This is a genomic window from Pseudoroseicyclus tamaricis (assembly GCF_012070395.1).
Lineage (GTDB): Bacteria > Pseudomonadota > Alphaproteobacteria > Rhodobacterales > Rhodobacteraceae > Pseudoroseicyclus_A > Pseudoroseicyclus_A tamaricis.
Window position 1 is genome coordinate 660,935 of sequence record NZ_JAAFYS010000003.1, and the last position, 56,498, is coordinate 717,432.

General features: G+C 68.4%; 53 protein-coding genes (2 of these 53 running past the window's edge). 21 read left to right on the forward strand and 32 right to left on the reverse strand.

Translation table 11 applies throughout. From position 1 onward, the window contains the following. The 8 genes from xrtE to rplJ all read right to left on the reverse strand — a co-directional run. Positions 1-299, reverse strand: the 5' end (the start) of a protein-coding gene (gene xrtE / locus GY170_RS15120; RefSeq protein WP_163895088.1) for an exosortase E/protease, VPEID-CTERM system. It extends 1,303 nt beyond the left edge of the window; the window shows 299 of its 1,602 coding nt (coding positions 1-299); the start codon lies at positions 297-299; the stop codon falls past the left edge of the window. A gap of 51 nt (positions 300-350) precedes the next feature. Next, positions 351-1,511, reverse strand: a complete 1,161-nt coding sequence (locus tag GY170_RS15125) for an MFS transporter (protein ID WP_163895090.1) — start codon at positions 1,509-1,511, stop codon at positions 351-353. Positions 1,512-1,591: 80 nt separating this feature from the next. Next, positions 1,592-2,071: a hypothetical protein gene (locus GY170_RS15130; protein WP_163895092.1), complete on the reverse strand. Its 480-nt coding sequence runs from the start codon at positions 2,069-2,071 to the stop codon at positions 1,592-1,594. 472 nt (positions 2,072-2,543) lie between these two features. Then, entirely contained in the window at positions 2,544-6,788 is a 4,245-nt protein-coding gene (rpoC, locus tag GY170_RS15135) for a DNA-directed RNA polymerase subunit beta' (protein WP_163895093.1), read from the reverse strand. Beyond that, a complete protein-coding gene (locus tag GY170_RS15140; protein WP_163895095.1) occupies positions 6,785-7,696 on the reverse strand; it encodes an LbetaH domain-containing protein in 912 nt (303 codons plus the stop codon). Before GY170_RS15140 ends, rpoC begins: the two co-directional genes overlap by 4 nt. Further along, positions 7,693-11,832, reverse strand: a complete 4,140-nt coding sequence (rpoB, locus tag GY170_RS15145) for a DNA-directed RNA polymerase subunit beta (protein WP_163895097.1) — start codon at positions 11,830-11,832, stop codon at positions 7,693-7,695. Before rpoB ends, GY170_RS15140 begins: the two co-directional genes overlap by 4 nt. Before the next feature lie 241 nt (positions 11,833-12,073). Continuing rightward, entirely contained in the window at positions 12,074-12,451 is a 378-nt protein-coding gene (gene rplL, locus GY170_RS15150; protein WP_163895099.1) for a 50S ribosomal protein L7/L12, read from the reverse strand. A gap of 67 nt (positions 12,452-12,518) precedes the next feature. Beyond that, complete coding sequence (gene rplJ, locus GY170_RS15155; RefSeq protein ID WP_163895101.1) at positions 12,519-13,031, reverse strand: 50S ribosomal protein L10; 513 nt, start codon at positions 13,029-13,031, stop codon at positions 12,519-12,521. A gap of 439 nt (positions 13,032-13,470) precedes the next feature. Here rplJ and GY170_RS15160 point away from each other — a divergent pair, with 439 nt between their 5' ends. From GY170_RS15160 to recR, 5 genes are all read left to right on the forward strand, one after another. Then, positions 13,471-15,009 carry an SGNH/GDSL hydrolase family protein gene (locus GY170_RS15160; protein WP_163895103.1) on the forward strand — a complete coding sequence of 513 codons (1,539 nt, stop codon included), beginning with the start codon at positions 13,471-13,473 and terminating at the stop codon, positions 15,007-15,009. Between the two features lie 78 nt (positions 15,010-15,087). After that, positions 15,088-15,924: a glutathione-dependent disulfide-bond oxidoreductase gene (gene yghU, locus GY170_RS15165; protein ID WP_163895105.1), complete on the forward strand. Its 837-nt coding sequence runs from the start codon at positions 15,088-15,090 to the stop codon at positions 15,922-15,924. A 54-nt stretch (positions 15,925-15,978) separates the two neighbouring features. Beyond that, positions 15,979-16,395 (forward strand): VOC family protein, encoded by a 417-nt coding sequence (locus GY170_RS15170; RefSeq protein WP_163895107.1) that lies wholly within the window; start codon positions 15,979-15,981, stop codon positions 16,393-16,395. A gap of 84 nt (positions 16,396-16,479) precedes the next feature. Then, the gene (locus GY170_RS15175) at positions 16,480-16,824 is read left to right on the forward strand and encodes a YbaB/EbfC family nucleoid-associated protein (RefSeq protein WP_163895108.1); all 345 of its coding nucleotides are present in this window, start codon (positions 16,480-16,482) and stop codon (positions 16,822-16,824) included. 10 nt (positions 16,825-16,834) lie between these two features. Next, positions 16,835-17,428, forward strand: a complete 594-nt coding sequence (recR, locus tag GY170_RS15180) for a recombination mediator RecR (protein ID WP_163895111.1) — start codon at positions 16,835-16,837, stop codon at positions 17,426-17,428. A 353-nt stretch (positions 17,429-17,781) separates the two neighbouring features. Here recR and uvrC read toward each other — a convergent pair whose 3' ends face one another. From uvrC to GY170_RS15205, 5 genes are all read right to left on the reverse strand, one after another. Next, positions 17,782-19,659, reverse strand: a complete 1,878-nt coding sequence (gene uvrC, locus GY170_RS15185; protein WP_163895113.1) for an excinuclease ABC subunit UvrC — start codon at positions 19,657-19,659, stop codon at positions 17,782-17,784. 275 nt (positions 19,660-19,934) lie between these two features. After that, positions 19,935-20,729, reverse strand: coding sequence for an SDR family oxidoreductase (locus GY170_RS15190; protein WP_163895114.1), 795 nt, complete (start codon positions 20,727-20,729; stop codon positions 19,935-19,937). Then, complete coding sequence (locus tag GY170_RS15195; RefSeq protein ID WP_163895116.1) at positions 20,726-21,691, reverse strand: calcium/sodium antiporter; 966 nt, start codon at positions 21,689-21,691, stop codon at positions 20,726-20,728. Before GY170_RS15195 ends, GY170_RS15190 begins: the two co-directional genes overlap by 4 nt. Next, entirely contained in the window at positions 21,688-21,867 is a 180-nt protein-coding gene (locus GY170_RS15200; protein ID WP_163895118.1) for a hypothetical protein, read from the reverse strand. Before GY170_RS15200 ends, GY170_RS15195 begins: the two co-directional genes overlap by 4 nt. Next, positions 21,864-22,661 (reverse strand): S49 family peptidase, encoded by a 798-nt coding sequence (locus GY170_RS15205; RefSeq protein WP_163895120.1) that lies wholly within the window; start codon positions 22,659-22,661, stop codon positions 21,864-21,866. Before GY170_RS15205 ends, GY170_RS15200 begins: the two co-directional genes overlap by 4 nt. A 175-nt stretch (positions 22,662-22,836) precedes the next feature. Here GY170_RS15205 and deoC point away from each other — a divergent pair, with 175 nt between their 5' ends. Then, positions 22,837-23,856 carry a deoxyribose-phosphate aldolase gene (gene deoC, locus GY170_RS15210; RefSeq protein ID WP_163895122.1) on the forward strand — a complete coding sequence of 340 codons (1,020 nt, stop codon included), beginning with the start codon at positions 22,837-22,839 and terminating at the stop codon, positions 23,854-23,856. Next, a complete protein-coding gene (locus GY170_RS15215) occupies positions 23,856-26,189 on the forward strand; it encodes an aldehyde dehydrogenase family protein (protein ID WP_163895124.1) in 2,334 nt (777 codons plus the stop codon). The genes deoC and GY170_RS15215 overlap by 1 nt, the downstream gene beginning before the upstream one ends. 122 nt (positions 26,190-26,311) lie before the next feature. Here the strand turns inward: GY170_RS15215 and GY170_RS15220 are convergent, their stop codons facing one another. From GY170_RS15220 to GY170_RS15260, 9 genes are all read right to left on the reverse strand, one after another. Then, complete coding sequence (locus GY170_RS15220) at positions 26,312-26,992, reverse strand: DUF1523 family protein (protein WP_163895126.1); 681 nt, start codon at positions 26,990-26,992, stop codon at positions 26,312-26,314. 11 nt (positions 26,993-27,003) lie between these two features. Further along, a complete protein-coding gene (locus GY170_RS15225) occupies positions 27,004-27,276 on the reverse strand; it encodes a hypothetical protein (protein WP_163895128.1) in 273 nt (90 codons plus the stop codon). Position 27,277: 1 nt separating this feature from the next. Beyond that, positions 27,278-28,660, reverse strand: a complete 1,383-nt coding sequence (locus tag GY170_RS15230; protein ID WP_163895130.1) for a DUF6638 family protein — start codon at positions 28,658-28,660, stop codon at positions 27,278-27,280. Between the two features lie 6 nt (positions 28,661-28,666). After that, positions 28,667-29,092 (reverse strand): hypothetical protein, encoded by a 426-nt coding sequence (locus GY170_RS15235; protein WP_163895131.1) that lies wholly within the window; start codon positions 29,090-29,092, stop codon positions 28,667-28,669. 145 nt (positions 29,093-29,237) lie between these two features. Continuing rightward, entirely contained in the window at positions 29,238-29,570 is a 333-nt protein-coding gene (locus GY170_RS15240) for a hypothetical protein (protein WP_163895133.1), read from the reverse strand. Then, positions 29,563-31,497 (reverse strand): AAA family ATPase, encoded by a 1,935-nt coding sequence (locus GY170_RS15245; RefSeq protein WP_163895135.1) that lies wholly within the window; start codon positions 31,495-31,497, stop codon positions 29,563-29,565. Before GY170_RS15245 ends, GY170_RS15240 begins: the two co-directional genes overlap by 8 nt. Before the next feature lie 9 nt (positions 31,498-31,506). Beyond that, a complete protein-coding gene (locus tag GY170_RS15250; RefSeq protein WP_163895137.1) occupies positions 31,507-32,619 on the reverse strand; it encodes a hypothetical protein in 1,113 nt (370 codons plus the stop codon). Next, a complete protein-coding gene (locus tag GY170_RS15255) occupies positions 32,616-32,840 on the reverse strand; it encodes a hypothetical protein (protein WP_167803323.1) in 225 nt (74 codons plus the stop codon). The genes GY170_RS15250 and GY170_RS15255 overlap by 4 nt, the downstream gene beginning before the upstream one ends. Before the next feature lie 83 nt (positions 32,841-32,923). Continuing rightward, positions 32,924-34,003, reverse strand: coding sequence for a coiled-coil domain-containing protein (locus tag GY170_RS15260; protein ID WP_163895140.1), 1,080 nt, complete (start codon positions 34,001-34,003; stop codon positions 32,924-32,926). A 171-nt stretch (positions 34,004-34,174) separates the two neighbouring features. On the opposite strand from GY170_RS15260, the gene GY170_RS15265 reads away from it, so the two are divergent. After that, complete coding sequence (locus GY170_RS15265) at positions 34,175-34,957, forward strand: ZIP family metal transporter (protein ID WP_163895142.1); 783 nt, start codon at positions 34,175-34,177, stop codon at positions 34,955-34,957. 202 nt (positions 34,958-35,159) lie between these two features. Here GY170_RS15265 and GY170_RS15270 read toward each other — a convergent pair whose 3' ends face one another. Continuing rightward, entirely contained in the window at positions 35,160-35,996 is an 837-nt protein-coding gene (locus tag GY170_RS15270; protein ID WP_163895144.1) for a L,D-transpeptidase, read from the reverse strand. Positions 35,997-36,143: 147 nt separating this feature from the next. On the opposite strand from GY170_RS15270, the gene GY170_RS15275 reads away from it, so the two are divergent. Next, a complete protein-coding gene (locus GY170_RS15275) occupies positions 36,144-37,136 on the forward strand; it encodes a P1 family peptidase (RefSeq protein ID WP_163895146.1) in 993 nt (330 codons plus the stop codon). Positions 37,137-37,156: 20 nt separating this feature from the next. Here GY170_RS15275 and GY170_RS15280 read toward each other — a convergent pair whose 3' ends face one another. The 3 genes from GY170_RS15280 to argH form a co-directional block, all read right to left on the reverse strand. Beyond that, positions 37,157-37,918 (reverse strand): ABC transporter permease, encoded by a 762-nt coding sequence (locus GY170_RS15280; RefSeq protein ID WP_163895148.1) that lies wholly within the window; start codon positions 37,916-37,918, stop codon positions 37,157-37,159. Then, positions 37,915-38,859 carry an ABC transporter ATP-binding protein gene (locus GY170_RS15285; protein WP_163895150.1) on the reverse strand — a complete coding sequence of 315 codons (945 nt, stop codon included), beginning with the start codon at positions 38,857-38,859 and terminating at the stop codon, positions 37,915-37,917. The genes GY170_RS15280 and GY170_RS15285 overlap by 4 nt, the downstream gene beginning before the upstream one ends. A gap of 636 nt (positions 38,860-39,495) precedes the next feature. Beyond that, positions 39,496-40,884, reverse strand: coding sequence for an argininosuccinate lyase (gene argH / locus GY170_RS15290; protein ID WP_163895151.1), 1,389 nt, complete (start codon positions 40,882-40,884; stop codon positions 39,496-39,498). Here argH and GY170_RS15295 point away from each other — a divergent pair. The 3 genes from GY170_RS15295 to GY170_RS15305 all read left to right on the forward strand — a co-directional run bounded on the left by GY170_RS15295 (position 40,883) and on the right by GY170_RS15305 (position 42,931). Further along, entirely contained in the window at positions 40,883-41,440 is a 558-nt protein-coding gene (locus tag GY170_RS15295; protein WP_235924179.1) for a TlpA family protein disulfide reductase, read from the forward strand. The genes argH and GY170_RS15295 overlap by 2 nt on opposite strands. A 253-nt stretch (positions 41,441-41,693) precedes the next feature. Continuing rightward, positions 41,694-42,599, forward strand: coding sequence for a GTPase Era (gene era / locus GY170_RS15300; protein ID WP_163895155.1), 906 nt, complete (start codon positions 41,694-41,696; stop codon positions 42,597-42,599). Continuing rightward, entirely contained in the window at positions 42,599-42,931 is a 333-nt protein-coding gene (locus tag GY170_RS15305; RefSeq protein ID WP_163895157.1) for a DUF1491 family protein, read from the forward strand. The genes era and GY170_RS15305 overlap by 1 nt, the downstream gene beginning before the upstream one ends. 328 nt (positions 42,932-43,259) lie before the next feature. Here GY170_RS15305 and GY170_RS15310 read toward each other — a convergent pair whose 3' ends face one another. Then, on the reverse strand, positions 43,260-43,742 hold the full coding sequence (locus tag GY170_RS15310) for a Pr6Pr family membrane protein (RefSeq protein WP_163895159.1): 483 nt from the start codon (positions 43,740-43,742) through the stop codon (positions 43,260-43,262). Positions 43,743-43,936: 194 nt separating this feature from the next. Here GY170_RS15310 and recO point away from each other — a divergent pair, with 194 nt between their 5' ends. Further along, on the forward strand, positions 43,937-44,650 hold the full coding sequence (gene recO, locus GY170_RS15315; RefSeq protein ID WP_163895161.1) for a DNA repair protein RecO: 714 nt from the start codon (positions 43,937-43,939) through the stop codon (positions 44,648-44,650). A 280-nt stretch (positions 44,651-44,930) separates the two neighbouring features. Here the strand turns inward: recO and rpsU are convergent, their stop codons facing one another. Next, positions 44,931-45,137 (reverse strand): 30S ribosomal protein S21, encoded by a 207-nt coding sequence (rpsU, locus tag GY170_RS15320; RefSeq protein WP_163895163.1) that lies wholly within the window; start codon positions 45,135-45,137, stop codon positions 44,931-44,933. Between the two features lie 208 nt (positions 45,138-45,345). Here rpsU and GY170_RS15325 point away from each other — a divergent pair, with 208 nt between their 5' ends. The 4 genes from GY170_RS15325 (at position 45,346) to GY170_RS15340 (ending at position 49,189) form a co-directional block, all read left to right on the forward strand. Further along, a complete protein-coding gene (locus GY170_RS15325) occupies positions 45,346-46,002 on the forward strand; it encodes a COQ9 family protein (protein WP_163895165.1) in 657 nt (218 codons plus the stop codon). A gap of 8 nt (positions 46,003-46,010) precedes the next feature. Then, positions 46,011-47,000 (forward strand): NAD(P)H-quinone oxidoreductase, encoded by a 990-nt coding sequence (locus GY170_RS15330; protein ID WP_163895167.1) that lies wholly within the window; start codon positions 46,011-46,013, stop codon positions 46,998-47,000. A 507-nt stretch (positions 47,001-47,507) separates the two neighbouring features. Further along, the gene (locus GY170_RS15335) at positions 47,508-48,266 is read left to right on the forward strand and encodes an electron transfer flavoprotein subunit beta/FixA family protein (RefSeq protein WP_163895169.1); all 759 of its coding nucleotides are present in this window, start codon (positions 47,508-47,510) and stop codon (positions 48,264-48,266) included. Continuing rightward, positions 48,266-49,189: an electron transfer flavoprotein subunit alpha/FixB family protein gene (locus GY170_RS15340; protein WP_163895171.1), complete on the forward strand. Its 924-nt coding sequence runs from the start codon at positions 48,266-48,268 to the stop codon at positions 49,187-49,189. Before GY170_RS15335 ends, GY170_RS15340 begins: the two co-directional genes overlap by 1 nt. A 74-nt stretch (positions 49,190-49,263) precedes the next feature. On the opposite strand, the gene GY170_RS15345 is transcribed toward GY170_RS15340, so the two are convergent. Continuing rightward, positions 49,264-50,133, reverse strand: coding sequence for a DUF6473 family protein (locus GY170_RS15345; RefSeq protein ID WP_235937854.1), 870 nt, complete (start codon positions 50,131-50,133; stop codon positions 49,264-49,266). Between the two features lie 126 nt (positions 50,134-50,259). Here GY170_RS15345 and GY170_RS15350 point away from each other — a divergent pair, with 126 nt between their 5' ends. Next, positions 50,260-51,138, forward strand: coding sequence for a 3-hydroxybutyryl-CoA dehydrogenase (locus GY170_RS15350; protein WP_163895175.1), 879 nt, complete (start codon positions 50,260-50,262; stop codon positions 51,136-51,138). A 33-nt stretch (positions 51,139-51,171) separates the two neighbouring features. On the opposite strand, the gene GY170_RS15355 is transcribed toward GY170_RS15350, so the two are convergent. Next, entirely contained in the window at positions 51,172-52,542 is a 1,371-nt protein-coding gene (locus GY170_RS15355; RefSeq protein ID WP_163895177.1) for a hypothetical protein, read from the reverse strand. 7 nt (positions 52,543-52,549) lie between these two features. Further along, positions 52,550-53,452, reverse strand: a complete 903-nt coding sequence (locus GY170_RS15360) for a sulfotransferase family protein (protein WP_163895179.1) — start codon at positions 53,450-53,452, stop codon at positions 52,550-52,552. 186 nt (positions 53,453-53,638) lie between these two features. Between GY170_RS15360 and GY170_RS15365 the strand changes: the two genes are divergently transcribed. From GY170_RS15365 to GY170_RS15375, 3 genes are all read left to right on the forward strand, one after another. Further along, positions 53,639-54,643, forward strand: coding sequence for a CE1 family esterase (locus GY170_RS15365; protein ID WP_163895180.1), 1,005 nt, complete (start codon positions 53,639-53,641; stop codon positions 54,641-54,643). Next, positions 54,640-55,191 carry a methyltransferase domain-containing protein gene (locus tag GY170_RS15370; RefSeq protein WP_163895182.1) on the forward strand — a complete coding sequence of 184 codons (552 nt, stop codon included), beginning with the start codon at positions 54,640-54,642 and terminating at the stop codon, positions 55,189-55,191. Before GY170_RS15365 ends, GY170_RS15370 begins: the two co-directional genes overlap by 4 nt. A 63-nt stretch (positions 55,192-55,254) precedes the next feature. After that, a complete protein-coding gene (locus GY170_RS15375) occupies positions 55,255-56,175 on the forward strand; it encodes a pirin family protein (protein ID WP_163895184.1) in 921 nt (306 codons plus the stop codon). Positions 56,176-56,195: 20 nt separating this feature from the next. Here GY170_RS15375 and pobA read toward each other — a convergent pair whose 3' ends face one another. Continuing rightward, on the reverse strand, positions 56,196-56,498 hold the end of the coding sequence (gene pobA, locus GY170_RS15380) for a 4-hydroxybenzoate 3-monooxygenase (protein WP_163895185.1). Its footprint extends 867 nt past the window's final position; 303 of the gene's 1,170 nt are visible here — the last part of the coding sequence; its start codon lies off the right edge, out of view; its stop codon occupies positions 56,196-56,198.

Sequence of the window (56,498 nt, forward strand, 5' to 3'; positions counted from 1 at the left end):
CCGACGCCATGCACCCACGGCCAAGGGAACGGCGCGCCGCGCGGGCCGAGGGCCCCCAGCCCGGCGGGCCGGGCCCAGACGAGCATCGCCGCCGCCGCGAGCCCCACCAGCGCCCGCGCCGGCAGGCTCTGCAGGGCGCGGCAGGCGGCGAAGAGGCCCATGTCGGCACATTGGAAGTCGGCGAGCACCTGGTAGACGACCGCCAGCGCCGCGATCTCCGCCAGCGCGAGCAGGCCGAAGAGGGCGATCCGCGGCCAGGGGCGCTGCGGATAGGTCTGGCTCTCAGTCCCGGTGCTCATCCCGCACCTGTTGCCCTTAGAATGCGCCGAAAATTTGACGGATCTCGGGGATCAGGCGGCGGCCTGCCGTCGCCGCGCCCGGGCCAGTGCGCCGTGGACGGCGATGCCGCCACCGAAGGCGACCACCGCGAAGCCGACGAGGCCGGCCGTGCCGAAGACGCCGATGGCGGCGAGCAGGATCGGCGTGCCCAGCGTGTTGCCGAGGTTGCCCATCTGCGCCACGGCGCCGTTGGCGATAGCCTGCGGCCCCGGCTCCGGGTTCAGCGCCGGGATGGCGGAGAAGTTGGCCCCCTGCACGAGCCCCAGCCCGCCGACGAGCGCGATGGGCACCCAGGGGCTGTCCGTCAGCGGCAGCAGCAGGGCGCAGACGGCGGCGACGGCGAAGCCGGCCATGACCACCGGCACCGGTGGGAAGCGGCGCAGGAGGGCGAGGCCCAGCGTCATCGACACGGCGATGCCGGCCAGCGGCATGGCAGCGGCGGCGAAGCCGGGGTTCTCCATCCGCCCCGGCAGGACAGTCAGGATCGAGACCCAGGAGAGGGTGTAGAAGAGCCACGCCAGCGCCGGCGCCGCCATAGCGGGGGAGCGGTAGGCCTCCACGTGCCGGCGGGCGATGGCGGCGAGCGTCAGGCGCGGCGCGTCGGCAGGCCGGGCGATTGTCGGCAGGCTGACGGCGAGGAGCGCGGCCATCGCTGCCATGTAGAGGGCGTGGCCGGCGAAGAGCGCGCCGGGGCCGTAGGCCTCCGCCAGCGGGCGGCCGAGGAGGGCGGTGAGCGCGAAGGCGACGCCGAAGAAGGTGCTCCAGAGCGTCATGGCGACGGGCTTCTGCCGCCCGCTCGCGAGGGAGCCCATGAGCGTCGGCGCGGCGACGACGATGATGAGGTGCGAGAGCCCCTCCACCACCCGGCTGGCCAGCAGCACCGGCAGCGGCGGCAGCGTGACCTGGAAGGCGGAGACGAGCGCGCCGAGGAGGAGGCCGGCGATCAGCAACCGTTTCAGCCCGATCCGGGCGGCGATGAGGCCGGCGAAGAGGCCGAGGAGGATGCCGAGGAAGCTGAGCAGCGACACGGTGAAGCCGAGCGCTGCCCCCGCCTCGGGGTAGGAAAGCCCCAGCGTATCAAAGATGACGGAGACCTTGGCGAACTGCGCCCCTGCCCCCAGCCCGGCGAGCCAGAGCGCCAGGATCACCCACCATTGCCGTCCGGTCCCCATGCGCCCCCTTTGCGGCGGCGGGGCGGGAAGGGCAAGAGGCGACGGGCGCGGAGGAGGCCTCGCGCCCGCTGCGGGCGCCGTCAGTTGAAGGGCCGCAGGTCCCCCCAGCCGACGCGGATCTCGGCGCTTTCGCCGGCGGGCAGCGCGGCGCGCGGCAGCATCTGGCCCCGCACCTCGAAATTCTCGTCGATGCGCACGATCAGCAGCCGGTCGAAGGGATCGGCGCGGCTGACCATAACGGCCTCGTCGCCGCCGGGCGCGATGGTGCGGATGGCGACGCGCTGGTCCCCCAGCGTGCCGCCGGTGGAGCGGCCCCCCTCGCGGCTCAGCGTGATGCCGTAGGTGATGGCGCCGTAAAGCTCCCCGATCTGCTCCCAGAGGCCGAGCTGGCGGCCGGTGAACATCTGGAACTCCTCGGCGAGGGCGAGGAGGTCGCGGTAGATGGGCACCAGCGCGAGGTCGGCCTTGGGGAAGATCCGGGCCAGCTCATGCTCGCCCAGCGACGGGTCGATGGGGCCGCGGCGAGCGGTATCGACGGCATCCCAAAGCATATCGTCCATGTATTCCAGCTCTTGCGACATGTGCGTGCCCCCTGTTCCAACGCGACCCTCAATCGCGGTGAATCGGGGCCTTAATTTGTTCAATCGGGGGAGCCTTTTCGCCGGCCGCCGCCATTCTCTTAAAAAGCGCTTCAAACTGTCTGCTATGCGCGAGGCCTTGGCAGCCTCGCTTTCAATGCCTGCAGACTAACGCATCAACCGCTCTCTTCGCATTAGCCTCGGCCCAATTTCTTACGAAATCCTTGCGAGATTTCACGCAGCGCCAAAGCGCCCCGGGCCGCCAGTGACTTAGCCGCGACGGGGGCCCGGAGGCCGCTCCCGCCCAGGTTGCGCCCCCTGCTCCGCCTCAACCTCAATGCGCCGAATCCCCGGCTCAGCGGTGCGCCCACGTCCCGAAAAAGCGCAGCCGAGAACGAAAAAGGCCCCGCCGGTGTCCCGGCGGGGCCTCGTGTCTTTCACCGTGTGGCTGCGATCAGTCGCGGCTCTCCGGCGTGTCGATGATCGTCGTGTCGAAGTCCTCTTCGCCGATCACCTCTTCCTGCGCCGGCGCCGCCAGGGCCGCAGCGGCTTCCGCCGCCTCGCGGCGCTGCTCGATCACCTGGTGGTCGCGATCCGAGGCGACCTTGCGCACGCGGGAGGTGGCGCCACCGGTGCCCGCCGGGATCAGCCGGCCGACGATGACGTTCTCCTTCAGGCCCACGAGCTTGTCGCGCTTGCCCTGCACCGAGGCCTCGGTCAGCACCCGCGTCGTCTCCTGGAAGGAGGCGGCGGAGATGAAGCTGCGCGTCTGCAGCGAGGCCTTGGTGATGCCGAGCAGAACCGGCATGCCCACGGCCGGACGGCCAGACTTGGAGAGCGACTTGGCGTTGGCCTCGTCGAACTCCGCTTTGTCGACGTTCTCGCCCTTGAGCAGCACGGTATCGCCCGACTCGGTGATCTCGATCTTCTGCAGCATCTGGCGAACGATCACCTCGATGTGCTTGTCGTTGATCTTCACACCCTGCAGTCGATAGACGTCCTGCACCTCGTTGATCATGTACTCGGCCAGAGCCTCGACACCCATGATGGCGAGAATGTCATGGGGGGCAGGATTGCCGTCCATGATGTAATCGCCCTTGTTCACGAAGTCGCCTTCCTGAACCGGGATGTGCTTGCCCTTCGGCACCATGTACTCGACCTTCTCGAAGGACTCGTCGGCCGGCTCGATCGCGATCCGCCGCTTGTTCTTGTAGTCCTTCCCGAAGCGGACGTAGCCGTCGATCTCCGCGATGATGGCGTGGTCCTTCGGACGACGGGCCTCGAAGAGTTCGGCCACACGCGGCAGACCACCGGTGATGTCCTTCGTCTTCGCGCCTTCCCGCGGGATCCGTGCCACAACGTCACCGGCCTTCACGTCCTCGCCGTCCTCGACGGAGAGGATCGCGTCCACCGACATGGCGTAGCTCACCGGGTTGCCCGCATCGTTGCGGACCGGCTCGCCATCCTCGCCGACGATAAGGATCTCCGGCTTGAGATCGCTGCCCTTCGGCACCGAGCGCCAGTCGGAGACGATGCGCTGGGTCATGCCCGTTGCATCGTCCGTCTCCTCGCGCACGGCGATGCCGGTCACGAGATCGACGAAGCGGACCTTGCCGCCTTTGTCGGCGATGATCGGCAGGGTGTACGGGTCCCACTCGATCAGCTTGTCCCCGCGGGTGACCTCCTGGCCGTCCTTGACGAAGATCTTCGTGCCGTAGCCGATCTTGTGCGTGGCCCGCTCTTCGCCTTCCTCGCCCATGATGGCGAGGACCATGTTGCGGCCCATCGCGATCTGCTCGCCCGCCTGGTTCTCCAGGATCTGGGCCCCGCGATACTCAACCCGGCCGGACTGGCTGGCCTCGAGGAAGGATTGCTGGCCGCCCTGCGCGACGCCGCCGATGTGGAACGTCCGCATCGTCAGCTGCGTGCCGGGCTCACCGATGGACTGCGCGGCGATGATGCCGACAGCCTCACCCTGGTTGACCATGGTGCCGCGCGCGAGGTCACGCCCGTAGCACATGGCGCAGACGCCATCCTCGGCCTCGCAGGTCAGCGGGCTGCGGATGCGCATCTTCAGCACCGCCCCCGTCTCGATCATGTCGGCCTTGCGCTCGTCGATCAGCTCGCCGGCCTTGACGATCACCTCGTCGGTGCCGGGGCGCAGCACGTCCTCGGCCGCGACACGGCCAAGAACACGCTCGCCGATCGAGGAGACGACCTCGCCGTCGTTGACCGCCGCTTCCGCGGTGATGGCCTGGCCGGTGCCGCAATCATGCTCGCGCACGATGCAGTCCTGCGCCACGTCGACGAGACGACGGGTGAGGTAGCCGGAGTTGGCCGTCTTCAGGGCGGTGTCCGACAGGCCCTTCCGGGCGCCGTGGGTGGAGTTGAAGTACTCCAGCACGGTCAGACCTTCCTTGAAGTTCGAGATGATCGGCGTCTCGATGATCTCGCCGGAGGGCTTGGCCATCAGGCCGCGCATCCCGCCGAGCTGCTTCATCTGCGTCACCGAGCCCCGGGCACCGGAGTGGGCCATCATGTAGACGGAGTTGGGCTCCATCTGCATGCCGTTCTCGTCCACCTTGTCGGCCGAGATCGTGGACATCATGGCCGCGGTGACCTTGTCGTTACACTTCGACCAGGCATCGACGACCTTGTTGTACTTCTCACCCTGGGTGATCAGGCCATCCATGTACTGCTGCTCGAAGTCCTTGACCTGCTCACGGGTCTCCTCGACCAGCTCCCACTTCGCTTCCGGCACGACCATGTCGTCCTTGCCGAAGGAGATGCCGGCCCGGAAGGCCTCCTTGAAGCCCATGGACATGATCTGGTCACAGAAGATGACCGACTCCTTCTGGCCGCAGTAGCGGTAGACGGTGTCGATGACCTGCTGCACCTCCTTCTTGCGGAGGAGACGGTTGACCAGATCGAAGGGCGCCTTGGCGTTCAGCGGCAGGAGGCCACCGAGCCGCAGGCGGCCGGGGGTGGTCTCGAAGCGGCGGTAGACCTCGTTGCCCTCTTCGTCGATCTGCTTGATGCGCGCGTTGATCTTGGCGTGCATGTGCACGGCGCCGGAGGCGAGCGCATGCTCGACCTCGTCGATGGAGCCGAAGGACATGCCCTCGCCCGGCATCCCGTCACGCTGGATGGTGACGTAGTAGAGGCCGAGCACCATGTCCTGCGACGGCACGATGATCGGCGCGCCGTTGGCGGGCGACAGCACGTTGTTGGTCGACATCATCAGCACGCGCGCTTCCAGCTGGGCTTCCAGCGAGAGCGGAACGTGCACGGCCATCTGGTCACCGTCGAAGTCGGCGTTGAAGGCCGAGCAGACGAGCGGGTGCAGCTGGATGGCCTTGCCTTCGATCAGGATCGGCTCGAACGCCTGGATGCCGAGACGGTGCAGCGTGGGCGCCCGGTTGAGCATGACCGGGTGCTCGCGGATCACCTCGTCGAGGATGTCCCAGACCTCCGGGCGCTCTTTCTCGACCAGCTTCTTCGCCTGCTTGACCGTGGAGCTGAGGCCCTTCGCTTCGAGCCGCGAGTAGATGAACGGCTTGAAGAGCTCGAGCGCCATCTTCTTCGGCAGGCCGCACTGGTGCAGCTTCAGCTCCGGACCGGTCACGATGACCGAACGGCCCGAGAAGTCGACGCGCTTGCCGAGAAGGTTCTGACGGAAGCGGCCCTGCTTGCCTTTCAGCATGTCGGACAGCGACTTCAGCGGGCGCTTGTTGGCACCCGTGATGACGCGGCCGCGGCGGCCGTTGTCGAACAGGGCGTCGACCGACTCCTGAAGCATCCGCTTCTCGTTGCGCACGATGATGTCGGGCGCGCGCAGCTCGATGAGCCGCTTGAGGCGGTTGTTGCGGTTGATGACCCGGCGATAAAGGTCGTTGAGGTCAGACGTGGCGAAGCGGCCACCGTCGAGCGGCACCAGCGGGCGCAGCTCCGGCGGGATGACCGGGATCACCGTCATAATCATCCATTCCGGGCGGTTGCCGGATTCGATGAAGCTCTCGACGATCTTCAGACGCTTGATGATCTTCTTGGGCTTCAGCTCGCCGGTGGCCTCCTTGAGGTCGGCGCGCAGCTGCTCGGCCTCGGCTTCGAGGTCGATCTGGGAGAGCATCTCGCGGATGGCCTCGGCGCCGATGTTCGCCGTGAAGGCGTCCATCCCGTAGGCGTCCTGCGCGTCGAGGAACTCCTCTTCGGTCATCAGCTGGCCATAGGTGAGGTCCGTCAGGCCGGGCTCGATGACGACGTAGTTCTCGAAGTAGAGGATCCGCTCAAGATCGCGGAGCGTCATGTCGAGCATCAGGCCGATGCGGCTCGGCAGCGACTTGAGGAACCAGATGTGCGCGACCGGGGCGGCTAGCTCGATATGGCCCATCCGCTCGCGGCGCACCTTCTGGAGCGTCACTTCGACACCGCACTTCTCGCAGACGACGCCGCGATACTTCATGCGCTTGTACTTGCCGCACAGGCACTCGTAATCCTTGATCGGCCCGAAGATCCGGGCGCAGAACAGGCCGTCGCGTTCGGGCTTGAACGTCCGGTAGTTGATCGTCTCGGGCTTCTTGATCTCACCGAAGGACCAGCTGAGAATCCGCTCCGGGCTCGCCAGCGAAACGCGGATCTCGTCGAACATCTTGGCCGGGGCCAGCGGATTGAACGGGTTGTTGGTCAGTTCCTGGTTCATTGGGCACCATCCTTGAGATTGGTGATGGATTCATTCGCCGCCGAGGCCATGTGGCTCGTCCCGCCGGACTGATCTTGCAAATATCGCTCGGTCGCGTCGTCTATGCCTTCGTCCGCTCGCACCCACGTGCGCTGCCTGCGCACCACCTTCGCCGGGTTGCCGACCGCGACGCTGTTCGCCTCGATCTTGCCACGGCAGATACCGTGGGCCCCCAGCACCGCGCCCGAGCCGATCTCGACCCGGCCGATGCAGCAGCTCTTCTCGCCCAGCCACACGTGATCGCCGATCATGATGCTGCGCGACGCTTCGATGCGCTTCGGCTCCGGCCCGCTGAGGTCCACCATCCCGTGATAGGCGGTGGAATGCAGCTCCGACCCGCCGCCGATCATGCAATCCCGGCCGAGCGAGACGCGTGAGCCGACGGCCTTGACGGTGAGCCCGTGGGTGGAGGTATCGTCGCCTATGGTGACCTCCGCCTTCGGGCCGACGGCGAAATGCGCCTTGAAGCGGCGCAGATACCCCATCGCGATCATTGTGTCCCCGCCGAGGACGGTGAAGGACATCCGGGCATTCAGCCCGCCATCCGCCTCCGCCCTGCCGAGGACGATGAAGATGTTCGACATGTTCTTCTTGCCCACGGCGTCGATCCTGAGGGTCGGGCCGGGAAAGTAACGCTTGTCTACGAACAGCCAGCACCGACGGCCGAACCGGCCGTTGATGGTGATGTCCTTCATCGGCGAACCGGCCTGAAGAGGATACGCGTCGAGATGCTTGTCCGGAATCGGGCTCACCGAATCCGGAAAGCGGGCGGCAACCTGATGCCACAGCCCCAGCACCTCGTTGTTCGAGGCGCCCGCCGCGTCCTGTTTGGAGGGGCCTACCAGGCCCCTCCCGAAGAGAGCTTTCACTCCTCCTCCTCCGCGTCCAGCAGCTCCATGTTGAGGCCCAGACCCCGGACCTCCTTGACGAGAACGTTGAACGATTCCGGCACGCCGGCCTCGAAGTTGTCCTCGCCCTTCACGATGCTCTCATAGACCTTCGTCCGGCCCGCGACGTCGTCCGACTTCACGGTCAGCATCTCCTGCAGCGTGTAGGCGGCGCCGTAAGCTTCGAGCGCCCAGACCTCCATCTCGCCGAAGCGCTGGCCACCGAACTGCGCCTTACCGCCCAGCGGCTGCTGGGTGACGAGGGAGTACGGGCCCGTCGAGCGCGCGTGGATCTTGTCGTCCACCAGGTGGTGCAGCTTGAGGAGGTACTTCACCCCAACCGTCACCTTCCGGGAGAACTCCTCGCCCGTCCGGCCGTCGAACAGGCGGGACTGGCCCGACTGGTCGAACCCGGCGCGGCGGAGCGCATCGTCCACGTCGCCTTCCTTGGCACCGTCGAAGACCGGCGTCGCGATCGGCACGCCGCGGATGACGTTGCCGGCCGCCTCGAGCAGCGCGCCTTCCTCCATCGACTCGACGCCCTCGTCGTAGACGTCTTCGCCATAGGCGATGCGCATGGCCTCGCGCACCGGGGTGAGATCACCCGAGCGACGATACTCCTGCAGCGCCTCGTCCACCTGGATGCCGAGGCCGCGCGCGGCCCAGCCCATGTGCGTCTCGAGGATCTGCCCGACGTTCATCCGGCTCGGCACGCCGAGCGGGTTGAGGCAGAAGTCGACCGGAGTGCCGTCTTCGAGGAAGGGCATGTCTTCCATCGGGACCACGCGGGAGATGACGCCCTTGTTGCCGTGACGGCCGGCCATCTTGTCGCCCGGCTGAAGCTTGCGCTTCACCGCCACGAAGACCTTGACCATCTTCATGACGCCCGGAGGCAGATCGTCGCCGCGGCGGACCTTCTCCACCTTGTCCTCGAAGCGGGCATCGAGCGTGCGCTTCTGCGCCTCGTACTGCTCGTTGAGCGCTTCGACGATCTTGGCGTCGTCCTCGTCTTCGAGGGCGAGGAGCCACCACTGGCCGCGCGACAGGTCAGCCAGCACCTCTTCGGTGATCTGGTTGCCGGCCTTGAAGCCTTTCGGACCCTTCACGGCGGTCTTGCCGAGGATCATCTCCTTCAGACGCGCGTAGATGTTGCGGTCGAGGATGCCGAGCTCGTCGTCGCGGTCACGCGACAGGCGCTCGACCTCTTCGCGCTCGATCTGCAGCGCGCGCTCGTCCTTCTCCACGCCGTGGCGGTTGAAGACGCGCACTTCCACGATGGTGCCGTAGTCACCCGGGGGCAGACGCAGCGAGGTATCGCGGACATCCGAGGCTTTCTCACCGAAGATGGCGCGGAGGAGTTTCTCCTCCGGGGTCATCGGAGATTCACCTTTCGGGGTGATCTTGCCCACGAGGATATCGCCCGGGCCCACTTCGGCCCCGATGTAGACAATGCCGGCTTCGTCGAGGTTGCGCAGGGCTTCCTCGCCGACGTTCGGGATGTCGCGGGTGATCTCTTCCGGCCCGAGCTTGGTGTCACGGGCGGCGACCTCGAACTCCTCGATATGGATCGAGGTGAACACGTCATCACGCGTGATGCGCTCGGAGATGAGAATGGAGTCCTCGTAGTTGTAGCCGTTCCACGGCATGAACGCGACGACCACGTTCTTGCCGAGCGCCAGCTCGCCCATGTCGGTCGACGGGCCGTCGGCGATGACCTCGCCGCGGGACACCGTGTCACCCACCTTCACCAGCGGGCGCTGGTTGATGCAGGTGTTCTGGTTCGACCGCTGGAACTTGCGCATCCGGTAGATGTCGACGCCGGGGTCACCGACCTCGAGATCCTCGGTGGCACGCACAACGATCCGCACGGCATCGACCTGGTCGATGATGCCGCCGCGGCGCGCCATGATGGCAGCGCCGGAATCGCGGGCCACGACGCCCTCCATGCCGGTGCCGACGAGCGGAGCTTCCGCCTGCAGGAGAGGCACGGCCTGCTTCTGCATGTTGGAGCCCATGAGAGCGCGGTTGGCGTCGTCATTCTCGAGGAACGGGATGAGCGAGGCCGCGACCGAGACCAGCTGCTTCGGCGAGACGTCGATCAGGTCCACGTTCTCCGACGGGGCCAGCGTGTATTCACCGGCCTGGCGGGTGTTCACCAGGTCGTTCACGAAGCGGCCGTTGTCGTCGAGGTTGGCGTTCGCCTGCGCAACGATGTGGCGCTGCTCCTCGGTGGCCGACATGTAGCGGACTTCGTCCGTCACCTGCCGGTCCTTCACGTGGCGGTAGGGCGTCTCGATGAAGCCGTACTTGTTGACCCGCGCGAAGGTGGCGAGGTTGTTGATGAGACCGATGTTCGGGCCTTCCGGCGTCTCGATCGGGCACATGCGACCGTAGTGCGTCGGGTGCACGTCGCGCACCTCGAAGCCGGCGCGCTCACGGGTCAGGCCGCCCGGGCCAAGCGCCGAGAGACGACGCTTGTGGGAGACTTCCGACAGCGGGTTGGTCTGGTCCATGAACTGCGAGAGCTGCGAGGACCCGAAGAACTCGCGCACGGCAGCCGCGGCAGGCTTCGCGTTGATCAGGTCCTGCGGCATGACCGTGTCGATCTCGACAGAGGACATGCGCTCCTTGATGGCGCGCTCCATACGGAGCAGGCCGACGCGGTACTGGTTCTCCATCAGCTCGCCGACGGAGCGGACGCGGCGGTTGCCGAGGTGGTCGATGTCGTCGACCTCGCCCTTGCCGTCCCGCAGGTCGACCAGCGCCTTGATGCAGGAGACGATGTCGGCCTTGCGCAGCGTGCGCTGGGTGTCCTCGGCATCGAGATCGAGGCGCATGTTCATCTTCACGCGGCCAACGGCCGAGAGGTCGTAGCGCTCGGAGTCGAAGAACAGCGAGTCGAACAGGGTCGAGGCGGCGTCAACGGTGGGCGGCTCGCCCGGGCGCATGACGCGGTAGATGTCGAGCAGGGCCGTCTCGCGCGACATGTTCTTGTCGCTCGCCATCGTGTTGCGGATGTACGGGCCGACGTTGATGTTGTCGATGTCGAGCACCGGGATCTCGGTGAACCCTTCGTCGAGCAGCTCCTTGACGGTGCCGCCGATGATCTCGCCGTCCTTGTCCATCTCGAGCGTCAGCTCGTCGCCGGCCTCGACGTAGATCGCACCGGTCTCTTCATTGATGATGTCGGTGGCGACGAACTTGCCGACGATGTTGCGGAACGGGACCATGAGGTCGGTCACGTTGCCGGCGTCGATCAGGCTCTTCACCTTGCGCGGCGTGACCTTCTCGCCGGCCTTGGCGATGATCTCGCCGGTGTCGGCATCAACAAGGTCGAACGTCGGGCGGGTGCCGCGCACGCGCTCGGGGAAGAACTTCGTCTTCCAGCCGTTGGCCTTGCGATCGAAGTGGAAGTCGACCGTGTTGTAGTAGGCATTCATGATGCCTTCCTGGTCGAGCCCCAGCGCGTAGAGCAGCGTCGTCACCGGCAGTTTGCGGCGACGATCGATGCGCGCGAAGACGAGATCCTTGGCGTCGAACTCGAAGTCCAGCCAGGAGCCGCGGTAGGGGATGATCCGGCAGGCGAAGAGCAGCTTGCCCGAGGAGTGGGTCTTGCCCTTGTCGTGGTCGAAGAACACGCCCGGGGAGCGGTGCATCTGGGAGACGATGACCCGCTCGGTGCCGTTGACGATGAAGGTGCCGTTGGGCGTCATCAGGGGCATGTCGCCCATGAACACGTCCTGCTCCTTGATGCCCTTGACCGACTTGGCGCCGGTGTCTTCATCGACATCGAACACGATGAGGCGCAGCGTGACCTTCAGCGGGGCGCTGTAGGTCATGTCGCGCTGCATGCACTCCTCGACGTCGTATTTCGGCTTTTCCAGCTCGTAGGACACGAATTCGAGAACGGCGGTCTCGTTGAAGTCCTTGATCGGGAAGACCGACTGGAAGACGCCCTGCATGCCTTCGCCGTCCATCGGCTCGGCCTGGTCGCCGGAGCGCAGGAACAGGTCGTAGGAGGCCTTCTGCACCTCGATGAGGTTCGGCAGCTCCAGCACTTCACGGATCTTGCCGTAATACTTGCGAAGACGTTTCTGGCCGAGGAAGGATTGCGCCATGAGCGATGTCACCTTTCACATCTCTTGCCGGGGTGCCGCGCCGGGGCTCACGCGGCAGCGCCCCTTCGAGAACGGGAGGGAGGTCTATACGTGAGCCCGACCCAAGGGCTCTTTCCCGACCTTCAAACCTACCCGGAGGGAGGGCTTCGCGAAGCCCCCCGTCAAGACAGGTTCGGCTGGGCCCGCATCTCGCGCGCCCAGCCTTTCATGTGGTGCGGTGCGCTTGCACGCACCCGCCGGATCAGGCCAGCTCGACCTTGGCGCCAGCCGCTTCCAGCTTCGCCTTGATCTCCTCGGCTTCCGCCTTGGACGCGCCTTCCTTGACCTTGCCGCCGGACTCGACGAGATCCTTGGCTTCTTTCAGGCCGAGGCCGGTGATGCCGCGGACTTCCTTGATCACGTTGATCTTCTGGGCGCCGGCTTCTTTCAGCACGACGTCGAATTCGGTCTTCTCTTCTTCAGCGGCGCCAGCGTCGCCACCGGCCGGGCCGGCCATCATCACAGCGCCGCCGGCGGCGGGCTCGATGCCGTACTCGTCCTTGAAGATTTGCTTGAGTTCCTGGGCCTCGAGAAGCGTGAGGTTCACGATCTCTTCGGCGAGTTTTTTCAGATCAGCCATTTGATGCTTTCCGTTACTATATGTGTCCAACGCCGCGTTTGTTCAACGGGTGCAGGCAAGAGGGGGCTCAGGCCGCCTTCTCCTCGATGGTGGTGAGGATGGAGGCGATGTTCGAAGCAGGGGCGCCGATGACTCCGGCGATGTTCGACGCGGGCGCGCCGATGATGCCCACGATGGAAGCGATGAGCTCCTCGCGGCTCGGCATCTTGGCAACGGCCTTGACGCCTTCGGAGTCGAGGGCCGTCTCTCCCATCGCGCCGCCGAGAATGACGAGCTTGTCATTCCCCTTGGCGTAATCGTCGATCACCTTGGCCGCGGCCACGGGATCTTCCGAATAGGAGAGAACGGTCATGCCCGTCAGCAGGTCACCGATGCTTTCGCACGGCTTCCCCTGAAGGGCGATCTTGGCGAGCCTGTTCTTCGCGACACGCACGGACCCACCCGCTTCACGCATCTTCGCGCGCAGGTCCTGCATCTGAGCAACCGTCATGCCTTCGTAGTGGGCAACCACCACGACGCCAGAGCTTTCGAAGATCTGGCCGAGCTCGTCGACCACTTTCTCTTTCTGGGCTCTATCCACAGTCTACTCCAGTCATGGGGGTCTCCCCCCGGCTCAGTCTACCCGGGAACCCGGGCACTTAAGGGTCCGCGCACGGGGCTGAGCCAAACGCCGGAGGCCCGTGAGCCGCCCGTTCATCTGGTCTGATCCCGTCTCAGGCAGGAGTTACGCTGATAAGCGGCCCACCGTCTCGGACGAAAAGCAATAGAGCGCGTGACGAATCGCGCGCTCCACTGCGAGGGCTCGTCTACGCCCTCCGGCAGAGATTTCCAACCCCCTAACCGGTCGCGCGCCGTGCGCAGGCGCGTGATGCCGCTGGCCGTCCGCATCGCCGCTGCCGTCGGCTGCCGGATCGAGGACATCTTCCAGCTGGCCTGACTGGTTGGCAGGTGAATCTTTGGTCGGTGACGGGCCCCGTGTTACGCTGGGACAATTGTTCCGTCGGCCAAGGCATTTTCCCATGTCCAACAGCGTTCCCGGTCCCGCGCTCGTCATTTTCGGCGACAGCCTCTCCGACAACGGCAACCTCTTCGCCCAGGCCGAGGGCCTGATCGAGGAGGATGTGCGCCTCTCCCTCGCCGGCGCCGGCGGGCAGGCCTCCAACGGCACGACATGGGCGGAGCAGGTGGCGGCGCCGCTCGGCATCGACGATCCCGCCAACTACGCCGTCGCCGGGGCGGAGGCGGTGGGCCGGCAGACCATCGGCGGCTTCATCGACGAGTACGGGCTCACCGACGCGCTCATCGTGCCTCAGGACGACCCGGCCCTGGAGTGGGACATGAACCTCTCCGCGCAGGTGGACCGCTTCGAGGCAGACTGGGCGGGGGCGGACCTCTCCGCCACCACCGCGCTCATCTTCATCGGCGGCAACGACTACGCCGCGCTCGACCCCACCAGCCGCTACATCGCCGCCGACGCCCTCGCCCTCGCGCACAACGTCGTCAAGACGACGCTCCATGAGGCCGAGGGGCTGCTGGCCGCCGGCGTCGAGCGGGTCGTGCTGACGACGATGCCCCCCGCCCGCTTCTTCCCCGCCTTCAATGAGTTGATCGGCGAGGGCGGCGCGGCCAACGGCGCCTATGCCGACGTCGCCGCCTACGAGCTGCTCATGCGCGCCCATAACGAGATCCTCGCCTCCCGGGTGGAGAAGCTCGCCTCCGAGGGGCTGGACGTCGTCATCGCCGACCTCACCCCCGTCGCCGCCTCCGTCTGGGACGATCCGATGGCCTTCGGCCTCTACGCCCCGCTGACGGAGACGCTGGCCGACGGCGCCGGGAGCAGTTTCGATGCCGACCAGATCGGCTTCTGGGACGAGCTGCACCCGACGGAGGCGCTCCACGGCATCATTGCCGCCCACATGGCGCATGTGCTGGCCGGCGGCATTGTGCACGAGGCGCTCGGCTTCGATGTCACCGAGCGCCACCAGTACCAGGGCGACCTGCTCTACTACGGCGCCCAGAAGAATGACGCGATCAGCGCCGGCTGGGGCGAGGACGTGATCTTCGGCGGCTCCGGCAACGACCAGGTGCTCGCGGGGCGCGGCGACGACATCGTCTCGCTCGGCAGCGGCAAGGACCTCGCCTTCGGCGGCGAGGGCGACGACTTTCTCACCGCCGCCTCGGGGGAGAACGTGCTCAACGCCGGCGCCGGCAACGACGCCCTCGTCAGCGGCCTCGGCGAGACGGAGGCGCTCGGCGGCAATGGCGACGACGTGTTCGTCTTCGTGGACCCGGCGCTCCTCGGCCACCCGGACGCGCCGGCCAGCTTCTCCATCGATGGCGGCGCCGGCCATGACATCCTCTACCTCGTGCTCGACCCCGAAAGCATCGCCGCCGACGGCGCCGCGCTGCTGGCGGGCGACGCCGCCACGCTCGCCGGCTACGGCGTAACGGCGAAGGGGGTGGACGAGATCGCCCTCATCGCCGGCCGCGAGGGGATCGATAGCGCGCTCTCGGGCTATGCGTGGTACGAGGAGGCCAGCCTGTGGAACCTCGTCTGACACGGCGGAGCGCCTTGCCCTCCCCGCCGCGATGGGGTTGGCTTCGGCCAACCTGAACGCACGCCAGGAGACTCCCCCATGAGCGACAGCTACACGCCCCCCAAGGTCTGGACCTGGGACAGCCAGAACGGCGGCCAGTTCGCCTCCACCAACCGGCCCATCGCCGGGCCCACCCATGATGCCGACCTGCCCCGCGGCGAGCATCCCTTCCAGCTCTACTCCCTCGCCACGCCCAACGGCGTGAAGGTGAACCTCATGTTCGAGGAGTTGCTGGAGGCCGGACATGACGCCGAGTACGACGCCTGGCTGATCAACATCGGCAAGGGCGATCAGTTCGGCTCCGGCTTCGTGGGGGCGAACCCCAACTCCAAGATCCCGGCGCTGATGGATTACACCGGCCCCACGCCGATCCGCGTCTTCGAATCCGGCGCCATCCTGATGCACCTCGCCGAGAAGTTCGGCGCCTTACAGGGCGATCCGGCGAACCGGGCCGAGATGCTCTCCTGGCTGATGTGGCAGATGGGCTCCGCCCCCTTCCTCGGCGGCGGCTTCGGCCATTTCTTCGCCTACGCGCCGGAGAAGCTGGAATACCCCATCAACCGCTACGCGATGGAGGCCAAGCGCCAGATGGACGTGCTAAACCGCGCGCTGGCGGAGCGGGAGTTCATCTCCGGCCCCGACTACACCATCGCGGACATGGCGATCTGGCCCTGGTACGGCAACCTCGCGCTCGACCGCTCCTACCCCGATGCCGGGGAGTTCCTCTCCGTCCATGAGTACGAGCACGTCCAGCGCTGGGCGAAGGCCATCGACGCCCGCCCGGCGGTGCAGCGCGGCCGCCTCGTCAACAAGGCGCAGGGCGAGCCGGCCCTGCCGGAGCGGCACTCCGCCGCCGATTTCGAGGGGCTGCTCTAGCCGCCTCCCGCCTCCGCGCTATCCTTCATCATCGGGCAGCGCGGAGGCGATCCCATGAGCTACACCATCGCCCGGCTGATCGACCATCTCGACATCCGCGTCAGCGATTTCGACGCCGCCGGTCCCTTCTACCGCGCCGTCTTCGGCGCGCTGGGGCTCGGGGCCGAGGTCGACGAGGGCGAGGATTACCTCGCGCTCGACGAGCTCTACATCAGCCGGGCCGACCCCGGCGCCCCGCCCAGCCACATGCACCTCTGCTTCCAGGCCGGCAGCCGCGAGAGTGTCGCCGCCTTCCATGCCGCCGGCCTCGCCGCCGGCGGGCGCGACAATGGCGGGCCGGGCCTGCGCGACTATCACCCCGGCTATTACGCCGCCTTCCTGCTGGATTCGGACGGCAACAACATCGAGGCGAAGGTGGACGAGCGCGTCACCGCCCGCTCCGCCGACGCCGTGCATCTGCAGACGGAGTGAGCGGCCCGCGCCCGGGCCCCTCGCTTGATAACCTCTCCCCCCGCGCGTATCTGCAGGGGGACCCAACGGATAAAGGAGCCCCCCATGTTCAAGGGACTCGGCGGCCTCGGCGACATGTCGAAGATGATGAAGGCCGCGCAGGAGATGCAGGGCAAGATGGCCCAGCTCCAGGAGGAGATGGAGAACATCACGGTCGTCGGCACGGCCGGCGCCGGGCTCGTGAAGGCCACGGCCACCGCCAAGGGCGAGCTCACCGGCCTCGACATCGACCCCTCGATCTTCAACGCCGAGGAGAAGGAGGTCGCCGAAGACCTCATCCTCGCCGCGGTGAAGGACGCGCTGGCGCAGGCCACGGCCCGCGCGCAGGAGGAGATGGGCAAGATCACCGAGGGCCTCGGCCTGCCCGCCGACTTCAAGATGCCCTTCTAGGCCGGCCCCCTTGGCGGACGGGCCGGAGGAGATCGGCAGGCTGATCGGCCTGATGGCGCGGCTCCCCGGCATGGGGCCGCGCTCGGCGCGCCGCGCGGTTCTACACCTCGTCAAGAAGCGCAGCCAGGTGCTGCTGCCGCTGGCCGAGGCGATGAAGGCGGTGGGCGAAAGCGTGCGCCCCTGCGTTGCCTGCGGCAACCTCGCGACCTCCGATCTCTGCCCCATCTGCGCAAACCCCAAGCGCGCCACCGGCACGCTCTGCGTGGTGGCCGACGTGGCGGATCTCTGGGCGATGGAGCGCTCGCAGGCCTTCCAGGGCCGCTACCACGTCCTTGGCGGCCTCCTCTCGGCGCTCGATGCCATCGGGCCGGACGAGCTAGGCATCCCCAAGCTCGTCGCCCGCGTGACGGAGGAGGAGCTGACGGAGATCATCCTCGCCCTGCCCGCCACCATCGACGGCCAGACCACCGCCCATTACATCGCCGACGCCCTGCCGGAGCTGAACGTCACCTCGCTGGCGCAGGGCGTGCCCATCGGCGGCGAGCTCGACTTCCTCGACGACGGCACCATCTCCGCCGCCCTGCGCGCCCGCGCCCGAGTCTGACGGCGCCTCCGGGCCTCTCCCGACCGCAGCCGCTTCGCGAGCGACGGCGCGCTCCGGCTGAGCCCGGCCCCCTTTTCATCTGGCCAAAAATACCGCGGGGGTGCGGGGGCTGGCCCCCGCTCCATCGCCGGCCGCCCTCACCTGGCGTGGAAATGGGCGTAGATCTTCTCCGCCAACGCCTCGCTGATGCCATCCACGGCCTTCAAATCCGCCAGCAGCTCTCGCCGCGGGGCCTCTCTCGACGGCAACCGCTTCACACATGACGGCGCGGGCCGCCTCCCCCGCCCCCTTTCATCTGGCCGAAAATACCGCGGGGGTGCGGGGGCTGGCCCCCGCTCCATCGCCGGCAGCCCTCACCCGGCGTGGAAATGGGCGTAGATCTTCTCCGCCATCGCCTCGCTGATGCCGTCCACGGCCTTCAGATCCGCCAGCGCCGCCCCGCTCACCGCCTTGGCGGAGCCGAAATGCGCCAGCAGCGCCCGCTTGCGCGCCGCGCCGACGCCCGGAACGTCGTCCAGCGGGTTGGCCATCGTCGCCTTGGCGCGCTTGGCGCGGTGGGTGCCGATGGCGAAGCGGTGGGCCTCGTCGCGCAGGCGCTGCACGAAGTAGAGCACCGGGTCGCCCCGGCGCAGCGCCATGGGTCGGGTGCCGGTGCGGTGGAACTCCTCCTTGCCGAGGTCCCGGTCCACCCCCTTGGCGACGCCGATCATGGCGATGTCCTCCACCCCCAGCTCGGCCATCACCTCATGCACCGCGCTCACCTGCCCGGCGCCGCCGTCGATGAGCAGCAGGTCCGGCCAGGTCTCTCCCTCGCGGTTCGGGTCCTCCTTCAGGAGGCGCTGGAAGCGGCGGGTGAGGACCTCCTTCATCATGCCGAAGTCGTCGCCGTTCAGGCTTTCGTCCTTGATGTTGAACTTGCGGTACTGGCTCTTCTCGAAGCCCTCGGGCCCCGCCACGATCATGGCGCCGATCGCGTTGGTGCCCATGATGTGGGAGTTGTCGTAGACCTCCACGCGCCGGGGCGGCGCCGCCAGACCGAAGGCCTCCGCCAGCCCGTCCAGCAGCCGCGCCTGCGTGGCGCTCTCGCTCATCTTGCGGGCGAGGCTCTCGCGGGCGTTCTGGGCAGCGTGGCCGACCAGCTCCGCCTTCTCGCCCCGCTGCGGCACGGCGACCTCGACGCGGCGGCCGAGCTTCTCGCTCAGCGCCTCCTCCATCAGGGCCGTGTCGTCGAGCCCCGTGTTGAGGAGCAGGAGCTTCGGCGGCTCGTGCGTCTGGTAGAACTGGCCGAGGAAGGCCTGCATGATCTCGCTGGCATCCTCCTCGCCATTGAGGCGCGGATAGAAATCCCGGTTGCCCCAGTTCTGGTTGGCGCGGATGAAGAAGACCTGCACGCAAGCCTGCCCGCCCTCTCGGTGGAGGGCGATGACATCGGCCTCCGCAACGCCTGCCGGGTTGATGCCCTGGTTCGTCTGCACCAGCGTCAGCGCGCGGATGCGGTCGCGCAGGGCCGCCGCCCGCTCGAACTCCATCGCCTCGCTGGCCGCCTGCATCTCCTGCGCGAGCTGCGCCTGCACGGCGGTGGACTTGCCGGTGAGGTAGCGCTGAGCGTCCTTCACCGACCCCATGTAATCCTCCTCAGAGATCAGCCCGACGCAGGGGGCGGAGCAGCGGCGGATCTGGTGGAGCAGGCAGGGGCGCGTGCGGCTCTCGAAGGTGCTGTCGGAGCAGTTGCGCAGCAGGAACGCCTTCTGCAGCTGGTTGAGCACCCGGCGCACCGAACCGGCGCCGGCGAAGGGGCCGTAATAATCGCCCTTCTCGCTCTTGGCGCCCCGGTGCAACTTGATCTGCGGGTAGCTGTGCTCGTGGCTGACGAGGATGTTGGGGAAGCTCTTGTCGTCGCGCAGCAGCACGTTGTAGCGCGGCTTGAGCTGCTTGATGAGGTTCTGCTCCAGGAGGAGTGCTTCCGTCTCCGTCCGGGTGGAGAGGAACATCATAGACGCCGTGTCGGCGATCATCCGGGCGATGCGCGGCGAATGCGGGCCGGAGCGGGCGTAGGAGCTGACGCGCGCCTTGAGGTTCTTGGCCTTGCCGACATAGAGCACCCGCGCCTCGGCATCGAGCATCCGGTAGACGCCGGGGCCGGAGCCGAGCGTCTTCAGATACCCGGAGATCACCTCCGGGCCGGTTTTCTGGGGGGCCGCCTTCGGGCCGCTGTCGGTCTGCTCGGTCATGTCGTGATTCCCTTGGCGGGATTCCATTTAGTCCACAAAGGCGCAAGACCGAAGGCATCCACGGTTCCTGTGGATAAACCTGCGGACAAACCCCGGAGGCGGCGGATTTTCCCTTCGTTCCCGACCACTTCTTCTCATTGCCCAATTATTAGCCGCGCCAGTAACGCCCTGAATTGTCTTGGTTAAATTATCAATAGGTCGTTAAGGGGCTGAAAGCACTGTGGTTTGTGAACGCTGCGTGACGGGTCTGGACAATTCCCCGGCCACGAGGCCGATCAGGACCATCCGGCGCTGTCGAGGCGCGACCAGATGAGGTGCTGGCCGCCGTCGACAACGATCGCCTGGCCGGTCACCGTGCGCGCCTCCAGCAGGTAGCGCAGGGCCGCGACGATATCCTCCGGGTTCGTCCCCCGCTCCAGCAGGCCGGCCTTGCGGCGGGCGCGGAAGCGCTCCTCCGGTTCCTGCTCCGCCTTGAGGGTGGAGCCGGGGGCGATGCCATTGACGCGCACCTTGGGACCGAGGCCCTGCGCTGCGGTGCGCGTGAGCGTCCACAGGCCCATCTTGGCGATGGTGTAGGTGATCAGCTCCGGCGAGAGGTTGCGGATGCGCTGGTCGAGCATGTTGACGCAGAGCGCCTGCGCGATCTTCTCGCCCGCCTCGTCCTCCAGCGGCTCCGGCGCCTGCGCGGCGAAGGCCTGCAGGAGGAAGAGCGGCGCGCGCAGGTTGGTGGCGGTGTTGATCTCCCAGTTCTCGGCGGATGCGGTGTCGATCCGGTCGAACTTGAAGCCGGAGGCGTTGTTGACGAGGCAGGTGAGCGGGCCGCCCAGCGCCTCCGCCGCCTCGGGCACCAGCGCCTCGACGCGGGCGGCATCCATCAGGTCCGCCTGCACCACGGTGGCGCGGCGGCCCATGGCGCGGATCTCCTCCGCCGCCGCCTCAGCGCCGTCGGTGGAGTGGTTGCAATGCAGCGCCACGTCGTGCCCGGCCTCGCCGAGCGCGAGGGCGATGGCCCGGCCGATGCGGGCGCCGGCGCCTGTCACGAGCGCGCGGGGGGAGGCGGGTTTCGTCATAGCAGCACCAGGACGCCGACGATGAAGGCGACATAGAGGGCGACGAAGGCGAGGCCCCAGACGCGCGTGATGTCCCGCCCGCGGATGATGGGCAGAAGCAGGAGGGTCGAGACCAGCATCACCGGCAGGTCGGCGTAGAAGGCCGAGACGGGCACGGGGATGTCGCCGAGGACGGAGGCGACGCCGAGGATGCAGAGCAGGTTGAAGAAGTTCGAGCCGATGACGTTGCCGAGGATGACATCCGCCTGCCGGCGGATGGCGGCGGCGACGGAGGTCGCCAGCTCGGGCAGGGAGGTGCCGACGGCGACGAGCGTGAGGCCGATCACCTGCTCGGAGACGCCCCAGCGCAGGGCGATGTTGGTGGCGCCGTTCACCAGCAGTTCCGCCCCGATGGGCAGGCCGATAAGGCCGGCGAGGATGTAGAGCGCGATCTTGAGGCGGCTGATCGAGGGATCGGCCCCCTCGGGCTGCTCGTCGCTCCCTATCGGGCGCGCCTCGCGGGCGGCGCTGCGCTGGGTCATCGCGCCCCGCACGGTGATCCAGAGGATCGCCGCCAGCGCCGCCAGCAGGATCAGCCCGTCGATGCGGCCGAGGCCGAGGCCGATGGCGGCGAGGGCGATGACCAGCACCGTGGCGCCCAGCATCTGCCAGTAGGACTCGCGAACATCCAGCGCGCCGGAATGGATGGTGCGGAAGATGGCCGGCAGGCCGAGGATGAGCAACACGTTGGCGATATTGCTGCCCACCACGTTGCCCAGTGCCAGCCCCGGGGAGCCGCTGATCACGGCGGCGACGGAGACCAGAAGCTCGGGCGCCGAGGTGCCGAAGGCGACGACCGTGAGCGAGACGACGAGCGCCGGAATGCCGAGGCGCAGCGACAGGTTCACCGCGCCCTTCACGAGCGCATCGCCGGCGAAGACGAGCAGCGCCACCCCGCCGGCGACGAAGAGCCAGTCGATCATGCGCGGCGCTCCCGGCAGGGGCAGGGCCCCTTGCCGATCTGCGGGCGCCCGCAGTCAGGGCATGTCCGGCCCAGCCGCCGCGTCACGCTGTCCGGCAGCTTGGGGAAGCGCAGGCGGCCGAACATGGCGAGCACCGCCATGAAGACGAAGAAGAGCGTGATGACCTTGAAGATCACAGGCCGAACCGTCCGAAGGCGAGGCGGCTCTCGACACTCTCCAGCGCGCCGGCGGCGGCGGTGGCGCCGAGCCGGGCCATCAGGCTCTTCTTCTGCCCGTAGTTGCGGAAGCGCGTCTTCGGCCCGAAGCGGCGCTTCATCTCCGGCACGAGGTGGCCGACCCCGTCCGCCAGCCCCTTCTCGATGGCGCGGTGGCCGATCCAGATGTTGCCGGTGAAGAGGTTCTCGCTCGCGTCCAGCTTGGGGCCGCGGCGGGATTTCACGTGGGCAATGAAGGCCTCGTGGAGCTGGCCGAGCCAAGTCTCCAGCCGCTCGACATCCTGCGGCCGCTCGGGGCGGAAGGGATCGAGCAGGCTCTTCGACTCGCCGGCGGTGTGCACCCGCCGCTCGACGCCGTGGCGGGCGATGAGCTCGTTGAAGCCGAAGCTGGCGGAGATGACGCCGATGGAGCCGACCATCGAGGTCTCGTCGACGAAGATCTCGTCGGCAGCGCAGGCGAGCCAGTACCCGCCCGACGCCGCCACATCCTCGCAGAAGGCGAAGACGGGGACGCGTTTCTCCTCGCTCAGCCGCCGGATGCGGGCGGCGATGAGGGAGGATTGCGCGGCGGAGCCGCCGGGGCAGTTGATGGCCAGCGCCACGGCGGCGGGCTTGCCGCGGCGAAAGGCCTTCTCGATCTGCGCGGCGAGGCCATGATCCGTCAGCCCGGCCCGGGGGCCGGCCGAGGAGATGGGGCCCTCGAGCCGGATGACGGCGACGGTCGGGCGGGAGGAGCCGAAGATACGGTTGAACATGGGACAGATGTAGGGGCCGCCCGGGGGCGCGGCAAGCCGGCGCAGGTGGGCGGCGGGCCGCTCCGGGGAGTCCCGCAGCGTCCCCGGCGGCGGCTGGAATTTGACCAAATGGTCAAATCTTGCCAAGGGCCCGCCCCCGTGGCACCTTCCTTCGGGCAAAGCGCGAGGCCGCCAGATGGACACCACCCACGACACCCGCGCCCCCGCGGCGCAAAATGGGGGGCAGAGCCAGCTCCCGCAGGTGCAGGAGCATCTGCCCCGCAACCCCGGCATGCCGCTCGACGTCGACTGGGTCGCCTCGGTCCAGGCCAATACCTCGGCCATCGAGCGTCGCGCGGCAACGCTCCCCGGCCGCCGCTCCGTCAAGAAGGAGTTCCAGGCCGCCTGGCTCTGCAAGGCCGTCTCGCTGATCGACCTCACGACGCTGGCCGGTGACGACACCGACGGCCGCGTCCGCCGCCTCTGCGCCAAGGCCCGCCAGCCGGTCTCACCCCAGATCCTGGCCGCGCTCGGCATGGAGGGCCTCACCACCGGCGCCGTCTGCGTCTACCATGACATGGTGGAAACCGCCGTGGATGCGCTGAAGGGCACGAACATCCCAGTCGCCGCCGTCTCCACCGGCTTCCCCGCCGGGCTGTCTCCCTTCCGCCTGCGCATCGCTGAAATCGGTGAGAGCGTCTCTGCCGGGGCCGCCGAGATCGACATCGTCATCTCGCGCCGCCACGTGCTCACCCAGAACTGGCAGGCGCTCTATGACGAGATGGCCGAGATGCGCGCGGCCTGCGGTGACGCCCATGTGAAGGCTATCCTCGCCACCGGCGAACTGGGCACCCTGCGCAACGTCGCCCGCGCCAGCCTCGTGTGCATGATGGCCGGGGCGGATTTCATCAAGACCTCCACCGGCAAGGAGGGCGTCAACGCCACCCTGCCCGTCTCGCTCACCATGATCCGCGCCATCCGCGCCTATGAGGCGCGCACCGGCGTGAAGGTCGGCTACAAGCCGGCGGGCGGCATCTCCAAGGCGAAGGATTCGCTGACCTATCTCGCCCTGATGAAGGACGAGCTGGGCGACCGCTGGCTGCAGCCCGACCTCTTCCGCTTCGGCGCCTCGTCCCTGCTGGGCGACATCGAGCGGCAACTGGAACACTACGTGACCGGCGCCTATTCGGCGAGCTGGCGGCATGGGATGGCGTGATGTCTGTCAAAGAAATCTTCGAGAGCATGGATTACGGCCCCGCCCCCGAGAGCGCCAAGGAAGCCCTCGCCTGGCTTGAGGCGAAGGGCGGCATTGCGGGCCCCTGGGTCGGCGGCAAACGGGGCGAGCTTCGCGCCGATATGGAGAGCCGCAACCCCGCCACGGGCGAGCGGCTCGCCGGCCTGACCAAATGCACCGAGGCCGAGGTGAACGCCGCCGTGAAGGCCGCCCGCAAGGCGCAGCCGGGCTGGGAGAAGCTCGGCGGCCACGGGCGCGCGAAGGTGCTCTACGCCATCGCGCGGGGGATGCAGAAGCAATCGCGCCTGCTCGCCGTGATGGAGAGCCTCGACAACGGCAAGCCGATCCGCGAGAGCCGCGACATCGACGTGCCGCTGGCGATCCGCCATTTCTACCACCATGCCGGCGCCGCTCAGCTCTTCGACAGCGAGATGGCGGGCCGCGCGCCCCATGGCGTCTGCGGCCAGATCATCCCGTGGAACTTCCCGCTCCTCATGCTGGCGTGGAAGATCGCCCCGGCGCTGGCGGCCGGGAACACCGTGGTGCTGAAACCCGCCGAATACACCAGCCTCTCCGCCATGGTCTTCGCCGAGATCTGCGCCGAGGCGGGGGTGCCGCCGGGCGTGGTGAACCTCGTCACCGGCGATGGCGAGACGGGGCAGGCGCTGGTCGCGGCCGAGGTCGACAAGATCGCCTTCACCGGCTCCACCGAGGTCGGTCGGCGCATCCGCGAGGCGACGGCGGGGCGGAACATCCCGCTGACGCTCGAGCTGGGCGGCAAGTCCGCCTACATCGTCTTCGACGATGCCGATATCGACAGCGCCATCGAGGGGCTGGTCGATGCCATCTGGTTCAACCAGGGCCAGGTCTGCTGCGCCGGCTCGCGCCTGCTCGTGCATGAGGCGATTGCGGAGGACTTCCACGCCCGCCTCAAGCGCCGGATGGACGGGCTGCGCATCGGCGACCCGCTCGACAAATGCATCGACGTGGGCGCCATCGTTGACCCGGTGCAGCTTCAGACGATCCGCACGCTGGTCGAGGGCAATACGGCCGGCAAGACCTACCACGCCGCCTGCCCCCTGCCCGCCACCGGCGCCTTCTACCCGCCGACGCTGATCACCGGCCTCTCCCCCTCCGATCCGCTGATGCAGGAGGAGATCTTCGGGCCGGTGCTCGTCTCCACCACCTTCCGCACGCCGGCAGAGGCGGTGGAGCTGGCCAACAACACCCGCTACGGGCTGGCCGCGACGCTGTGGACGGAGAACGTGAACCTCGCGCTCGACATGGCGCCGAAGCTCGCCGCCGGGGTCATCTGGGTCAACGCCACGAACCTCTTCGACGCCGCCGCCCCGTTCGGCGGCATCCGCGAAAGCGGCTTCGGCCGTGAGGGCGGACCCGAGGGGATGCGTGCCTATACCAAGCCCGCCAAGCTGGCAGCGGCGCCGAAAGAGCAGAAGGCCTTCGAGGGCGACGGCGCCCCGGAGGGCGGCATCGACCGCACCGCCAAGCTCTATATCGGCGGCAAACAGGTGCGGCCCGACGGGGGCTACTCCCGCGCCGTGCATGGGCCGAAGGGTGCGCTCCTCGGCCATGCCTCCCTCGCCAACCGGAAGGACCTGCGCAACGCCGTCGAGGCGATGAACGCCGCCAGGGGCTGGGGGAAGGCCACCGGGCATCTGCGCGCCCAGATCCTCTATTACATCGCCGAGAACCTCTCGGCGCGGGCCGAGGAATTCGCCGCCCGGCTCAACGCCCTGCAGGGCGGCCACAAGGGCGCGGATGAGGTCGAGGCCTCCGTCCGCCGCCTCTTCACCTACGCGGCTCATGCCGACCGCTACGATGGCCGCGCCGCCGGCGTGCCGCTGCGCGGCGTGGCGCTGGCGATGAAGGCGCCCACGGGCAATATCGCCGCGCTGGCCCCGGCGGCCACACCGCTCCTCGGCCTTGTCTCGCTGATGGCGCCCGCCATCGCCATGGGCAGCCGGGTGACGCTCGTCGCCTCCGAGCCCTTCCCGCTGGCGGCAATGGATTTCTACCAGGTGCTGGAGACCTCCGACGTGCCGGCCGGGGTGGTCAACATCCTCACCGGCGACCATGCCGAGCTGGCGCCGAGCTTCGCCAGCCACATGGACGTGGACGCGGTGTGGAGCTTCTCCGACCCGGCGCTCGCGGCGGGGATCGAAAAGGCCTCCGCCGGCAACCTCAAGCGCACCTGGGTCACCCAGCGCGACTTCACCACGCCGGATGGCGAGGGCGAGGACTTCCTCGAGGCCGCCACCGAGGTGAAGACGATCTGGATTCCCTACGGCGAGTGACGCCGGGCCGCGATTTTCGCGCGAAAATCGTGCACGTAAATCTCGCGATTTCTGCGCCCCCAAGGGGGCGGCGAGTTCCAGATAGACATCGCGGGCGGAAACCATCTGGTTTCCGCCGCCCGCTACTTCTTCGGGCCCGTCCAGCTTTCCCACCAGCGGCCCATCCGCCCGCGCCGTTCGCGCGCTCTCGCCCCGGCCCTGTCCCAGCGGTCGCCGGCGCGCTCCATCGCCGGGTCCAGCCCGCGCTCTCGGAACTGGCGCCACATGGCGCGCAGCATGAAGAAGGCGAAGATCAGGAAGATGAAGAAGCCGATGTTGAACCACGGGATCGGGCGGTACTCCGGCCCCGGCACCTCGCGGATCGCGGTGGCGTTGGGGTAGATGGTGAAGAAGCGGTTCCGCCAGCCGTAATGGCGGATGACCACCCAGTTGGGGTCGGCTGAGGTGCTGCGCACATCCTCCGCCTCGGCCTGCAGGTCGGAGCTGTCGAACTTGAAGTAGGGCGGCCAGATCCAGCCCGTGTCCTCGTTGCGGTAGACCATCGTCTGGTCGCTCCCGCGGATGAGGCCGAAGAGGTAGGTCCGCTGGCGCACCGTGTTGATGAGCCGCAGATCCCGCGTCGTGTTCTCCACGTTGCCCGAATCCGCCTGCGCGTAGAACAGCCGGTTGATCCCGGAGAAGTCGGTGCGGATCACCTCCGTCCCCGTGATGCGCGCCACGTCCTGCTGCGGCAGGGCGTAGTGCAGGAGGCTGCCGACCAGCAGCACCAGCAGGACCCGCCAGAATATCCGGAACGCGCGCATCGTCTTTCCCTTCAGTTCGTGTTCGTCAGCCAGAGGATGATGCCGATGGCCACCACCGGCACCACGTAGATCAGCACGATCAGCCGCCGCCGGAAGCCGGAGAAGTACCTCTCCATGCCCGCCTCCACATAGGCCTCCCGCTCGGCAAGGTCAGCCCCCGGATTCTCCTCCGCCCATTCCTCTTCCAGCCGCTCCCGGCGGACGGAGCGGGAATAGGCGCTGACGGAGAGGAAGATCACCGTCAGCAGCGCGAAGAGCACCAGCACGAAGATGACGAAGCCCATCCTACAGCCTCCGCACCGCGCCCCAGGGGCCGACGGCATCGACGACGTCGAAGCCCTGGTGCGTGTCCTTCCGCCCGGTCGACCAGGGGCCGACCGCCGGCGTCGGCTCGGCCATCGGCGCCTCGTGGCCGAAGAGCGCGTCGCGGGTGCCGGCCTTGTCCACGAGGTACTCGCCGGCGAGGAAGTCGGCGACGTAGGACTTCTTCGCCTCCGGCCAGCCGGCATAGGCGCGGTAGAACGCCTCCTTGTGGCAGATGAAGAGCTGGCGGATATCCAGTGGCGTCAGCTCGGCGAGGAGCTGGTTGACGAGGCTCGCCTCCGGCCCTCGCGCCGCGCGCAGGGTGTAGAAGTAGGCTGGGTGCTCGCTGTCGATCATCGGCCAGGGCCCGCCCGCCTCGGCCCAGCGGGCGAGCGCCGAGAGCCCCTGCCACTCCGCCGGCAGGTGCTGCGCGTAGCGGCGGCCCATGGCACGCAGGTCCCGCCGGGTCGCGCCCTGCAGGCTCTCGCCCATGACGGCGGCGAGTTCGGCGACGATGAAGTCCATCTTCTGATGCAGGATCGCCGCCGCATCGACGCCCCGCGCCTCCACGATCGGCTCGGCGAGGCCGTTGATCTTGAGGAAGCGGGCGATCTCGTTGCGCTCCTTCAGCGCGTAGGTCTCGGCGATCGGCAGGGGCCCCAGCGCCGCCTTGTCGCCGGCCGTGATGGCGGCGGGGTGCGGGACGGAGCGGAAGATGTAGAGCCCGCCGAAGAGCGCCGTCCAGAAATTCTCCTGCGCGAAGGTCATCTTGCCGAGGCGCACCGGGTTGCGGGTGAGGTCCCCCGTCTGCTTGGCCAGCCCGATCATCTCTCCGATCAGCACGTCGTCGTACCAGGCATCCTCCTCGCGCTTGAAGCGGTCGATGAGGGTGCCGAGCTTGTCCGCCGTTGCGACGGTGCCGGCGGTGGTGTCGGCCTCGATGGTGATCTGGCGGATGTCGAAGAGCTTCGCCGCCGTATCCGCCCGGTAGACGGAGTTGATCAGCTCGCCGGCCACCGCATCGCGGGCGGTGAGGGCGAAGAGCTCGCGCTCGTTGGCATCGATGAACTGCCGCAGGATGGCGCGGGAGGTGGAGAACTTGGCGTTGAGCAGCGGGGCAGCGCGCTGGCGGGTGGTGAGCAGGATGAACTGCCGGTTGACCCCGGCCTGGTTGAGATAGAGCGGATCGCCGAACTCGTCGCCGATCTCGGGGGAGAAGCCGGAGATGTCGATATGGAACTCGGTCTGCTCGGTGGTGCGGCCGGTCAACGCCTTGAGCGCGCGGTTGTAGCGCTCCACCCAGACGGGAGAGTCGACCCGGACGAGATTGCCGAACATGAGGCCGCGGGCGATCAGGCGGTGCATGGGTGTCTACACCTTTCCGCGCGCAGGTTCTGGGTCAAAATGAAAGTGGTCGAGTCCCGCTTGCCACATCGTTTGAACCTTCGAAACCAGTTCTGCCAACATAAAACGATCATCATTGTGATGAACCAGCCACTCGTATTCTCCATGCTCTGAAAGCTGTTCGGAGAATGGCACATAGCTGCGAGATATCTCCCAATCCTTGTCGGTGGGCGAACGTTTTAAGTCGAGATGCCTCGTGCGATTTGCAATATCTCGGCAAACGAACCAGCACGGAAATTTTGCGAGAAAAGCGTCTAATTCGGCCTTCTCCACTCCTCCATCCACAATGAGCCACTCTCTTAACGAGTGGGCCCAGATGAAATAGGCCAGTGCAAAGTCAACCGCTTCATAAGCGGGGTGATGCTCCGCATTTTCTGTGGGGAGGTAGGCCATTGTAGAACGTTCCATTACCCTCGCATACCACCGGTTCATGCGGCGATAGTGGTTTCGCCACCCCCCATGCCTGTCTGCACTCCCGAAAACACTCCTAGGTCTCATTTCCATGATGCCCGGAAATTATCACCTATCGGGTCGCCAATCACCACACCCCCTCCTTCCAACGCCCCGGCACGCTCGCCACGGACAGCACCAGCACCGGCGCCCAGAGCAACCCGGCGCTCAGGCCCAGCCGCAGGAAGTGGCCGAGCGTGACGCCCGGGGCGAAGCCGAGCATGGCGCCCACCTGCGTCCCCGACCAAACATAGGTGACCGCGAAGACCCCTGCCGCCAGCACCGTCAGCAGTGCCGCCGAGATCACGCCGTTGAGGATGAGGCCGAAGAACGTCTCCGGCAACCACCGACCCAGGGGCCGCGGGATCAGCGCCGCCAGCGCCACGATCACCAGCCCGGGGAGGAGGCCGCCGCTAAGCATCCTTGCCCTCCAGATACCGCCGCCGCGCCTCGTCGGTCAGGCCCATGTCGCGGACCATGCGGGCGATGGCCTCTTCATCCGACTTGTCGGCGTAGCGGAATTCGCTGTCGGCGTAGCGGTTGATCTCCTGGATCACCATGTCCACCGTGATCGGGCGGCGGAGCTCCTCGATCATGGCGCGCTTGGTGTCGTAGGGCTGGCGGAGGAAGAGGTCCGGCTCCTCCATCCATTCGTCCGGCAGCTCGAAATCCATGGCGCGGACCTTGATTGCGTCCGTGATGTTCTTGATGGCGCGGCCGGTGAAGCGGCTGTCGGCCTCCTGGATGCCCTTGAGATAGGTGCCGAGCTTGGCGATTGTGTCGAGCTGGCCGTGGTCGCGCGTCACCCGCTCGAAGACCCGCGCCAGCCCCTCCTCGTGGGGGCGGGCGTGGCTGGCGTAGCTGCGCTCGACGGCCTGCTGGATGGCCTGGGCGGCGTAGAGCTGATGGTCGCCGAGGGGGATCTGGTGGTTCTTGCCCATTAGCAGGGCGAGAATGTCGATGTAATCCTCGCGGCTCTGCGGCCCGTCGACGAGGAAGCGCCCGCCGGCGCGCTGGCGCAGGGCATCGTCGACATTCTCGGGGTAGTTGGAGAACATGCCGAAGGTGCAATTGCCGCGCACCACGGTGTTGGCGCCGGCGAAGGCGTCCATCAGCACCGAGGTGATCTCCAGCTGCCCGGCGGAGCTCTGGCGGTCGCCGCGCTTGCCGGCGAGCATGTCGATATCGTCGATGGTGCCGAAGCCGATGACAGACGGGTCGAGGATATTGTCGATGAAGGCGCGGGCGTTCTGGCCCGACTTGCCCTGGTAGCTGTCGATATTGTCGGTGGAGAGGTTCTGGTAGCGGAACGGGTAGCCGGCCGCCTGGCAATAGCCGTGGATGAGGCCGGCCATCATCTGGATCAGCGTCGTCTTGCCAGTGCCGGGCGCGCCGTCGCCCATGAAGGTGAAGATGAAGCCGCCGAGTTCGGCAAACGGGTTCAGCCGCCGCTCGAAATCATAGGCCATCAGCATCTTGGCGAGCCGCTGCGCCTGCGCCTTGGCGATGTGGTTGCCGACAACCTCATGCGGCTGCTTGAAGGTCATCGTGAGAGTGGTGGAGCTGCCGCGCGAGGCGGGCTGAAAGCCGCGCAGGGTCAGCCCGTCGGCCTCCACCCGGAAGGCGCGGGTGGCGAAGCTTTCCAGCCGGCCGGCGCTCGCGGCCCGGGTGGCGGCCTTGGCCATCAGCGCTTCGGCGAAGGCGATCACGGTGGCGGCGAGACGGGGTTCGTCGCTGGCATGGGCGGCGATGGCGCGGTCGAGCTCCCAAAGCGCACCGTGCAGCGCGAGGGGGGCGTTGTCGGTGAGGATCTCCTCGACCTCGGCGATCTCCACCTCGGTGCCCGCATGATCCGCCAGCAGGAAGGCGGCGGCGTTGGCGACGGCGTGCAGGGTGAGCAGCGCCTCAGCGGCGAGGAGTTCGGAGAATTCGGCGCGGCGCGCTTCGGGCAGACGGCCTTCGAGATTGGCGCGCTTCAGCTCGGCCAGCGGCGTGGCCTCGGCATAGGCATCGCCCAGCGCCATGGCGATGGCGAGCGCGCGGCGGAGCGCCGATTGCACACTGGCCTTGAGAGGGGAGAGGAGGCCGTCATCCTCCCCCGCCGCCTCGATGCGCTCTAGCAGGGCCACGCCGCGCGCGGCTGTGGTGCGGCGGGTGACGAGGCCGGGGGTGGTGGAGCGGAAGGCGCGGCGCTGGCCGAGCCCTGGCGAGCGCTCGGGCGCAGCCGGTGCCTCGCCCCTGGCGATGCGGGGCGCGTGGTCGAAGCCTTCCAGCAGCGCGAGGGCGGCGGGATAATGCGCGCGGATCTCCTCCTCACGCAGCTCCATCAGGTCACCTTGCTGGCTCATCGCCCCCCCTTACCGGTAGCTCAACACGCGCCCGCCGGAGCCGACGACAAATTTGCGGACGCCCGAGAAGCCGGGCGGGTTCAGCTCGGCGAGGCTCTGGTAGGGGCGCTCGGGCAGGATGACCGCCCGCTCCTGCCGGGAGGCGCCGCTATCGGGGCCGCCACCGGCGAAGGGGTCGAGGGCGAAGACCTCGCGCTCGACCTTGCCGAACCAGCCGGCCTTCTCGACCTCGACCCGTTCCGAGAGCAGCTCCTCCTCCGTCCAGACCAGCGCCCAATCCTCGCCCTCGGGGGCATGGGCGCGCTCAAGCACCTCGCGGATCGGGCCGGACTGGGCGGTGAACTGGTGCGAATACATCGGGCCGATGTGAAAGCGGCGGAGGCGCTTGGGGTGCAGATCGGCGAAATCGGCGTCGAAGCCCTTGGCGATGGTGAGCAGCTTCAGCCCGCCCACGGCCTGCGCCATCAGATGCGCCTGCACCTCGGGCCAGCGCCATTCATCCTTTGGCAGGCCTACGCGGCCCGAATCCTCCACCTCCATCAGGTAGATAACCGGCAGGTTGACCGCGCCGTCATAGACGGCCCAGCGGATCAGGTAGGTCCGCCGCTCCTCGCCCTTCAGCCAGATCGCCTCGGGATCGTTGCGGGCGAGGAAGAGATCACCCTTCGCCAGCTCCTCGTAATAGAGCCGCTGCGAGAGCGTGTATTGCAGCCGCGTCGGCATCTCTTGCTCGGCGAGGATGAAGCGGACCATCTCGTCTTTCAGCGCGGCGGCGGTGGGCGTCTGCGCGAGGTGGCTCTGCGCCTGCACGGCATCGTTCGCGAGCACCAGAAGCTCGGCGAGCACCGGGAAGCCGCTCTCCACCCGGTCGATGGTGAGCTTCCCGGCGTTGGGCAGGCGGCCGGCGAAGCGGTACTTCAGCCCCAGCGCCTTGAAGGTGAGCGTAAGCCCGACGAGGTAGCGGGCCAGCGCCTGCACCTCGCGGCGGCTGAGGCGGCCCTCCGCCTCCATCTGCGCGGCAACGCGGGCGAGATGGCCGGTGATGCCGGCGAACTTGCCGAAGTAGCGGCGGGTGACGCGGGTGTCTTCCAGCTGGAAATGGTCGAGCGGCGTTTCGGTCATGGGGCGATCTGCCCGTTCCGGTCGATCCCGTAGAGCCGAGTGAGCAGCGGGCCGGCCCGGCCATCACAGCGGCGCTGCCATTTCTCCATCAGCACCGCGCTTCGGGCGCCGTCCATCAGGCGCCACAGGCCCCGCTGGAAGAGCGGGATGCCTCCGGCGAGCACCAGCGTGAGGGCGGCCAAGGAGAGCACCCGGCCCTGCAGGGTGACATCGCCAGACATCGCCCAGGTTGTGGGCTCGATTTGGTGGGCAGCCAAGGCCAGCGCCAGGCCGGCCACGACGCAGAGCCAGCAGCGCAGGCGGATCATTCGGCCCCGTAGAGGTTCTTGTCGTGTTTCTCGACGATCTTGTTGAAGCGGCGGATGAAGCGCTCGTCGGCCTTGGCCTTCTGCTCCAGCACCTGCCGGGCGAAGACCATGTGGTCCTCGTGCTTTTCCAGCATGTCGGCCATCTTGTTGTTGGTCGCAGCCCCGATGGCGGCCATGGCCGTCTGCGCCTCTTGATCCGTCTTCACGCCGATCTCGTTGATGCGGTGCGCGACATCCTGCTGCTGCGCCGTCTTCAGCGAGGAGGAGAGGGCATCGTAGAGCACGACACGCTGCTTGGTGTCCGTCTGCAGCTTGTTGATCAGCACCATCTGCGTCGCCGCCTGGTTCTGCAGCGAATCGACCCAGGTCTTGCCCTTCTCGATATAGCGCTCGAGCGTCTGGCTTTTCGCGAGTTGCACCTGCTCCTGCTGCACCAGCTCGTTGTGGCGCTTGTTGAGCTCGGCGAGTTCGCTTTCCAGCCGGGTGCGGGCGGCGGCGTCCTGCTCGACGGCGATCTTGTTCTCCAGCGCGATGATGTCCGGGTCCATCCCCGCCACCTCGGCTCGCACGGCTTCGAGCGTGGCGACGGTCTGCTCGCGCTCTTCCAGAGTGCCGGTGAGGTTCTTCTCCACCCGCGCCTTCTGCTCATTGAGCATGGTGAGCTGGCCTTCGAGCAACTTCACGATGACGTCGGACTTGGCGATGAGATCCTGCAGCTTGTCGTCGATGCTGGCGGTGCGCATCCGCTCCTGCCGCAGCGATTCCGCCTTGTGGCGCGAGAAGACGCCGACGAAGCTTTCCCAGCCCGTCTTGTTGCGCATCTCGTCGAAATCCTTCGAGAAGGCAGCGGTGACGTCATCGAGCCCCATGATGAGCTCGGCGATATTGGCGTTCATCACCTCGGTATGGGCATGAACGTCTTCCAGCGAGGCGTTCTCGATGTCGATCGAGGCGTCTGTGCCCTCGGCCATCTTCTGGCGGGCCGTCTCGATCCGGCCGGTCAGCTCGGAGATCTTGGCCTGGCTCTCGGCCACCTGGGCCTGGCTCTGGCGGATCTGGGCGTCGAAATCGGCCATCGGATGTCCTCGCGTGACTGGTTTGGTGAATATCTGGGCGATGATACCCGGGCTTGCAAAGGGTCATAGGCTGAATTGAGGGGCGGGCGGCGAAATTCCCCCCTCGCTGGCCGGGCCCCGGGGCGGCTCTATCTGGCCGGGGGACCGCCGCCGCAGCCCGGGAGACGTGCCATGCAGACCGCCCTCATCATGGGGCTCATCGCCTCCTCCGCCTTCCCCATCGGTGTCGCCATCGGGCTGATCCTGCCGATCCCGCGGCGCGTGCTGGCGGGGATCATCGCCTTCGGGGCCGGCGTGCTCGTCGTGGCGCTGACGTCGGAGCTGATGTCCGAGGCGGTGGAGCAGGGCTACATCGGCTGGGCCGTGGCGGGCCTGATGACCGGCAGCCTCGTCTACATCGCCATCGACCAGGCGCTGGAGCGGGCGGCGGAGAAGAGCCCCCGCCGCGAGGGCCGCGACGAGGACGACGTGAAGGAGGGGGCGCAGGACATTCCCGAGACGCAGGAGCAGGCCACCATCTCCGGCATGGCGGTGCTGGTGGGCACGGTGCTCGACGGGGTGCCGGAGAACGCCGCGATCGGCATCGGGCTGGCGGCGGAGACGGGGCCGGGCCTTGGCTACGTGCTCCTCGGCGCCGTCTTCCTCTCCAACCTGCCGGGCGCCATCGCCTCTACCGTGGGGATGCAGAAGGAGGGGCGCTCCACCGCCTACATCATCATCGCGTGGAGCCTCGTGGCCCTCGCCTGCACCGGCTCCTGCGTCCTCGGTTACGCGCTGCTCTCCGGCCTCTCGCCGGCGGCGCAGGGCTTCATCCTCGCGCTGGCGGCGGGCGGCATCCTCGCGATGCTGGCCGACACAATGTTCCCCGAGGCGTTCAAGACCGGCGGGCCATGGGTGGCGCTGGCCGCCACGCTCGGCTTCGCCGCCGCCTTCCTGCTGACGGAGCTGTCCTAGAAGCCGGCAGCGCCTAGCGCTCGAGATCCTCGCGCGTGAAGACCGGATAGACAGGCAGGCCGGGCACCCCCGCGATGGCCGGCGGCAAGCAGAAGGGGCGCCGGCCTCTAACCCCCGCGCCCCAAGTCTTTGGTTCCGATAATCCTCGGAGGGGTCCGGGGGCGGACAGCCCCCCGATCCGCCACCCGCCATGCGGGCGCCGTCAGCCCCCGGAGACGTCGTAGCTCGCCATGCTCGGCCCCTGGTCGTTGGTGTGCAGCAGCTCCTCCGGCGGGATGTAGACCGGCGGCAGCTCGACCCCCCGGTTGGCGAGGGGCGCGCCCTCGATGGCGATGGAATCGCTGTAGCTGCGGATCACCACGCGTGTGCCATTGGGCACCCGCTCGAAGAGGTCGATGACGTCGTGGTTGAACATGCGGATGCAACCGGCGGAGCCGGAGTTGCCGATGCTCGTCAGATCGTTGGTGCCGTGGATGCGGTAGTAGGTGTCCCGCCCGCCCCGGTAGAGGTAGAGCGCCCGCGCGCCCAGCGGACTCGACAGGCCGCCCGGCACGCCGCCGCGGTAGGGCTCGTAGAGCTGCGGCTCGGTGCGCAGCATGTTGGCCGTCGGTGTCCAGCCCGGCCATTCGGCCTTGCGGTTGATGGTGACGCTGCCGGAGAGAGACTTGCCCTCGCGCCCCACGGCGATGGGGTAGCGCATGGCCATGCCGCCTTCCATCACCCAGTAGAGGAACTTGGCGTGGGGATCGATCTCGATCGTCCCCGGCGCCTCGCCGCCCGGGTAGGACACGTAGGCGCGGCGGTTGACGCCTTCGAGGTACTGCGGGGGCACCGGCGGCAGGGTGTATTCCCCGTCCTGCAGCAGGCTGTAGCCCTCGACGATCTGGTTGGACGGCACGCCGCCGATGATCTCCAGCGGAGCGGCAGGCTCCGTGGGGTTGGACAGGGGCGCGGGCGCGCAGGCGGAGAGGAGCGCCATGGCGCCCAGGGCCGGCCAAAGGGGCGAGCGGCCCGGCCGGAAGAGGGTGGAGTGAAACATGTGGCAGCCTTGAAACACAAAGAGTTGGGTTAACGGTAGACCTCTAGCGCCGTCTCCGCAAATAGCGAAAGCGGCGGATTGCCCCGGTCGAAACGGGCCCGGTCGAAACGGCATGACAGCGCGGCGGGGCCGGCCTAGCCTGCGCCCATGCAGCCCGGACCCCGCAATCTCATCACCGACATCGCCGGCCTCCGCGTCGGCCATGCCCATGATGCCGCCCTCTCCTCCGGCACCACCGTGCTGACGGCTGCGGCGCCTTTCACCGCCTCTTGCGCCGTCATGGGTGGCGCTCCCGGCACGCGCGACACCGAGCTTCTGGCCCCCGACAAGCTGGTCGGCGGGGTGGATGCGCTGGTGCTCTCCGGCGGCAGCGCCTTCGGCCTCGCCGCCTGCGACGGTGTCGCGGCGCGGCTGCGCGCGGCGGGGAGGGGGATGGATTTCGGCGGGGTGACGGTGCCCATCGTCCCCGGCGCCATCCTCTTCGACCTGATGAACGGCGGGCGGAAGGACTGGGCGGAGAGCCCCTACCCCGCCCTCGGCGCCGCCGCCTATGACGCGGCGGCAGAGGATTTCGACCTCGGCTCCGTCGGCGCCGGCTTCGGCGCGACGACGGCGGACGTGCGCGGCGGCCTCGGCTCCGCCTCCGCCGTCCTTGCCGGCGGCGTGACGGTCGGGGCGCTGGTGGCGGTGAACCCGGTCGGCTCGCCGCTGGTGCCCGGTGGCGGCCATTTCTGGGCGGCGCCGTGGGAGCAGGGGGAAGAGTTCGGAGGGCGTGGCGCGGCGCGGGACTACCCGACGGGGCCGGGGCCGACGAAGGTCTCCCCCGGCGAGAACACCACGATCGCCATCGTCGCGACGGATGCCAGGCTCGACAAGGCCGGCTGCCAGCGCCTCGCCATCGCCGCCCATGACGGCATCGCCCGGGCCATCGTCCCCGCCCACACGCCCTTCGACGGAGACCTCGTCTTCGCCGTCAGCGCCGGGGATCGCGAGGTCGACCCCGTCGGCCTCATGCAGGTCGGCCACGCGGCCGCCACCTGCCTCGCCCGGGCCATCGCCCGCGCCGTCTTCCATGCCGCCCCCGGCGCCGCCCAGCCGAGCTGGCAGGAGCGGTTCGGCGCGGCGGGCGGGGGCCGGTAGCCCCCGCCCTGCCTCTTGCCTCAGGCGCGCAGGCGCCAGCCGGTGCGGAAGATCCAGGCGATGACGCCGAGACAGACCGCCGTGAAGATCGCGATGGCGAAGAGCGAGGTGCCCACGGCGACGTCCGACTGGCCGAAGAAGCTCCACCGGAAGCCGGAGATCAGGTAGAATACCGGGTTGAGGTGGATCAGCCCCTGCCAGAACGGCGGCAGCATCGAGGCGGAGTAGAACGAGCCGCCAAGGAAGATCAGCGGCGTCAGGATCAGCTGCGGCACGAGGTTGAGCTGCTCGAAGCTGTTCGCCCAGATGCCGATGATGAAGCCGAGGAGCGCGAAGCTCAGACAGGTGAGCAGCAGGAACCCGACCATCGCGAAGGGGTGCAGGATCGATATCTCCACGAAGAAGAACGAGGTGCCGAGGATGATCGTGCCGATGATGAGCGCCTTGGTCATCGCCGCGCCGACAAGCCCCAGCGTCACCTCGAAGAAGTTCACCGGCGCCGCCAGCATCTCGTAGATCGCGCCCATGTACTTGGGAAAGTAGATGGCGATGGCGGAGTTGGTGGTGCCCTGCATCATCACCGTCAGCATGATGAGGCCGGGCACGATGTAGGCGCCGTAGCTCACCCCCTCCACCTGGTCGATGCGGCTGCCGATGGCGGCGCCGAAGACGACGAAGTAGAGCGAGGTGGAGATGACGGGGGCGACCAGCGATTGCACGATGGTGCGGCGGAAGCGCTGCATCTCGCGCTTGTAGATGGTGGCGACGGCGTGTCCGTTCATTCGGCCGCCTCCTTTTCCTTGTCGTCTTCGTGGACGAGCCCGACGAAGATTTCCTCGAGGCTCGACTGCTTCGTCGAGAGGTCCGCCAGCTTCAGCCCCTCGTCGCGGATCGCGGTGAGCAGGCGGGTGATGCCAGTGTTCCCCGAGGCGCTGTCGTAGCTGTAGGAGAGCGTCTGCGGCCCCTCCATCACCACGCCCTTCTCGGCGAGCACCGGCGGCAGGGTACCGATGGATTCGGCCAGCTCGATGGTGAGCGTCTTGTGGCCCATGCGGCGCATCAGGGTGTCCTTGCGCTCCACCAGCCGGATCTCGCCGCCGGTGATGACGGCGATGCGGTCGGCCATCGCCTCCGCCTCCTCGAGGTAGTGGGTCGTCAGGATGATGGTGGTGCCGGCCTGGCGCAGCTCTTCGACCACCTCCCACATGCCCTTGCGCAGCTCGACGTCGACACCCGCCGTCGGCTCGTCGAGGAACAGCACGTTCGGCTCGTGGGAGAGCGCCTTGCCGATCAGCACCCGCCGCTTCATGCCGCCGGAGAGGGACATGACGTTGCCGTCCTTCTTGTCCCAGAGCGAGAGCTGGCGGAGCACCTTCTCGATATGCGCGTCGTCGCGGGGCTTGCCCCAGAGGCCACGCGTGAAGGCGAGGGAGTCCCAGACCTTCGCGTACATGTCGATGTTGACCTCCTGCGGGACGATGCCGATCTGCCGGCGCGCCGCCTTGGGGTTCGTCGCGGCATCGAAGCCGCCGACGCGGATGGTGCCGGAGGTGGGTTCGGTGATGCCGCAGATGGTGGAGATCAGGGTCGTCTTGCCGGCGCCGTTCGGCCCGAGCAGGGCGAGAATCTCCCCCTCTTCGATGGAGAGCGAGACGCCCTTCAGCGCCTCGAACCCGCCGTCATAGGTCTTTCGGAGGTTCTCGACCTCGATCATGGCCGCCATGGGGCTGCCTCCCTCGTTACCGGATTGTAGCACCGGCGGGAGGCCCGCGCGGGTGCTGTCGGCGCCTCACATAGGGGTGAGCGGCGGCGAGGCCAAGGGCGCCTGCCCGATTTGCGGGCGCTCCGGAGGCACCGGAGGCCCGTCCGCCCCGCAGGCAGAGAGCAGGAGCAGCAGCCCCGCGAGGAGAGCATGGCGCATGACATCGATCCTCCGCGGCACCCGGCCGCCCGGGCGGAGGATAGCGCGGGAGGGGGCGATTGCCGAGGGGGTGGAGTGAGGTGGTAGCCGAGATGGTGCGAGGTGGAGCGCTCCGGGGACTACGCCGCCGCTCGTCTCCCCGCGCGGACTCAAGGCCGCAGGCCGCCGCGCGAGCGCCGGCCCGTCCCCGCGGGCTGGCGCTCTGGTTGGGCTGGGTGCCTTGCTCGGAGCGAGGAGGGGCTTGGCGGGCATGAAGAGCTCCGCACCAACGTTGCAGCGCCACCCCACGGGCCGACGTGCAACCGAGGCTCCCCGTGGAGAGCGGTCCGGTGGGCGGCGTGGCGTCCATTGGCCGGCGGGGGCGGTGGGTTACAAAACCACGCTACGCGGCCCCGTAGGGTGGGTTTTCAACCCACCTTCCCGGCGCCCACCGGTCCCTCAGCCCAGCCGATCCTTCCACCGCTTCACCTGCGCCCGAACCTGCTCCGGTGCCGTCCCGCCATAGACCCTCCGGCTCGCCACCGAGTTCTCCACGCCGAGCACGCTGAACACCCCCTCGGTGATCCCCTCGTGCGCCTCCCGCATCTCCTCCAAGGTCAGGTCCGGCAGGTCGCAGCCCTTGTCCTCGGCCTTCGCCACCAGCGCGCCCGTCACATGGTGCGCCTCGCGGAAGGGCAGCCCCAGCTCGCGCACCAGCCAGTCGGCGAGGTCGGTCGCGGTGGAGAAGCCGAGGGCGGCGCTGGCCCGCATCGACTCGCGGTTGGGCACCATCGTCGCCACCATGCCTTCCATCGCGGCGAGCGACAGAAGGAGGTTGTCGGCGGCGTCGAAGACCTGCTCCTTGTCCTCCTGCATGTCCTTTCCGTAGGTCATCGGCAGGCCCTTCATCACCGTGAACAGCGCCACCTGCGCGCCGAGGATGCGCCCGATCTTGCCGCGGATCAGCTCCGCTGCATCGGGGTTGCGCTTCTGCGGCATGATGGAGGAGCCGGTGGACCACGCATCGCCCATCGCCACGAAGCGGAACTGGGCGGTCGACCAGATGACCATCTCTTCGGCCAGCCGGCTGAGATGCATCGCGCAGATGCTCGCGGCGCCGAGGTATTCCAGCGCGAAGTCGCGGTCGGCCACGGCATCCATCGAGTTCGCCATCGGCCGGTCGAAGCCGAGCGCCTTGGCCGTCATGTCGCGGTCGAGCGGGAAGGACGAGCCGGCGAGTGCGGCGGCGCCGAGCGGGCTTTCGTTCATCCGAGTGCGGGCATCGGCGAAGCGCGAGAGGTCGCGCCCGAACATCTCGACATAGGCCATCAGGTGATGGCCGAAGGTCACCGGCTGGGCCACCTGCAGATGGGTGAAGCCCGGCATCACCGCGTCGGCGCATTCCTCGGCCCGCGCCACCAATGCGCGGATCAGCTTGGTGAGCGCCTCGATCGCCGCGTCGCATTGGCCGCGCGTCCAGAGGCGGAAGTCGAGCGCCACCTGATCGTTGCGGCTGCGCCCCGTGTGGAGGCGCCCGGCGGCCTCGCCGATCAGCGCCTTCAGGCGCGCTTCGACATTCATGTGGATGTCTTCCAGCGCGGTCGAATATTCGAACTCCCCCGCCTCGATCTCTGACTTGATCGTGAGCAGGCCTTCCCGGATCGCCTCGGCATCTTTATCCGAGACGATGCCGGCCTTGGCGAGCATCGCCGCATGGGCGCGGGAACCCTCGATATCCTCGGCGTAGAGACGCCGGTCGAAGGAGATCGAGGCGTTGATCGCCTCCATGATCGCATCGGGCCCGGCGGCGAAGCGCCCGCCCCACATGGCGTTGGAGGTTTTCGACATGTCTCTCTCTCCCTGGCGCACCGCTCTGATCGCCGCCTGTTACCTCGCGCCCGCTCTCGCCGCAATTCCGGCAGCGGCCGAGGTGACGGAGGACCTGCTCACGGGCGACATGCGCAAGTTCGTGGCCGAGGAGCGGGCGGTCTCCGATGTCGCCTTCACCGGCCCGGACGGGGCGGAGGAGACGCTGTCGGACTACGAGGGGCAGGTCGTGCTGGTGAACTTCTGGGCCACCTGGTGCGCCCCCTGCCGGGAGGAGATGCCGACGCTGGCGGCCCTGCAGGAGGAGATGGGAGGCGAGGACTTCACGGTGCTCACCATCGCCACCGGCCGCAACCCGCAGCCAGCCATCGAGGGCTTCTTCGAGGAGATCGGTGTGGAGGGCCTGCCTGTCGCGCTGGACCCGCAGCAGCAGCTCGCCCGGGACATGGCGGTGCTTGGCCTGCCGATCACCATCCTCGTCGACGCCAAGGGCCGGGAGGTCGGCCGCCTGATCGGCGGGGCGGACTGGAACTCTCCCGAGGCGCAGGCGCTGATAGCGTCGGTGATGGAGGGCTGACGGCGCCGCCAGGCAGCGGAAACCATATGGTTTCCGCCCGCGATTTCCATATGGAAATCGCCGCCCGGCGGCCGCCCACCTTCTGTACCACTCACCTTTCACCCGGCGCCAAGCGCGCCCTGCCTGTAAGCGCGCCTCAGGCGCCGGGCGAGCGCCGGCTCGTGGGCTGCTGCGTGGGAGAAGGCCCCCTCCCCTTCACAAGAGCCGCCCGGTCGGCTATGCCCTCACATCCCGTTCCAGAGAGAGCCCGCCCATGTCCACCCGCGCCGGATTCGTCGCCCTGATCGGCGAGCCCAATGCGGGCAAGTCGACGCTGCTCAACCGCATGGTCGGCGCCAAGGTCTCCATCGTCACCCATAAGGTGCAGACGACCCGCGCCCGCATCCGCGGCGTGGCGATGCACGGCGAGAGCCAGATCGTCTTCGTCGACACGCCCGGCCTCTTCCGCCCCCGCCGCCGGCTCGACCGCGCCATGGTCGCCGCCGCCTGGGGCGGGGCCGGCGATGCCGATGTGGTCGTTCTCTTGATCGAGGCGCATCGCGGCCTCACCGAGGGTGTCGAGGCGATCCTCGCGAAGCTGGAGGAGGTCGCCGGCGGCCGCCCCGTCGCCCTCGCCATCAACAAGATCGACCGGGTGAAGGCCGAGGTGCTCCTCGGCCTGACCGAGAAGATGAACGGCCGATATCCCTTCGAGCGGACCTTCCTCATCTCTGCCGAGCGCGGGCATGGCACCGAGGATCTCAAGGAGTGGCTGTCCACCCAGATCCCCGAGAGCCCGTGGCTCTACCCGGAGGACCAGATCGCCGACCTGCCCATGCGCATGATCGCCGCCGAGATGACGCGCGAGAAGCTCACCCTCCGCCTCCATCAGGAGCTCCCCTACGAGCTGACGGTGGAGACGGAGAGCTGGGAGGAGCGCGAGGACGGCACGGCCCGCATCGAGCAGATCGTCTACGTCGCCCGTGACGGCCACAAGGGCATCGTCCTCGGCCACAAGGGCGAGACGATCAAGGCCGTCTCCAAGGCCGCGCGGGAGGAGCTGATCGAGTTCCTCGGCCGCAAGGTTCACCTCTTCCTGCAGGTGAAGGTGCGCCCGAACTGGCTCGAAGAGAGCGAGCGCTATTCCGAGATGGGGCTGGATTTCAAGGACGGCGCCTGATGGAGGGCCGGCTCGCCACCGGCCTCTGGGTCTCCGCCTACCGCAAGCGGCTGGAGCTGGCGGGCATCCCCGCCTACGTCACGGCGCGGGGCGACGACACCGCCGGGGCCGTGCTGGTGAAGCTGGCGACGATGGACGGGCAGGCGGTGCTCTACCAGCGCAGCTGGGATTACGAGACGGACGGCCGCCACTGGACCCGCCTCGCCGAGGGCCCCGAGCCGGAGGTCGACGACAGCGCCCGCCGCCAGCGCGGTATGGACCCTGACCTCTGGGTCATCGAGATCGAGGACCGTCAGGGCCGGACGCTGCTGGAGGAAGACGGGCTGGCTTAGGCGACGGCCAACCGGCCCCCGTAGGGCGGGGTTCACCCCCGCCGCCTCCTCGAGTTGCCCCTCCCTGTAGGGTGGGTTTCCAACCCACCACCCCCTCTCAACCGGGTGCAAAGGTTGCAGGCGCAGGGCGAGCGCCCGCCCCTGGGATGGCGCACCCACGTTTCCGCGGCAGCGCTTTATGGCGCAACCACCTCCCCGCCCCGACCGCCGCGCAAACCTCACCGGAGCGCCAGCCCGCGGGACGGGCCGGCGCTCGCCCTGCGCCTTTGGCGCGCACCGGGCGGGGAAACAGCACCAGCCGCCGCGCCTTCCGTCGCAGGGTGGAGTTTCACCCCACCGCCCCGTCCCTCTCCCATCGGCCCAGCCCCTTCGCCAGCGCCACCAGCACCAACCCTCCCAGCCAGAACGCCACGAAGAACACCACGATGTTCCTGATCGATCCGGCCCAGCCCAGCTCCGGCGCGTTGATGAAACCGTAGGGCCAGAACCCGCTCGCGAAGCCCCAGACCATCGCGATCGCCACGTAGAGCGCCGGCCAGCCCAGCCACACCAGCGCCGCCCGCCACGCCAGCCCCGTCTTTGGCGCGAAGCCCAGCCACCAGAGCGCCACCGCCACGGGTATCACCGCGTGGTGACCTCTGGCGATCCACCAGCCGATCCCCTCGGTCGCCGCCCCTCCCCCGAGCAGCGTGAAGAAGACCAGCCCGAGGATCGCCGTCCAGAGCACCAGCCCGGCGGGCCAGAGCCTCCCCAGCCCGCACCCCGTCGCCGCCATCCAGAGGAAGCTCGCCGTCACCAGCCAGTTCGTCATGTCGGAGTAGTAATGCGCCCTCGCGATGACCGCCTCCGCCAGCGTCCCTGTCCCCGACCGACGGCAAAGTCCGCCCCGATGGTGACGCAGCAGAGCAGGGCGACGAGGGCGGCGGCGACGCGGGCGGGAATGGTCATGCCGGCCATCCTTGTCGCCGCTGGACGGCGGGCGCAACCGGGCGGATGATACGTGCCATGGAATGGCGAGATGAAGGCTTCGTACTGTCGGCCCGCCCGCATGGCGAGACGGCGGCGCTGATCGAGGTGATGAGCGCTGCCCACGGCCGCCATGCCGGGCTGGTGCGCGGCGGCATCTCCCGCAAGGCGCGCCCGCACCTGCAGCCCGGCAACCTCCTCGACCTCACCTGGCGCGCCCGCCTGCCGGAACATCTCGGCTCCTTCACCTTCGAGCCGCGGGGCAGCTCCCCCGCCCTCTCCTCCCGCCTCGCCCTCGCCGGCGTCAGCGCCACCTGCGCCCTGCTCTCGCTGACCCTGCCGGAGCGGGACCCGCATCCCGGCCTCTTCCAGCAGAGCCTCGCGCTCATCGCCATGGCGGGTGACCCGCTCTTCCCGCTGGCCTACCTGCAATGGGAGCGGGCGCTCCTCGACGACATGGGCTTCGGCCTCGACCTCTCCTCCTGCGCCGTCACCGGCGCCACGGAGGGTCTCGCCTACGTCTCCCCCACCTCCGGCCGTGCCGTCAGCGCAGCCGGCGCAGGGGAGTGGGCGCCGCGTCTTCTCGAGCTGCCGCCGATCCTCCTTGGCCTCGGCAATGGCGGGCCGGACGAGATCGCCCGCGCCCTCGGCACCACCGGCTGGTTCATCGAGCACCGCCTCCTCGCCAGCACCGACCATGCCCTCCCCCCGGCCCGCGCCCGCCTCGTCGACGCCATCCGCGCCTCCGCCTGACTCTCCACGCCTCTCAGCGCCGCTCCCTGCCTCTCGCCCTTTTGCTAAGTACCTCTCGGGGGGCTCCGGGGGGCAGACAGCCCCCCGGTCCTGCCCCCTCCACCCATCCCGCCGCCGGCCCCGCCCGGAGGATCGCCGGCGCGCTGGGGTGGGCGGGCGGGAGGCGTGCCGGCGATCCTCCGCCAGCCCCCCCTGAACACAGCCCCCGAAAACGACAAACCCCCGAGGCCATCGCCACGGGGGTCGTCAACTCAAACCGTTGCCGGAAGGGAAGGTGCGTTTAGAGCAGACCTTCGCGCTGCAGCTTCTTGCGGGCGAGCTTGCGCTGGCGGCGGATCGCCTCGGCGCGTTCGCGGGCCTTCTTCTCGGAGGGCTTCTCGAAATGCTGCCGGAGCTTCATCTCGCGGAAGACGCCTTCGCGCTGGAGCTTCTTCTTCAGGGCGCGGAGCGCCTGATCGACGTTGTTGTCGCGGACGGAAACCTGCATGTGGGTGTCACCACCTTTCTTGCTAGAGTGTCGGAAACTTGCAGGAGCGCTCCATATAGGGCCCTCTCCCCAAGCTGTCCACCCTCGCTCCTCCCGGACCTTCCGCAACCCCATAGGGCACCGGCGCGTTGAGCTTTTGCCCCGCCCGGCGCAGGATGCGCCCGAATCCAAAGGCCGACCCCAAGGCAAACCCTCCCGGAGGACGCCCATGTCCCAAGATGCCCTGCTCTCCGCCATGCTCACCCATGTCCCCTTCGACGGCTGGTCGGAGGAGAGCTTCCGCGCCGCCGCCCGCGATGCCGGCCTCACCCCGGCCGAGGCGCGCGCCTACGCCCCCCGCGGGCCCGTCTCCCTCGCCGCAGCGCATCACCGCCGGGGCGACGCCGCCCTCGCAGAGACCCTGATGGGCAAGCTGGACGGGCTCCGCTACTCCGAGAAGGTTGCCCGCGCGGTCGAGGAGCGGCTCCGCCTCGCCGGCGACACCGAGGTGCTGCGCCGCTCCGCCGCACTCTTCTCGCTGCCGCAGAACGCCCCGCTCGGCTCCCGCCTGATCTGGGAGACGTCGGACACGATCTGGCGCGTGCTCGGCGATACCTCCACCGATGGCAACTGGTACTCCAAGCGGGCGATCCTCTCGGCCGTCTACTCCTCCTCGATGCTCTACTGGCTGGGCGACCAGAGTGAGGGGCAGGAGAAGTCGCGCGGCTTCATCGAGCGGCGCATCGCCGAGGTGATGCGCTTCGAGGAGACGAAGGCGCGGCTGCGCAAGAACCCCCTCTTCGCCCCCGGCTTCCGCCTGTTCGAGGGCATCCGCGCCCCCAAATCCTCCAGCGGCCTGCCCGGTCGCTGGGACATGCCGTCCTGAGGCGCGCCATGAAGGTCATCGAGATCTCCCGCCCCGGCGGACCCGACGTCCTCACCCTCGCGGAGCGGGACGTGCCGGAGCCCGGGGCGGGTGAGGTGCGCCTCCGCCTCGCCTATGCCGGCGTCAATCGGCCCGACTGCCTGCAGCGCGCCGGCAATTACGCCCCGCCGCCCGGTGCCTCCGACCTGCCAGGCCTCGAAGGCGCCGGCATCGTGGAGGCGGTGGGCCCCGGCGTCGCCTGGCCCAAGGTCGGCGACAAGGTCTGCGCGCTCTTTCCCGGCGGCGCCTATGCCGAGACCGCCATCACCGCCGCCTCCCATTGCCTGCCGGTGCCGGAGGGCCTCTCTCTCAAGCAGGCCGCCTGTCTGCCGGAGACCTACTTCACTGTCTGGTCCAACCTCTTCATGCGCGCCGGCCTCAAGGGCGGCGAGCGCTTGCTCGTCCACGGCGGCTCCTCCGGCATCGGCACCACCGCCATCCAGCTCGCCCACGCTTTCGGCGCCCGTGTCTTCGCCACCGCCGGCTCGGCGGAGAAATGCGCCGCCTGCACCCGCCTCGGCGCCGAGCGCGCCATCAACTACCGCGAGGAGGATTTCGTGGAGGTGCTGGCGGCCGAAGGCGGCGCCGATGTCATCCTCGACATGGTCGGCGGCGACTACATTCCCCGCAACCTGAAAGCCCTCGCCGTCGAGGGCCGCCTCGTGCAGATCGCCTTCCTGCAGGGCCCGGTGGCGGAGGTGAACTTCGCCCCGATGATGCTCAAGCGGCAGACGATCACCGGCTCGACCCTCCGCCCGCAAAGCGTCGCCGCGAAGGCCGTGATCGCGGCGGAGCTGCGCACCCACGCCTGGCCCCTCCTCGCCGCGGGCCGCATCGGCCCGGTGATGGACGAGACCTTCCCGCTGGCCGAGGCTTCCGCCGCCCACGCGCGGATGGAGGGCGGCGACCACATCGGCAAGATCGTGCTGGAGATCGGCGGGGAAGCTACCGCGACATAGGCCGACACAACGATGTGATCTCGCGACTCACGGGCGCCGTGCTGATGATTCTTTCACGTCAGCAATGGAGGGCCAGATGGCCAAGAAGGACGACAAGCCGGGCAAGCCCAAGCCGGCCAGCACCAAGACGGACAAGAAGAAGTAACACCCGCCGGGCGCCGCCCCCCAAGCCGGCGCCCGGCCCCGCTCATCGCCAGACCACGGATCCGCCTCGCCCCCTCGCTTTTCCCGAAATACTCCTCGGGGGGGCCGGCGCAGCCGGCGGGGGGCAGACAGCCCCCCTCCCACACCAGCCAGCAGACCCCCGTCCCCCCGAAGAGCCCCGGACCCCGGGCGCGCCGGGGTGGGTGGGCGGGAGGCGCACCCGGGGTCCGGCCCCGCCACGAGGCGCCTCGCCTGCAAACGTGGCGTCCCCGACCTCCCCAGCGTCGGTTTTGCGCTTCAATCGCCCCCGCCCCCGCGCTACCCATGGCGCGATTTGGAAAAAAGACCGCCGGGAGGCCGCTTATGAAGGTTCTCGTGCCCGTCAAACGGGTCATCGACTACAACGTGAAGGTCCGCGTGAAGGCGGACGGCAGCGGGGTCGATCTCGCCAACGTCAAGATGTCGATGAATCCCTTCGACGAGATCGCCGTCGAAGAGGCCATCCGCCTCAAGGAAGCTGGCAAGGCCGACGAGGTCATCGCCGTCTCCATCGGCGTCAAGCAGGCGCAGGAAACGCTGCGCACCGCCCTCGCCATGGGCGCCGACCGCGCGATCCTCGTCGTCGCCGCCGATGACGTCCACACCGATATCGAGCCGCTCGCCGTCGCGAAGATCCTCAAGGGGATCGTCGATGCCGAAGAGCCCGGCCTCGTCATCGCCGGCAAGCAGGCGATCGACAACGACATGAACGCCACGGGCCAGATGCTCGCCGCGCTCACCGGCTGGGCGCAGGCGACCTTCGCCAACAAGCTCGACGTGGACGGCGACAGCGCCACCGTCACGCGCGAGGTCGACGGCGGCCTGCAGACGATCAAGGTCAAGCTGCCCGCCATCGTCACCACCGATTTGCGCCTCAACGAGCCGCGCTACGCCTCGCTGCCGAACATCATGAAGGCGAAGAAGAAGCCGATGGAAGAGAAGACGCCCGCCGACTACGGCGTCGACGTCACCCCGCGGCTCTCCATCGTCTCCACCTCCGAGCCGCCAACGCGGCAGGCGGGGGAGATGGTCGGCTCGGTCGACGAGCTGGTGTCGAAACTCAAAGAGCGGGGGGCGATCTGATGGCCGTTCTTCTTCTGGCAGAAATCACCGATGGCGCCCTGAACATGGACGCGACGGCCAAGGCCGTCTCCGCCGTCACCTCGCTGGGTGACATCCACCTGCTCTGCGCCGGCGCCTCCGCGCGCGAGGCCGCTGGCCAGGCCGCCACGCTTGGCGTCGCCAAGGTGCTGGTCGCGGAAGACGAGGGCCTCGGCCACCGGCTCGCCGAGACCACGGCGGACCTCATCGTCTCGCTGGCGGGTGACTACGACCACATCGCTGCCCCGGACACGACGGATGCCAAGAACATCATGCCCCGCGCCGCGGCGCTGCTGGACGTGATGGTCATCTCCGATGTCTCCAAAGTCGTCGATGCCGACACGTTCGAGCGGCCGATCTACGCGGGCAACGCCCTGCAGACGGTGAAGTCGTCCGACGCGAAGAAGGTCTTCACCATCCGCACCTCCAACTTCGATGCTGCCGCCGGCTCCGGCGAGGCGCCGATCGAGGATGTCGCCGCCCCCGCCGCCTCCGCCCTCTCGGAGTGGGTGGAAGACAAAGTCGCCGCCAGCGACCGCCCGGAGCTGACCTCCGCCGGCATCGTCGTCTCCGGCGGGCGGGGCGTAGGCTCGGAGGAAGACTTCGAGCTGATCGAGAAGCTTGCCGACAAGCTCGGCGCCGCCGTCGGTGCCAGCCGTGCCGCCGTCGACTCGGGCTTTGCGCCGAACGACTGGCAGGTGGGGCAGACCGGCAAGGTAGTCGCGCCCGACCTCTACCTCGCCGTCGGCATCTCCGGTGCGATCCAGCACCTCGCGGGGATGAAGGACAGCAAGATCATCGTCGCCATCAACAAGGACGAAGAGGCCCCGATCTTCCAGGTCGCCGACTACGGCCTCGTGGCCGACCTCTTCACCGCCGTGCCGGAGCTGATCGAGAAGCTCTGAGCTTCATCCCGGGGCGAACGAAAAAACGGCCGGCGCCCCCAAGGCGCCGGCCGTTTCCTGTTTCTGCCTACGGCCTACTCCGCCGGAGCGAGCGCGTGCAGCGTCTCGGAAATCGCGTCCGCCGCCTCGCGGTGCGCCTGCGGGCCGGGCAGGCCCTGGGCGGCGCCGGCATCCTGCGGCGCGAAGTACATGCCGCGCGTCCCCTCGGCGCGGGCGCCCTCGGAAGGCTGCACGACGATGACCGAGCGCACCAGCGGGCGCAGCGAATCGATCATGCGGCGGGTGATGAACAGCGGCTCCGCCTGCAGCCCCTCGGGCCGCTCCGACCAGTGCCTGTCGGAGGGCGGGTAATCGGAGAACCACAGCAGCGAGGTATGCGGGCCGATCTCGCGCAGGAAGGTCGTCATCCGGCTCACCCAGGCCTGCTGCAGCTCGCCGCGCACGATCTCGAACCGCTCGGCGGAGAGCTCGTGTAGGGCGATGAGCATGTGGCGGGTGAAGCAGAAATCGGCGAAATCCACCTCCGGGTAGATCGCCTCCAGCACCGTGGAGGGCTTGAGGAAGCGGTCATTGCGGCGCGGATGGACGCTATAGAACCGGTTGGAGAGGTTCTGCGCCCCCATGATCTGCACCACGTTGGCATGGGCGCCGCGGCAGGCATCCACCACCGTCGGCTCGGCAAGGAAGGCGCCGATGGAGGCATTGGCGCAGCCGAAGTTGACGGTCGGCATCCCCACCTGCCGCTCCACCAGTTGGGCGAACGGTTCCTTGATGAACTTGCCGTAGGTCTCCGTGCCGCCGACGAAGGTCACGTAGCGGCCGTCGAGGGATCGCTGGGGTCCGCGAAAGAAGATCTTCGACGTGCCATATCGGCACGGCGTGTAATTCAGACTTCGCTCCTCTAGCGCGTCATGTCGCATGGCACCCACCAGTTCTTCACTCACCGGCGATAAAAATCGCCATGAAAGCTTCTCAAAAGGCTAAGCGGAGAATTCTATCCAGAATCCCCGCTGTCCTTGATGCCTCCGGGCGAGCGGGCCTATCCTCGGAATCGGAACATGAGGGTTAATATGGGCAGTATTAAGACCGTCGGCATCGTCGGCGCCGGGCAGATGGGAAACGGCATCGCGCATGTCTTCGCGCTGGCCGGATATGACGTCATTCTCAACGACATAAGCGAGGACATGCTGGAGAAGGCCCGCGCCACGATCACGCGGAATCTCGACCGGCAGGTGGTTAAGGGCACCATCACCGAAGACGGCAAGGCGGAGGCGCTCGGCCGCATCGGCAGCACGCTGACGCTCGCCGATCTCGGCCCCCGCGATCTCATCATCGAGGCCGCGACGGAGAAGGAGAAGGTCAAGCAGGCGATCTTCGAAGAGCTGCTGCCCCACCTCGCGGAGGGGACGATCCTCACCTCCAACACCTCCTCCATCTCCATCACCCGACTCGCCGCCGGCACGGACCGGCCGGAGAAGTTCATGGGGTTCCACTTCATGAACCCGGTGCCGGTGATGCAGCTCGTCGAGCTGATCCGCGGCATCGCCACGGATGAGGAGACGTTCCAGAGCTGTCTCGAGGTGGTGGAATCGCTCGGCAAGACGGCGGCGACGGCAGAGGATTACCCGGCCTTCATCGTCAACCGCATCCTGATCCCCATGATCAACGAGGCGGTCTACGCGCTCTACGAGGGCGTCGGCTCTGTGCGCAGCATCGATACCTCGATGAAGCTCGGCGCCAACCATCCCATGGGGCCGCTGGAGTTGGCCGATTTCATCGGGCTCGATACCTGCCTCGCCATCATGAACGTCCTGCATGACGGGCTGGCGGACACCAAGTACCGCCCCTGCCCGCTCCTCGTGAAGTACGTCGAGGCCGGCTGGCTCGGCCGCAAGTCCAAGCGCGGCTTCTACGATTACCGGGGCGAGGAGCCGGTTCCCTCGCGCTGAGCGCGAAGACCGGCTGCCCTAAGTGCAGGAGGCTCAGTGGCCGAGCAGGACGTCGAACCCGCAGGAGGGGTGGTTGATGTCCTGGATGCCGGAATGGCGCTTGGCCTGGAAGGCGATCAGCTTGGTGTGGACGCAGGTGCCGACGTAGAGGCCGTTCGGCGTCGATTGCAGCGTCCGGAGCCCGGTGGAGGTGACAGAGCCGAAGCCCTCGTCGATCTCCTTTCGCCACTCCTCTCCATCGGCGCTCGACCACAGCTGGTAGCCGCCGCGCAGCGATTCCCCGCCGCCGTTGATGGCGTAGTCGAAGGGCTCCCAAATGTGGGTGCCGAAGTAGAGCCGGCCCTCATGCTCCGCCATCGCCCAGACAACGGAATTGTAGGGATCGTTCATCCCCGGCCCGTAGCCGGAGAGGGGGATCTTCAGCCCGTCCGGAGTGATGCGCGGCTCTCCGAAGATCAGGTGCCACGTGCCGTCCTCATGCACCCGCATCAGCTCGCCGGCGCAGGGGCCGATGTCGAACTCCCGATCATAGCCGAGGCCGGAGATGCCGGAACCGACGTAGAGGTCGCCGCCGAACTCCGCCATGGCGGAGGTGGAGAGGTTGAAGTGGTAGCGCCACGCGCCCCGGTCGAGCACCTTCTCCCATTGGTAAGGCGCCTTGCCCTCCGCCTTCGTGCGGTAGAGCTGGAAGCCGGTCTTCTCGTTCGCCGTGCCGGCATAGAGCCAGCCATGCGCGGCGCAGAGGGAGAAGACGGCGGAGTTGGTCTCGTCGCCGAAGCCCTCCGTACTGGCCAGTTGCCACTCCTTCCCCGCCGGGTCGGCGGAGACGTAGACGAGCGAGTTGGGCACGTAGTTGAGGTCGGCATAGTCGCGGCTGGTGGTGCCGGCGGGCGAGGTGAAGAGCTTGCCCTCGAAGGGCGTCAGCCCGCGGAAGGAGAGGTAGGTATCGTTGTCGATCCCATGCTCCGTCACCGGCTCGAAGGTCCTGCCATCCTCGCTGCGCAGCACCAGCCCGCCCCAGACGGACATGACCCCGGCGTAGAGGCAGGGCTTGGGATCGCCCTTGCCCTGGAAGACGGCCATGGAGCGCACGCCGAACTCGCGGGCGATGGCTTCCGGCGGCGCCATGCGCTTGCCCATCTCGCCGGAGCGGGCGGCGACGCGGGCGCGGCACTCCTCCGTCGACTCCAGCAGGGGCGATTCGAAGAGCACCTCCCACTCCCCCGTCTCGGGGTCGTGGGTCATGATGCGGGCGCGGTCTTCGGGGCCGTTGCACTTGGGCGTCGTGGTGCCGAGGTAGAACCTGCCCTCGAACCAGCACATGGCGTGGGCCAGCGTCGCATCGGGCTTGCCGAGGCCGGCGCGGCCGACGAAGCGGAACGGGTTGCTCTGATCGTCCTTCATCGCCGCCTCACGCATAACCGAACTGGCGGGCCAGCTTCAGGGTGTCCTTGTAGAAGGCCTCGCCGCCGCGCCACTCGGCGCCGGCCTCCAGCGGCGGCTCCTTGATCTTCTTGAGCCGGTCGAAATCGATCACCGGGTTCTTCAGGAAGTTCGGGTCGTTGCCGAACTTGGCGCTCGGCGGGCCCATGCAGGCATAGGGCGAGGCCTCGGGGTGCAGCATCGCCTCGATCGCCTCCGCATCGGTGCGGATGCCCAGCCACTCGCAGATCTGGCCGAGGTAGAATTCCGGCTCGCGCAGCAGCATCTCGGCCTTCACGCGCATGTACTGGCCGACAGAGAGGTCGTGCCAGAACTCCATGATGTTCTTCTGCGCGCGCAGCCACCCCTGCTCGGGGTCCATCGAGCGGGTCTTCTGCCCCTCGCCGCCCGCGCCCCGCCCCTCGCGCAGCTGCTCGCGCAGCGCCATGGAGCTCTTGCCGGCGGTGCCGGGGTGGCGGGTCAGGTGCAGGAAGCTGGCGTTCGGGAAGATGTCCAGCAGGCGGCGCAGATGCTCGATGCGGAAGTTGTTGAGCGGGCTCTTCTCCAGCATGATCTTGTCGCCCACCTCCTCCTGCAGGTGGTCCCACATCTCCCGCGTCGTCCAGTGGCGCCGCTCGGAGAGCCATTGCCGGGCACGCACCACGGCCTCCTCGCTCTGCTCGCCCTCGTGCAGCTCGGCGAGCAGGCGCAGCAGCCCGGCGAGGCCGAAGTCGAAGGGGCCCTGCAGGCGTTGCAGGAGCTGTCCCATGGTGTCGATGGCGGACAGGTTGACCTCTGGCAGCCCGTAAATATCGGGGTGCTGACCGATCATTCCGCCGACGAGGGAGGTGTAGGACCGCCCGGGCGCAATGATGAACAGGGGATCGGGCATGAAAACTCGTTCTCTCAATACACGGGTCGGCCGCGTCCAACCGGACCCAGCGTAAACCTAGCCGCACCCGCCGCACCTGGCAACAGGCGGACCGCCCGGCTTGCCCGACCGTCAGCAGGGTTCTAAGTCAGGAGAGCGCGGCGTGAGTGGCCGCCGGCCCGCCAGCCCGCAAAGGACATCGGTTCGATGCCGCAGCTCCTCCGCCCTGCCCGCCTCGCCCTTCTGGCCGCCAGCCTCGCCCTCGCCACGCTTGCCGCGGCGGCCGAGGCGCAGGGCAACGGCCCGATCCGCCAGCTCCTGCGCCAGCGCGCCGGCGGCGGCAGTGGTGGCGGCGGGGCGGCGGTGGAAGGGCTGCAGCTCGTCACCCTCACCCATGCCGGGCAGGAGCGCAGCTACTACGCCGCCCTGCCCCCCGGCGGCGGCGCCGGCCTGCCGGTGGTGATGGTCTTCCATGGCGGCGAGGGGGACGGCACCCACGCCGCCCTCGCCTCTGGCCTCGGGACACGGGTCGCGGCGGGGGAGCTGGTGGCGCTCTACCCCAATGCCGGCGGCGATCAGTGGAACGACGGGCGGGCGGAGACGCAGACGGGGCGCGACGATGTCGGCTTCGCCATCGCCGTGCTGGCGGATGCGGCGCGGCGCTACGGCATCGACCCCGCCCGCGCCTTCGCCGCCGGCATCTCCAACGGCGGGCTCTTCACCCAGCGGCTGGCCTGCGAGGCGAGTGGCACCTTCGCCGCCTACGGCGTCATCGCCGCCACCATGCCCGCCGACCTCAGCCGCAGCTGCGACCCGGCGGCGCCGGCACCGATGATCTTCTTCAACGGCACCGACGACCGGCTGATGCCCTTCGGCGGCGGAGAGATCGCGAGCGCGCCCCTCCTCGGGCTCGGCGTCGGTGGCACGGTCCTTTCCGCCGAGGGGACGCGCGGCTTCTGGGCGCGGCAGGACAGCTGCGGCGGCGCCAGCCGCGAGGCGCTGGCCGACAGCACGAGCGACGGAACCGAGGTGCGCCTCGTGCGCTACGAGTGTTCCGGCGGCGCGGCGCTGGCCTTCTACATCATCGAAGGTGGCGGCCATAACTGGCCCGGCTCCGACGTCGGTGGCGGGCGGCGCCTCGCCGGCACGATCAGCCGCGATGTCGATGCCACCGCCGAGATGCTGGCCTTCTTCCGGCGCTTCGGGCTGTGAGCCCGCCCGCCCCCATCCTCGTGCTGGCCCCGCCCGGCGGCCTCGGCCGGCTCTGCGACCTCGCCTGCGGCACCGGGCGCTTCCTCTCCCACCTCGCGGAGGCCGGCACCCCGCCGGAGGCCTACCTCGGCCTCGACATCTCCGCCGCCGCCATCGCCCGTGCCCGCGAGGCGCATCCCCCCGCCCGCTTCCCCGCCGCCCGCTTCGAGGTCCGTGACCTGCTTGCAGAGCCGCCGCGGGAGCGCTTCACCCATGTCGTCGCCAACGGCCTCTTCACCGTGAAGGACAGCCTCGCCCATGAGGAGATGTGGGACTTCATGGTGCGGATGGTCACCGCCATGTGGGGACTGGCCGAGCGGGGGATCGCCTTCAATGTCATGTCCGACGTGGTGGACTGGCGGCGGGACGATCTCTTCCATGTCCCCACCGACCGGCTGCTGGCCTTCCTCTACCGGCTGGCGGGGCGGCGCGTGGTGATCCGCTCCGATTACGGGATCTACGAGTACACCGCCTATGTCTATCGCGAGGGGCCGTCCGCGCGCGGCTGAGCGGCGCATCTTTCGCCCGGCCCGCGCCGTCCCTATCTTGAGGCCAAGCAGAGGATGACGCCGATGAGCTGGAACCCGAACATCGCCGACGACACGCCGCCCGAGGCCATCGAGGCGGTCATCGTCCCCCGCAGCCGCGACATCGGCGCCTTCGAGGTCCGCCGCGCCCTGCCCTCGCAGCAGCGGCAGATGGTCGGCCCCTTCATCTTCTTCGATCAGGCCGGGCCGGCGGAGTTCCTCACCGGGCAGGGGGTGGATATCCGTCCCCACCCGCATATCGGCCTCGGCACCGTCACCTACCTCTACCAGGGCGACTTCCATCACCGCGACAGCCTCGGCTCCGACCAGCTCATCCGCCCCGGCGAGGTGAACTGGATGGTCGCCGGCCGGGGCGTCACCCATTCCGAGCGCACGAGCGCCGAGGGCCGGCAGGGGCCGAACAGCCTCTTCGGCATCCAGACATGGGTCGCCCTCCCGGAGGACAAGGAGGAGGTGGCGCCGAGCTTCGAGCATCACGGGCGCCCCGAACTGCCGCTGCTGGAGGCGGAGGGCATCACCGCCCGCCTCCTCCTCGGCCGCGCCTATGGGGAGACGGCGCCGGCGCGCCTGCATTCGGAGGCCTTCTACCTCGACGTGACGCTCGCCCCCGGCGCCCGCTACCCCCTGCCCGACGATCACGAGGATCGCGGCCTCTACATCACCACCGGCAGCATCTCGGTGGCGGGCGAGCCCTTCGAGGCCGGCCGCATGATGGTCTTCCGCCCCGGCGACGCGATCACCGTCACGGCCGGGGAGCAGGGCGCGCGGCTGATGGTGCTCGGCGGGGAGACGATGAACGGTCACCGGCACATCTGGTGGAACTTCGTCTCCGCCAGCCGGGAGCGGATCGAGGCGGCGAAGGCCGACTGGAAGGCCGGCCGCTGGGGCGAGGGGCTCTTCACCCTGCCCCCGGGCGACGACGCCGAGCATGTGCCGGCGCCCTGACGCGGCTCAGCAGGGGCGGCTCAATACGGCAGCCCCACGTAATTCTCCGCCAGCGCCCGCTGCGCCGCCTCGCTCTCCTTGAGGAAGGCAAGCTCCGCCTCCTGCACCCGCCGATCATAGGGCGTCTGCTCGGGGAAGTGGTGGAGGAGCTGCGTCATCCACCACGAGAAGCGCTGCGTCTTCCACACCCGCGCCAGCGCCCGCTCCGAGTAGGTGCCGAGCACCCCTTCGTCGCCCTCCGCGTAGCGGGCGGTGAGCGCCTGCCAGAGGTAGTGCACGTCCGAGGCCGCGGTATTCAGCCCCTTCGCCCCCGTCGGCGGCAC

Bases quoted from the DNA above. Each gene is read 5' to 3' on its own strand.
- GY170_RS15125 (WP_163895090.1), bottom strand. From the start codon at position 1,511: ATGGGGACCGGACGGCAATGGTGGGTGATCCTGGCGCTCTGGCTCGCC.
- GY170_RS15130 (WP_163895092.1), bottom strand. From the start codon at position 2,071: ATGGACGATATGCTTTGGGATGCCGTCGATACCGCTCGCCGCGGCCCC.
- rpoC (WP_163895093.1), bottom strand. From the start codon at position 6,788: ATGAACCAGGAACTGACCAACAACCCGTTCAATCCGCTGGCCCCGGCC.
- rpoB (WP_163895097.1), bottom strand. From the start codon at position 11,832: ATGGCGCAATCCTTCCTCGGCCAGAAACGTCTTCGCAAGTATTACGGC.
- rplL (WP_163895099.1), bottom strand. From the start codon at position 12,451: ATGGCTGATCTGAAAAAACTCGCCGAAGAGATCGTGAACCTCACGCTT.
- GY170_RS15160 (WP_163895103.1), top strand. From the start codon at position 13,471: ATGTCCAACAGCGTTCCCGGTCCCGCGCTCGTCATTTTCGGCGACAGC.
- yghU (WP_163895105.1), top strand. From the start codon at position 15,088: ATGAGCGACAGCTACACGCCCCCCAAGGTCTGGACCTGGGACAGCCAG.
- GY170_RS15170 (WP_163895107.1), top strand. From the start codon at position 15,979: ATGAGCTACACCATCGCCCGGCTGATCGACCATCTCGACATCCGCGTC.
- GY170_RS15175 (WP_163895108.1), top strand. From the start codon at position 16,480: ATGTTCAAGGGACTCGGCGGCCTCGGCGACATGTCGAAGATGATGAAG.
- uvrC (WP_163895113.1), bottom strand. From the start codon at position 19,659: ATGACCGAGCAGACCGACAGCGGCCCGAAGGCGGCCCCCCAGAAAACC.
- GY170_RS15190 (WP_163895114.1), bottom strand. From the start codon at position 20,729: ATGACGAAACCCGCCTCCCCCCGCGCGCTCGTGACAGGCGCCGGCGCC.
- GY170_RS15195 (WP_163895116.1), bottom strand. From the start codon at position 21,691: ATGATCGACTGGCTCTTCGTCGCCGGCGGGGTGGCGCTGCTCGTCTTC.
- GY170_RS15205 (WP_163895120.1), bottom strand. From the start codon at position 22,661: ATGTTCAACCGTATCTTCGGCTCCTCCCGCCCGACCGTCGCCGTCATC.
- deoC (WP_163895122.1), top strand. From the start codon at position 22,837: ATGGACACCACCCACGACACCCGCGCCCCCGCGGCGCAAAATGGGGGG.
- GY170_RS15215 (WP_163895124.1), top strand. From the start codon at position 23,856: ATGTCTGTCAAAGAAATCTTCGAGAGCATGGATTACGGCCCCGCCCCC.
- GY170_RS15220 (WP_163895126.1), bottom strand. From the start codon at position 26,992: ATGCGCGCGTTCCGGATATTCTGGCGGGTCCTGCTGGTGCTGCTGGTC.
- GY170_RS15225 (WP_163895128.1), bottom strand. From the start codon at position 27,276: ATGGGCTTCGTCATCTTCGTGCTGGTGCTCTTCGCGCTGCTGACGGTG.
- GY170_RS15230 (WP_163895130.1), bottom strand. From the start codon at position 28,660: ATGCACCGCCTGATCGCCCGCGGCCTCATGTTCGGCAATCTCGTCCGG.
- GY170_RS15235 (WP_163895131.1), bottom strand. From the start codon at position 29,092: ATGGCCTACCTCCCCACAGAAAATGCGGAGCATCACCCCGCTTATGAA.
- GY170_RS15240 (WP_163895133.1), bottom strand. From the start codon at position 29,570: ATGCTTAGCGGCGGCCTCCTCCCCGGGCTGGTGATCGTGGCGCTGGCG.
- GY170_RS15245 (WP_163895135.1), bottom strand. From the start codon at position 31,497: ATGAGCCAGCAAGGTGACCTGATGGAGCTGCGTGAGGAGGAGATCCGC.
- GY170_RS15250 (WP_163895137.1), bottom strand. From the start codon at position 32,619: ATGACCGAAACGCCGCTCGACCATTTCCAGCTGGAAGACACCCGCGTC.
- GY170_RS15255 (WP_167803323.1), bottom strand. From the start codon at position 32,840: ATGTCTGGCGATGTCACCCTGCAGGGCCGGGTGCTCTCCTTGGCCGCC.
- GY170_RS15260 (WP_163895140.1), bottom strand. From the start codon at position 34,003: ATGGCCGATTTCGACGCCCAGATCCGCCAGAGCCAGGCCCAGGTGGCC.
- GY170_RS15265 (WP_163895142.1), top strand. From the start codon at position 34,175: ATGCAGACCGCCCTCATCATGGGGCTCATCGCCTCCTCCGCCTTCCCC.
- GY170_RS15270 (WP_163895144.1), bottom strand. From the start codon at position 35,996: ATGTTTCACTCCACCCTCTTCCGGCCGGGCCGCTCGCCCCTTTGGCCG.
- GY170_RS15275 (WP_163895146.1), top strand. From the start codon at position 36,144: ATGCAGCCCGGACCCCGCAATCTCATCACCGACATCGCCGGCCTCCGC.
- GY170_RS15280 (WP_163895148.1), bottom strand. From the start codon at position 37,918: ATGAACGGACACGCCGTCGCCACCATCTACAAGCGCGAGATGCAGCGC.
- GY170_RS15285 (WP_163895150.1), bottom strand. From the start codon at position 38,859: ATGGCGGCCATGATCGAGGTCGAGAACCTCCGAAAGACCTATGACGGC.
- GY170_RS15295 (WP_235924179.1), top strand. From the start codon at position 40,883: ATGTCTCTCTCTCCCTGGCGCACCGCTCTGATCGCCGCCTGTTACCTC.
- argH (WP_163895151.1), bottom strand. From the start codon at position 40,884: ATGTCGAAAACCTCCAACGCCATGTGGGGCGGGCGCTTCGCCGCCGGG.
- era (WP_163895155.1), top strand. From the start codon at position 41,694: ATGTCCACCCGCGCCGGATTCGTCGCCCTGATCGGCGAGCCCAATGCG.
- GY170_RS15305 (WP_163895157.1), top strand. From the start codon at position 42,599: ATGGAGGGCCGGCTCGCCACCGGCCTCTGGGTCTCCGCCTACCGCAAG.
- GY170_RS15310 (WP_163895159.1), bottom strand. From the start codon at position 43,742: ATGACGAACTGGCTGGTGACGGCGAGCTTCCTCTGGATGGCGGCGACG.
- recO (WP_163895161.1), top strand. From the start codon at position 43,937: ATGGAATGGCGAGATGAAGGCTTCGTACTGTCGGCCCGCCCGCATGGC.
- rpsU (WP_163895163.1), bottom strand. From the start codon at position 45,137: ATGCAGGTTTCCGTCCGCGACAACAACGTCGATCAGGCGCTCCGCGCC.
- GY170_RS15325 (WP_163895165.1), top strand. From the start codon at position 45,346: ATGTCCCAAGATGCCCTGCTCTCCGCCATGCTCACCCATGTCCCCTTC.
- GY170_RS15330 (WP_163895167.1), top strand. From the start codon at position 46,011: ATGAAGGTCATCGAGATCTCCCGCCCCGGCGGACCCGACGTCCTCACC.
- GY170_RS15335 (WP_163895169.1), top strand. From the start codon at position 47,508: ATGAAGGTTCTCGTGCCCGTCAAACGGGTCATCGACTACAACGTGAAG.
- GY170_RS15340 (WP_163895171.1), top strand. From the start codon at position 48,266: ATGGCCGTTCTTCTTCTGGCAGAAATCACCGATGGCGCCCTGAACATG.
- GY170_RS15350 (WP_163895175.1), top strand. From the start codon at position 50,260: ATGGGCAGTATTAAGACCGTCGGCATCGTCGGCGCCGGGCAGATGGGA.
- GY170_RS15355 (WP_163895177.1), bottom strand. From the start codon at position 52,542: ATGAAGGACGATCAGAGCAACCCGTTCCGCTTCGTCGGCCGCGCCGGC.
- GY170_RS15360 (WP_163895179.1), bottom strand. From the start codon at position 53,452: ATGCCCGATCCCCTGTTCATCATTGCGCCCGGGCGGTCCTACACCTCC.
- GY170_RS15365 (WP_163895180.1), top strand. From the start codon at position 53,639: ATGCCGCAGCTCCTCCGCCCTGCCCGCCTCGCCCTTCTGGCCGCCAGC.
- GY170_RS15375 (WP_163895184.1), top strand. From the start codon at position 55,255: ATGAGCTGGAACCCGAACATCGCCGACGACACGCCGCCCGAGGCCATC.